Below are 56,898 nucleotides of genomic sequence, written 5' to 3'. Positions count from 1 at the left end.
GCTGGTCCACATCAACGACGACGGCTCCCGACCGGGGCTGCGGTCGGTGGTCGTGCACGGCCTGTACCCGGTCAAGAAGGGCGGCAAGGGGCTGCGCAAGGCCATCGAGGCCGTGCAGCGCCAGGTCTCGACGGCCATCGACGGCGGCGCGCGCATCATCGTGCTGTCCGACCGCGAGTCCAATGAGAAGCTCGCCCCGATCCCGTCGCTGCTGCTGACCGCCGCCGTGCACCACCACCTGGTGCGCGAGCGCACCCGCACCAAGGTCGGCCTGGTCGTGGAGGCCGGTGACGCCCGCGAGGTGCACCACATGGCCATGCTGATCGGCTTCGGCGCGGCGGCCATCAACCCGTACATGGCCTTCGAGTCCATCGAGGACATGCTGGAGCGCGGCGCGCTGTCGCTGGGCACCGGGTCGGTGGAGTCCGACTTCAGGAAGGCCGTCGCCAACTACAACAAGGCCGCGGGCAAGGGCGTGCTGAAGGTGATGTCCAAGATGGGCATCTCCACCGTGGCCTCCTACCGTGGCGCGCAGCTGTTCCAGGTGGTCGGCCTGTCGCAGGCGCTGTGCGACGAGTACTTCGTCGGCCTGAACTCGCCGCTGGACGGCATCGGCCTCGACGACATCGCCGACGAGGTCGCGGCCCGGCACCGGCTGGCGTTCCTGGAGAACCGCAACGAGCGCGCGCACCGCGAGCTCGAGGTCGGCGGTGAGTACCAGTGGCGGCGCGAGGGCGAATACCACCTGTTCAACCCGGACACGGTGTTCAAGCTGCAGCACGCCACCCGCTCGGGGCAGTACTCCATCTTCAAGGAGTACACCAAGATGGTGGACGACCAGACCGAGCGTCTGGCCTCGCTGCGCGGCCTGTTCAAGTTCAAGTCCAAGGGCCGCAACCCGATTCCGATCGACGAGGTCGAGCCCGCCAGCGAGATCGTGAAGCGGTTCTCGACCGGCGCGATGAGCTACGGCTCCATCTCCGCCGAGGCGCACGAGACCCTCGCCATCGCGATGAACCGGCTCGGCGGCCGCTCCAACTCCGGTGAGGGCGGCGAGCATCCGGCGCGTTTCGAGCCTGAGGAGAACGGCGACTGGCGGCGTTCGGCCATCAAGCAGGTGGCCTCGGGCCGCTTCGGCGTGACCGCGCACTACCTGACCAACTGCACCGACATCCAGATCAAGATGGCGCAGGGAGCCAAGCCCGGTGAGGGCGGCCAGCTGCCCGCGCACAAGGTGTACCCGTGGGTCGCCGAGGTCCGGCACTCCACCCCGGGCGTCGGCCTCATCTCGCCGCCGCCGCACCACGACATCTACTCGATCGAGGATCTGGCCCAGCTGATCCACGACCTGAAGAACGCGAATCCGCAGGCGCGGATTCACGTGAAACTTGTCGCGGAGCCGGGCGTCGGCACCGTTGCCGCGGGTGTGTCCAAGGCGCACGCCGACGTGGTGCTGATCTCCGGCCACGACGGTGGCACCGGCGCCTCGCCGCTGACCTCGCTCAAGCACGCGGGCGGTCCCTGGGAGCTCGGCCTGGCCGAGACCCAGCAGACGCTGCTGCTCAACGGTCTGCGCGACCGCATCGTGGTGCAGGTCGACGGTCAGATGAAGACCGGTCGCGATGTCATGATCGCCGCGCTGCTGGGCGCCGAGGAGTACGGTTTCGCGACCGCTCCGCTGGTGGTCTCGGGCTGCATCATGATGCGCGTGTGTCACCTCGACACCTGTCCGGTCGGCGTCGCCACCCAGAACCCGATCCTGCGCGAGCGCTTCACCGGCAAGCCGGAGTTCGTCGAGAACTTCTTCATGTACATCGCCGAAGAGGTGCGCGAGCTGCTGGCGTCGCTGGGTCTGCGCACCCTGGACGAGGCCGTCGGCCGGGTCGACCTGCTCGACACCACCGCGGCCAAGTCGCACTGGAAGGCCAGCAAGCTGGACCTGTCGCCGATTCTGGACGACGTCGAGACGGCGTTCATGTACCAGGACCGCCGCCGGACCAAGGACCAGGACCACGGTCTGGACAAGGCGCTGGACAACCAGCTCATCACCCAGGCGCGCGACGCGTTGGAGCGCGGCAAGCCGGTCAAGTTCGAAACCAAGATCACGAACGTGAACCGGACCGTCGGCACCATGCTCGGCCACGAGGTGACCAAGCTGTACGGCGGCGCGGGCCTGCCCGACGACACCATCGACATCACGTTCACCGGCTCCGCCGGCAACTCCTTCGGTGCGTTCGTCCCCGCCGGTATCACACTGCGCGTGCTCGGTGACGCCAACGACTATGTGGGCAAGGGCCTCTCGGGTGGACGCATCGTCGTCCGGCCGTCGGCCGACGCGCCCGCCGAGTTCGTGGCGGAGCAGAACATCATCGCGGGCAACGTGATCCTGTTCGGCGCCACCAACGGCCAGGCGTTCATCCGCGGTGTGGTCGGCGAGCGCTTCGGCGTCCGCAACTCGGGCGCCACCGCGGTGGTCGAGGGCGTGGGCGACCACGCCTGCGAGTACATGACGGGCGGCCGGGTGGTCATCCTCGGCGAGACCGGCCGCAACTTCGGCGCTGGTATGTCGGGCGGTGTCGCCTACGTCTACAACCCGAACGGCACCTTCGCGGGCAATGTCAACCCCGAGCAGGCCGATGCCATCGAGCCGCTCTCGGGTGAGGACTTCACCTGGCTGCACGACATCGTGGCCCGCCACCGCGACGAGACGGGTTCGGCCGTGGCCGAACGCATTCTGAGCGACTGGTCGCAGCAGGTGAACAACTTCGTGAAGGTCATGCCGCGCGAGTACAAGAAGGTCCTGCTCGCCATCTCCGAGGCCGAGGCGTCGGGGCGGGATGTCGATGAAGCCATCATGGAGGCCGCTCGTGGCTGATCACTTCAAAACCGCGGGTGCGGCGGCGAAGCGCTGCGATCACTCGAGGCCGCTCGTGGCTGACGTTACTGCGGTGCGACGCACCAGCCTTGTTCGGTGCGCCGGATGGCGCGTTAGCTTTTGTCAGGAGTCGTAAATGGGTGACGCACAGGGCTTCCTGAAGCACACCAAACGGGAACTGCCGACTCGCCGTCCGGTGCCGCTGCGCCTCATGGACTGGAAAGAGGTCTACGAGGAGAACTTCTCCCACGAGACCCTCCAGCGCCAGGCCAGCCGCTGCATGGACTGCGGTATTCCCTTCTGCCACAACGGCTGCCCGCTGGGGAACCTGATTCCCGAGTGGAACGACCTGGTCTACAAGGGCGCGTGGAAGGAGTCGTTCGAGCGGCTGCACGCCACCAACAACTTCCCGGAGTTCACCGGCCGCCTGTGCCCGGCTCCGTGCGAGTCGTCCTGCGTGCTCGGCATCAACCAGGATCCGGTCACCATCAAGCAGGTCGAGGTCGAGATCATCGAGAACGGTTTCGACGAGGGCTGGGTCACCCCGGTGTACCCGACCCGTCTGACCGGCAAGAAGATCGCCGTGGTCGGCTCCGGCCCGGCCGGCCTGGCCGCCGCGCAGCAGCTGACCCGCGCGGGCCACACCGTGACCGTGTTCGAGCGCGACGACCGCATCGGCGGCCTGCTGCGCTACGGCATTCCGGAATTCAAGATGGAGAAGCGCTTCATCGACCGCCGCCTGGCGCAGATGGAGGCCGAGGGCACCGTCTTCAAGACCGGCGTGAACGTGGGCGTGGATATCACCGCCGAGCAGCTGCGCGAGCAGTTCGACTCGATCGTGCTGGCCGGTGGCGCGACCATCGCGCGCGACCTGCCGATCCCGGGTCGCGATCTGGACGGCATCCACCAGGCCATGGAGTTCCTGCCGCTGGCCAACCGGGTGCAGCTGGGCGACGCCATCACCGACGACGAGGGCCTGCCGCCCATCAACGCCAGGGGCAAGAAGGTCGTCATCATCGGTGGCGGTGACACCGGCGCGGACTGCCTGGGCACCTCGCACCGGCAGGGTGCGGCCTCGGTGCACCAGTTCGAGATCATGCCGCGTCCGCCGGAGGAGCGCGCCGCGTCCACCCCGTGGCCGACCTACCCCCTCATGTACCGGGTCTCCTCGGCGCACGAGGAGGGCGGCGAGCGGGTGTTCTCGGTCAACACCGAGCGTTTCGTCGGCGCGGACGGCAAGGTCACCGGCCTGCAGGCGCACGAGGTGCAGATGGTGAACGGCCGTTTCGAGAAGGTGGAGGGCACCGACTTCACCCTCGAGGCCGATCTGGTGCTGCTGGCCATGGGCTTCGTCGGCCCGCAGAAGAACGGCCTGCTCGAGGATCTGGGCGTCGGCTACGACCAGCGCGGCAATGTCAAGCGCGACAACGCCTGGCAGACCACCGTCCCCGGCGTCTTCGTCGCGGGCGACATGGGCCGCGGCCAGTCCCTGATCGTGTGGGCCATCGCCGAGGGCCGTGCCGCCGCCGCCGCGGTGGACAAGTACCTCGAGGGCGATTCCGCCCTGCCGTCCCCCATCACCCCCACCATGGTGGCGCAGCGCTGACCCGCTGAGCCGAACACGTCACGACGCCCACGGACCCGACTCCGTGGGCGTCGTCGTATCCGCTTGTCGGCTGTGATGCGCGTCGAGTCTGCCCCGCGGGGGGTGGGTGCGGAGCGGTCGTCACGGTCTCGGCGCGGCGCTCGGCCCGCCGGAGTGGTGGACGTCACAGAGCCGGTGCGTGAAAGATGTTGGCAGCAACGCAAATCGGACGTTTTCCGGCAGTTGGTCGGCGGCGACGCCTAGCCCCCTTTATCCTTGTCACCGGTGTGTCGCCGATCTCTCGCCGGCGTTGAGTTCGCGAATCTCATACGGGTGGGGTTACCTGCGTTAACTCGGTGTGCACGGAAACGTCATCGGACGACCGCACCATGATCGGGAATCGGGACGTGAGCGCTACGTCCCGGGCAGGTGAACTGGAGCACTATGCGGTTGAAGAAGATTGTCGCCGCTGCGGGGGCAGCGGCGAGTGTGTTGTCCGGCGTCGTGCTCGGCGGTGGTGGATCCGCGGTGGCGGATCCGGGATGCCCGAGCCTGTACACGGTCGCCGTCCCGGGGACCTGGGAGACCGGCGCGGACAAGGATCCCGAGCACGGCATGCTGTCGGGTGTGACCGACGGGCTACCCGGGCGCGTGGACTACGTGAACTATGCCGCGACCGCCTTCCCGTGGGAGGGCGACGTCTACGGCGCGTCCAAGGCGGAGGCCACCGCGAACGCCCGCAATCTGGTGCGGGCCATGGCGGCGCGCTGCGGCTCGACCAAGATCGCGATCGTGGGCTACAGCCAGGGCGCGGACGCGGCCGGTGACCTGGCCTCCGAGATCGGCACCGGGATAGGTCCGGTGTCGCCGGACCGGATCGCGGCCGTCGGCCTGCTCTCCGATCCGCGGCGTTCGCCCGCGGACATCCAGGTCGGCCCGGCCGCACCGGGCGCCGGGGCCGGCGGCCCGAGGGTCGGCGGCTTCGGCTGGATCGCCGACCGGGTGCGCACCGTCTGCGCCATCGGCGACCTGTACTGCTCGACGGAGGAGAGCGACTTCGTCATGCGCTTCGCCGGATTCCTCGCGCAGGCATCCAATCCCAGCCCGGCCAGCATGTGGCGCTACCAGCAGGAACTGGGCGCGATCATGACCGATCTGATGGCACAGGGCGGGTTCCCCACCTTGCAGGCGCAGCTCAGCGAGGACGCCAACCAGCAGCGCATCGAGCAGCTGCGGCAGTTCTACGGCACCGGCACCCACCAGATGTACGGCAGTTACCCGGTCGGCGGCGGCCAGACCGCCGTCAGCTGGATGCACAACTGGATCGCGCGATCGGCGTAGTCCGCGCGCACCGAATCGGCGAGGGCCGTCCCGCTGGGGCGGCCCTCGCTCGTATCAGGACCGCAGCGCGCGGGGGAGCAGATCCCACACGTGGCTGTTCTCGTTGACGGTGGCCGCCGTGCGACGCCCGCTGCGCGAGTACAGGATTCGAGTGACCGAGCAGTAGTCGATCGGGAAGGTGAGCGGGCGTTCGAGGCCGAGCACATCCTGGAGCAGCACATTGATCACGCCGCCGTGCGCGAAGGCGACCACCGTATCGGTGTGGTCGGCGGCGGCGACGATCGCCGCGACCGAGTCCAGCACCCGGGTCGTGAAGGCGGCGGCGTCGATCTGGTCTGGAATGTATCCGGCCTTGATCCGCTCGTACACCTGCTGGAACTCGTGCTGCGCGTCCTCGATGGGGATGTATACCGGCAGGTCGCGATCGTATTCGGCGAGACCGTCGCAGACGTCGACGTGCAGGCCCAGCTTCTCCGCGGTGGGCCGCGCGGTTTCGCGGGCGCGCAACTGCGGGCTGCTCACCACCCGGGCCACCCGGTGCGGGGCGAGCACGCCCGGAACCCGCCGGGCCTGCTGGACGCCGATCTCGGTGAGATCGGGATCGGCCGCCACGGCGGTGCCGTGAGTGCCTGCCACGGCGGTGCCGTGAGTGCCTGCCGCGGCGGTGCCGTGGATGCCTGCCGCGGCGGTGCCGTGGATGCGCTGCGGCTGGGCGTGACGGACGAGGATCAACTGCACGACTTCTACTGTGCCGTACGCCCGACCCGGACCGGGGGTCCGGGTCGGTCCGCCCCTACTTCTTCTTGCGCTGGGTGACCAGGTAGACGATGCCGAGAATCAGCACCACCAGCCCGATGCAGCAGATCGCGCCGAAGATCAGGCCGCCCTTGCCGCCGCGGCTCTTCTTGCGCTTGGCCTGGTGCTCGAGCGCGGCCGTCCAGGTGTCCGGACTGGCCCAGACCGAATGGTCGAGCAGACTGGCCTGGGTCATCAGGTCCAGGTAGTACATGTGGGAACCCCCGTTCGGTGCGCGGCCCGTGGCACGGGCCGATCGTCGAACGGTAGTCGCGCCGATGCCACGCCGTGTTAATACGAGCAGGTCAGGGCGCGACACACCGTGCGGCACCGGATTCCGCCGTCACCGTGAATCGTTCTGCGCGGTACGCGGTTTCACCAATGGGAAGGGCAGCGTCTCGCGGATGCTGCGCCCGGTGAGCAGCATGACCACGCGGTCCACACCGACGCCGAGCCCGCCGGTGGGCGGCATGGCGTGCTCGAGCGCCTGTAGGAAGTCCTCGTCCAGCTCCATGGCCTCCGGATCGCCGCCCGCCGCCAGCATGGACTGCTCGGTGAGCCGCCGGCGTTGTTCGAGCGGATCGGTCAGTTCGCTGTAGGCGGTGGCGAGTTCGACGCCCCAGGCCACCAGATCCCATCGCTCGGTGACCCCGGCGATGTGCCGGTGGGCACGGGTCAGCGGGGACACCGAGGTGGGGAAGTCGATGTAGAAGGTGGGCTCCTCGGTGCGCGACTCCACCAGGTGCTCGTACATCTCGAGCACGATCTGACCCTCGTCCCAGCCGAGCTGGTAGGCCACCCCCGCCTTCTCGCACAGCAGCCGCAGCCGCTCCATATCCGTTTCGGGAGTGATGGTCTCGCCGAGCGCCTGGGAAACCGCGCCGTGCACGGTCTTGACCGTCCACTCGCCGGAGATGTCCACCTCGGTGTAGCCGCCGTCGCCGTCGGGCCGCAGCGCCACCATCTTCCCGTTGGCCGCCACCGCCGCCTGCTGCACGAGCTGACGGCAGGCGTGCATCATGCGCTCGTAATCACTGTGCGCCTCATAGGCTTCCAGAATGGTGAACTCGGGATTGTGGCTGTAGTCCACCCCCTCGTTGCGGAAGACACGGCCGAGTTCGAAGACCTTCTCCATCCCGCCCACGCACAGCCGCTTGAGGTACAGCTCCGGTGCGATGCGCAGATACAGGTCCAGGTCGTAGGCATTGATATGGGTGGTGAAGGGGGTGGCGTTGGCCCCGCCGTGCACCTGTTGCAGCACCGGGGTTTCCACCTCCAGGAACCCCCAGCCGCCGAGGGTGTCGCGCAGGGAGCGCACCACCGCGCTGCGCTTGGTGAGCATCTCGCGGGTCTCGGTGCTGACCGCCATGTCCACGTAGCGCTGCCGCACCCGCGCCTCGGGATCGGCCAGGCCCTTCCACTTGTCCGGCAGCGGATGCAGGCATTTGCCGATCATCCGCCAGTCCTGCGCCAGCAGGGACAGCTCGCCGCGGCGGCTGCGGCCGATCTGTCCGCTCACCTCGATCAGGTCGCCGAGGTCGAAGAACTCGTCGAATTCGGCGGCGCGTCCGGTGCCGACCCGGCCGCGGTCGATCAGCAGCTGGATCTCGCCGGACCAGTCGCGCAGCAGCGCGAACACGACGCCGCCGTAATCGCGAATCCGCAACAGCCGCGCGCACACCCGCACCGTGGTGCCCTGCGGCGAGCGTCGGGCCGCGGCGATGGTGTGCGTCGGCGGGTAGGCGACCGGGTAGGCGTCGACGCCGCGTTCGGTGAGCCGCCGCAGCTTGTCCATGCGCACCCGCACCTGCTCCGGACGGCGCGGCCCCGGATCGGTCGCGGCGTCCACGGCCAGGTCGGGTGCGCTGCCGTCGGCGTGCAGGCCGGTGATGGTGTCGGGCACCGAGGAGGTCACGCCGGTGTGCCGGGACGCGTCCGGCTGGGTGCCGAAGCGCGGCAGGAAGCCCTCGGCCAGCGCGCTGGCGATGGCCACCCGCGGCAGTTGCCGCCGATCCTCGAACATCGAGAACCGCGGCACCCAGACCGGCTGGTACTTCACATTCGACCGGTACAGCGCCTCCAATTGCCACCAGCGCGAGAAGAACATGAGGATCGAACGCCACAGGCGCAGCACGGGTCCCGCGCCGATCCGCCCGCCCTCCTCGAACACCGCGCGGAAGACCGCGAAGTTGAGCGAGATGCGGGTGATGCCGTACTGCTCGGAATTGAGCGCCAGCTGCGAGATCATCAGCTCCATGATCCCGTTGGGGCCCTTGGGGTCCCGGCGCATGAGGTCCAGGGAGACGCCGGTGCGGCCCCACGGCACCAGCGACAGCATGCCCAGCACCCGGGGTTCGTCGTTCGGGCCGACGCAGGCGGCCGGGTCGATCGCCTCCACCAGCAGGCAGTTTCCGTCGAGCGGGTCGCCGAGGCGGCCGAGGGCCATGGAGAAGCCGCGCTCGGTCTCGGTATCGCGCCAGGCGTCGGCGCGGGCGATCACGTGCCGCATCTCCTCCGGCGGCACTTCGGCGTGGCGGCGCACCCGCACCACCATCCCCTGTTTGCGCAGCCGGTTGGCGGCCTGGCGCACCTGCTTCAGCTCCGGCCCGGCCAGCGAGAAGCCGCGGGTCTCCAGAATCGCCTCGTCGCCCAGCCGCAGCGCCGACAGTCCGGCGCGCCGGTAGGCGGTGGCGCCGGCCTCGCTGGCGCCCATGACCGCGGGGGCCCAACCGTATTCGTCGCACATGCGCAGCCAGGCGTCGATGGCGTGCGGCCACGCCTCCCGCAATCCGATGGGATCGCCGGAGGCCAGGCACACCCCGAGCTCCACCCGGAAGGTGAGCGCCGCCTTGCCGCTGGGCGCGAACACCACCGACTTGTCGCGGCGGGTGGCGAAGTAGCCGAGCGAATCCGCCACATCGGAGCGCTCCAGCAGTCCGCGCAGCGCCGACTCGTCGATACCGGTGAGCGCGTTGGCCGCGCGCTGCGACCGGAACAGCACCACCGCGGCGGCCACCACCGCCGCCGCGCCGAACAGGCCGAGCAGCAGGTTCACGAAGTGCGGTGGATGCCCGTCGAAGTTCTCGTTGCTCACCAGGATGGCCGCGGTCACCCGGGAGACCGCCCACGCCGGTCGCTGGATGCCGCCGGGCAGGCTGCCGGGGAACAGCTCCACCAGCCCCCAGCCGATGACGCAGCCCGCGGCCAGTCCGCCGCCGAGTACGGCGAGCGCCTTCCGCACCGCGCCGGGGCGTACTCGGGTGTAGAACTCCGGCCAGGCGGCGATGAGCACCCCGATCGCCGCGAGGTGCACGATCAGGGCGACCAGGGCGTGATAGTCGCGCGCGGCCGCGAATTCGATTCCGTTCGCCAGCGCGTACACGGCGAGGTAGCCGACCAGCACCCACCAGGCGATGCGTTTGCGGCTTGCGGTCGCGCCCGCCAGCAAGCCGACCATGAGCGCCCACATGAGGCTGGTGTCGGGGGCGTCGAAGTAGTAGTCGTCGAGGTAGTGACGCAATCCGGAGGTCAGGTAGCGCAGGGCGGGGGAGACGCTCCACAGCGCACAGCACACGGCGAAGACGCCCAGTGCGAGACCGGCGAGGTGCGGCACCTCGCCGAAGCGCCCGTGCCCCCGGTGCGGAACCTCCGGTGACCGCGCCTCCGGTCTGTGCTCGGAGTCGTGGTGGTGCCGGTCCTGCGTCGAAGTCACCGCACCAGTGTGTCTGGTGCGGCGGCACATTGTGGAGAAGCCACCGGGTACGTGTCTCGCCACGGTGACCGTCGCCTACCGGCCGGTCGCGAGGTCGCGTTTTGGCGCGGGAGCGTCGGCGGGTGAGGATGTACCCATGTCGGATCCTGTCGATGTGCCGATCGCGGACGAAGTCATTCGACTCGGCCAATTCCTCAAATTGGCGAACCTCATCGATTCCGGTTCGGAGGCCAAGACCGTGATCGCCGAGGGTCTGGTGCGCGTCAACGACGAGGTCGAGACGCGGCGGGGCCGTCAACTGCGGACCGGCGACGTGGTGACGCTGGCGGGTCACAGGGCCCGTGTCACGACGGGGTGAGTAGCACCCCGCATCCCGCCTCTGTGACAACTGGTGTCGCAAGGCGAGGGTAACTCGTGGGGTACGCCCGAAATCGGTTCGGCACACGACCGCCGGCACGCATGTGTGACAGTTGACGGCTCTCAGCTGTGCGCTGAAGTCTCGGGGAGGCGGTCCAGCACCACGACACCGTCGTGGTCGCTGTAGAGCATGTCGCCCGGCACGAAGGTGACGCCGCCGAACTCGACCGGCACGTCCTTGTCGCCGGAGCCGGTCTGGGTGCTCTTGCGCGGATTGGTGCCCAGCGCCTTGATGCCGATGTCGAGGGTGCGCAGGATGGCGGAATCGCGGACCGCGCCGTTGACCACGACACCGGCCCAGCCGTTGTCCACGCCGCGTCCGGCGATGATGTCGCCGACCAGGGCGGTGTGCACGCTCGCGCCGCCGTCGACGACCAGTACCCGGCCCGCGCCGGGTTCGCTGAGGGTCTGCTTGACCAGCAGGTTGTCCTGGAAGCAGCGGATGGTCACGATGCGTCCGGCGAAGGTCTCGCGGCCGCCGAACTGAATGAACTGGGTGTCGCAGCTGCGGATCTCCGGGCCGATCTCATCGGCCAGGTCGGCGGTGGCGACGGGGTTCGCTGATGCGTTAGCTGAATCGGTCACGGGGTTCATCTTCCCCTGTGGTTACCGATGAGTATTCGCGGCCCCTCGGGGGCGGCGGCATACCGGGGTCGACGTCGTCGGCGACCATCCGGATGCGTGGGTCAGGCGTTGGCGTCGCTGCGGTGGTACGCGGCGATCTGGGTGGTCAGGTGGTGCGTGGAGTTCTTCACGGCCATCTTCACGAACGGTTCGATGGTCTTGCCCAGCAGTTTGCCCGCGATGCCGCCCGGCACCCGGTAGTCGACGATGGCGTCGACGGTGCAGGCGTGCTCGCCCTCGGCGTGGAACAGGAAGGTGGACTCGATCTCGAAGCCCTTGATGGATTTCACGCCGATGGCGAAGTTCTCTTCGTGGCGCACGATCTCGATGGTCGAGTGCAGGGTGACGGGGCCGAGTTGAATGGTGCCGTCGAAGGTCGCGCCGACGCCCTCGGTCTGCTCGGTGAGCGGGGTGAACGCACTGATCTCGGTGATGAACTTCGGGAGATTGCGGTAGTCGTTCACATAGGCGAACGCGGATTCGGCCGAGGCCGCGCAGTCTGCGATGATCTTGACTTCGGTCATGCGCTCGACTGTAACGTGTTCTAGTTTCAGTCGGCGGGTCGGCTGCGTCACACCAGGTCTCACGCGGTCACGGCGAGTGTAGCAGCGAGTCCGAAGACGACCGCGATGGCGACCGTCTCCAGCACCGCGCGCCGCAGCGAGGACGCGGCCGTCATGCGGTGATCGGCGGCCACCGGCACCCAGCGCTCGCGCCACCACCAGCCCAGCGCGATCAGCGCCGCCAGCAGCACGGTCTTGGCCAGCAGGATACGGCCGTAACCGGTGCTCACCAGCGCCGTGGGCGCGCCGACCCGCACCAGGCCGTTCACGACGCCGGTCAACCCCACCACCGCCACCAGCGGCAGCGCCCACGCCGAATAGCGGGGCAGCAGCACCGCCCACTCACCGCGGGTGCGCACCACCAGGGCCAGCGCCAGCAGCAGCCCGAACCAGGCCGCCGCCGCCAGCGCGTGCACGGCGGCCAGCACCGAGCCGAACGCCTGCTGTGACATATGCCCCGTGATCGGCCGCAGGACCAGCGTCACCGCGGCGAACACCAGCACCAGATCGGGGGTGGCCCGCTCCGGCAGCCGGAAACCGAAGGCGCTGTAGGCCGCCACCGCACCGCTGCCGAGCAGAATGGCGATGCCGATCTGGCCGCCGCTCACATCGGTGAGGAAGTCACCGAACTGCCGCGCGCCCAGTTCGCCCGCCGCGACACCCAGCACCTCCGCGGCTTCGAAGGCGAGCACGGCGAATTCCAGTGCCGCCCACAGCCCCGCCGCGATGGCGAGCACCCGCCACGGCGTGTCGAGCCGGTCGTGCAGTCGGGGAAGGGCGGCCAGGCCGAGCACCGCCGCGCCCGCGCAGTCCGCCAGCGCGCGGGTCGGTGCCTCGAGCTGCACCGCGTCGGTCCCGGCCAGCGCCCAGGCCAGCATCGTGCCCAGCAGACCCGCCGGGACGACCAGCAGCAGCCAGCGTCGGATGCCACCGGTCTCCCCACGGCGATCGGTGCGGTCGGACCGGCTCACGGACGTCGCTTGCCCCGTCCGCCCAGCAGCGCGAAGGCGAGGCCGCCGCCGAACAGCACCACCGCGCCCACGATGAAGATCCACAGCGGGAAGCCGCCCTCGTCGCCGTCCTCGCCCGCCTTGGCGTTCGCCTTCGGGCCGGGGGCGCCGGCGCCCTCCTGGGTGAGGGTGAAGCTGATCTTGCCGCTCACCGGGTGGCCGTCCGCGGAGGTGACGCGATAGGCGATCTTGTACTCGCCGGCCGGGCCCAGCTCGCCGACCGCCACACTGATGGTGCGGCCGTCCACCGTCGGCTCGCCCTTCGACCAGAGATTGCCGTCCGGGCCGGTCACGGTCATGGACGGGAAACTGGTCTGGAGATCCTCGTTGAAGGTGACCGTGGCCCGCTCCGGGCCTGTCGCGATCTCCGCCCCGGCGGCCGGGTCACTGCCCACCACCGACGAATGCGCACTCGCGGTGCCCGCGCCCAGCAGGGCCATACCGCTCACCAGCAGGCCGGTGACCACACCGGCGATCACACGTCGCATCATGACCGGCGGCTCCGCAGGACCGCGCCCAGACCCAGGGCCGAACCCAGCGCGCCCAGCGCCAGGCCGATGCCGCCGAGCCAGCGGGCGGTGGTGTCGGTGTCGCTCTCCGCGGCGGTGGAACTGCCGTGGGTGTGGCCGTCGCCGTCGCCCGCGGCGAGAGTCAGTGTCGGAGCGGGGCGTTCGGGTTCCTCGCCGTCGGCAGTCACCGGCTGGTCCCAGTTCACGACCTTGCCGTCACTGTAGGTCTGGGCGGCGGCGAAGCTCACGGTCTCGGTCTCGGGGAGTTTCCCCAGGGAGATCGCGAAACGCTGGAACTGGCCCGGACCCACGCCCGGGTTGCCGGGATCGGCGGTCCAGGTGACCGACGTCGCCTCACCGTCGGAGTTGCGGTCGACCTTCGCGGTCCAGCCGGGGAGTGGCTCGGTGCGCGCGCTCTTCAGGTTCGGCAGCGTGACGACCAGTTCGGTGGTGGACGCGGTATCGGATTCGGTCGGCACCCGGAAGGTGGCGACGGTGTACCCGCCCTGCTGTGCGCCGGGCGCGTCCACGGAGACATGTGCGAAGGCGGTGCCCGCGCCCAGCAGCGTGAGGCTCGCGGCCGCGACGGCCGTGCCGAGCGCACGCGAAACGGTGGTGTGCATGAGTGAATGGCCTTTTCTGACAAAGGTTCGGTGGGTGTTTGGGGCATTCGGGCCGTCGTCGGCACGGGGAACGGTGTCGCCGCCCACGGCGTGACCGGTGCTGTCGGCCCAGCGCGCCGGTGTGCCGTCGGCCGGTGCCGCGAGCGTTCGGCCGGTGTGGTCGGCGCGGCGCGTCGACGGTGTGCGGCGGCGGCGCGGCAGCCCGTTCGGCTGTGGTCAGCGACAGCCCGGGACGGGCGGTGCGCGGGGGCCGATCGCACCGACGGCATGCGGGTGCCCTACCGCCCCCGCCGCACTCGGCCACCGGCTCGCCCCACCGCGTGGCGGCGGCGCGGCGGGCCGGGTGGTCGCCACCCGAACCGTCTGGGAGACGAGCCCGTACAGTCGCTCGGTCACCGCCAGCAGCACCGCGCAGCACCCGGCCGCCAGCACATGGGCGGAGATCATCCACCGGTCGCTCACCGCACCCGAGTCGTGGTCGTGCCCGGAGAGCACCGACAACGCGCCATGGCAGGCCAGCTGCCCGGCGAGCAGCCAGCCGAGCAGCGCCGCCCGGCTGCGCGACGGCCCCGCCGCCACCCCGACCGTCCCGGCGATCATCAGCAGCAGCGTCACACCCGCCGACTCGGGAATGTCGGCCCCGGCCGCCCCGTGCGCGGCAATGGCCAGCGCCGCGACCGTGACCCCGACCAGGAACCCGCGCATCCGGTGCGGTTCGTGCTGTCGCGCAGGTGATTGCGTACCGTGCGCGAGCGGTCCCGGTCCGACGCGCATCCGGTGCGATTCGTGCTGCCGTGCAGGCGATTGCGCGCCGTGAGTGAGCGGTCCCGGTCCGGCGGGTATCCGGTGCGGTTCGTGCCGTCGTGCAGGTGATTGCGTACCGTGCGCGAGCGGTCCCGGTCCGACGCGCATCCGGTGCGGTTCGTGCTGCCGTGCGGGTGATTGCGTACCGTGCGCGAGCGGTCCCGGTCCGACGCGCATCCGGTGCGGTTCGTGCTGCCGTGCAGGCGATTGCGCACCGTGGCCGAACCGCCCCGGTCCGAGGCACACGGTAACCGGTCGCATCGGTTCCGAGCCCGCGCGCGGAGGCGGTGGGCAGGCCGAGCGGGCGTGTCCCCCTTCGGGTTTGCGTGACCGCCCGGTCCCGCCGGGCATATCGCCTCGGCGGTCGGTACGGCCACGGTTCGGCATCGCAGGGCGGGGTCAGCGCACGCCGAGGCGTGCGAGCACGTCCGACTCGACGCCGGACAGTTCATTGGAGATGGAGGCGTGCACCGCGCGGCGGCGCTGCACGGGCATCTGGTCGGCGGTGCGCACGGCGGCGGTCAGGCTGTCCAGGCGGTCGCGGGTGGCGCTGGCGAACTTCTTGGTGTCCCCGGCGGTGTCCTTGGCCTCCAGCTCACCGAGCGTGGTCTCCACATTGGCGATGCGCGCCCGCAGTTTCGCGCCCGGCCCGGAGAATTCGCTGAGCTGATCCAGCCCGATCCCCAGCTGCTGCGCCCGCCGATTGTCGAGCTGGCCGCGCACGAAGGTCGCACCGCGGTAGGCCAGGGGCGCCAGCACCGGCACCAGGATCCGCGCCACGCCGAGGGCCTTGCGCACCTGCGCCGCGCTGAACAGCTCGCGGTCGGCCCGCGCCGCCACCTTGAGCGCCGCCTTCTTCTCCGCCTCGAGCGCCGCGATCTGCGCCTTGGCCACCTTCTCCTGGGTGCGCATCTCGGCCCGGTTCCGCTTGCGCTCGTTCTTCGCCCCGAGCTTGGCCTCGATCGCCGCCTTGTGCTTGAGGGCCTTCGCCTCCGCTCGGCGGCTGACCCGCTTCTTGCGCTTGGTGAACAACCCCATAGAACGGCCTCCGTCACGCTGGTTCGCCATGGCGGCACAGGCCGGGGAATTCGCCCGTCCGCCCATGTCACACGGTTTGCCGCCCACCCTAGCCGGTCCACCCCCGCGACCGTGACCGTGATGCCCGTTTACCGCCGCCGGTGGTGACGACCGCGCCGGGGAGGGGCGGGCGGCGGGCGGTGTCGGGGGTTCACGCCATACTGCTATGCGTGGATTCGGGCATTGGCGACCGGGTGGGTCGCGACAGACACGGCGCAGCCGACGATCGGCGACCGGCCGATACGGCGGCGGCCGTGGGGTCCGATTCGCCTGGGCCGACGGCCGATTCCGCTACTCGGCGGGTGCCCTTCATCGACGCGCGGGCGCTGATCGGCTGCCGCCACCGGCTGCATCTGGACGCGCTGTACCCGGGCGCGATGGCGGGCGTGGCCGAGGACGCGGGCGTGAAGCAGCGCCGGGAGGCGGCGCAGGCGCATCGGGAGAATGTGCGCGACACGCTGATCGCGGCCGATCCGGCCCGCTGGGTGGTCATCGACCCGACCCGCTCGGCCGCGCAGCGCGCCGCGGCCACCATGGCGGCGTGCGCGGCGGGCGTCGACCGCATCTGGGGCGCGCTGCTGCCGCAGGAACCCGACACCGGCCGCCGCGGCGGCTGCGAAATCCTGTGGCGGGACACCGATCGCGGCGGCTACATCCCGATCATCGTGGTGAACCACAAGGTCACCGATCCGCGCCAGCCGGATCCGGCCGACTACCACCCCACCACCAGCGACCTGCACCGGTGGAATCCCAAGCCGGACAAGCACGTCCGCACCCGCCCGCAGCAGCGCGACCAGCAGCGGCTGGCGCACCTCTACCGCATGTTGCAGCGCCACGGCTACGCCAGCCCCGCCCTGGTCGGCGGCGCCATCGGCTATCACTTCGACCGCATCCTGGTGCACGACCTCGGCCCCGTCCTGGACGACTACGACCAGCGCTACGCCGACCGCATCGCCGTGGTGCGGGGGGAGCTGCCGACCATCCCGTCGAAGGTGCCCGAGTGCCGCCAGTGCCCGTGGTGGACCCGCACCGCCCCGGCGGCCCCGGATCCGAGCGCTGCGGCGACGGCCGCCCGCGACACCGCCGCCCGCGCCGAACCCACGCCCGCCAACGGCGCGGCGACCCGACCCGCACCGGTCCCGGTGACCTCGGCCGAGACCGCCGACCCGGTGGCCGTGGACGCCCTCGACGGCGCGTGCGAGAAGTGGCTCATCGCCCACCGCGATATCAGCCTGGTCGCGCCCGGCTCGCGCGCCGAGGTGCTGCGCCGCCACGGCGTCGACACCATCGACGATCTGGCCGGCTGGACCGGCGACGATCCGGACGACTGGCAGTACGAGCCGTTCACCGAGACCGTGGTCACCGCCCGCGCCTGGGCCACCGGCGCACCCCTGGTCCGCCGGGTCGACCGGGTCACGGTGCGGCGCGCGGACGTCGAGGTGGACGTGGACCTGGAGAGCTTCCAGGAGCACGGCGCCTACCTGTGGGGCACCCTGCTCGACGGCGTCTACCGTCCGTTCGTCACCTGGGATCCGCTGCCGACCCCGGACGAGGGCCGCTCCTTCGCCGAGTTCTGGAACTGGCTGATGGGCGTGCGCGCCGAGGCGAAGGACAGCGGCAGAACCTTTGCCGCCTACTGCTATTCCCGCACCGCCGAGGACAAGTGGCTCTACGAGTCGGCCCGCCGCTTCGCCGGACGGCCGGGCATCCCGACCGAGAAGCAGATCCAGCAGTTCGTCGACGGCCCGGACTGGGTGGACATGTTCCAGGCCGTGTCCGAGCAGTTCATCTGCCCGAACGGCAAGGGCCTCAAGAAGATCGCCCCCGTCGCCGGTTTCGCCTGGCGCGATCCGGAGGCCGGTGGCGAGGCCTCCATGAGCTGGTATCGCCTGGCCGTCGGCTACGAGGGCGATCCGGATCTGTCGCAGCGCACCCGCATTCTCGAATACAACGAGGACGACGTGCTGGCCACGAAGATCCTGCGGGATTGGATGACCGATCGCGCGGATGCGGAGGTTCCCTCCATCGCCGATTTCGCTCGTCGTACCATCACGACGTGACCGATCACGTCGAACAACTGGAGTTTCAGGCCGAGACGCATCAGCTGCTGGAGCTGATGATCCACTCGGTCTATTCGAACAAGGACACCTTCCTGCGGGAACTGATCTCGAATGCCTCCGATGCTCTCGACAAGCTGAGGCTCGAGTCGTTCCGCGACAAGGATTTGACCGCCGACACCTCCGACCTGCACATCGAACTCGAGGTGGACCGGGACAACCGGGTGCTGACCGTGCGTGACAACGGCATCGGCATGTCTCGTGCCGAGGTCGTGGATCTGATCGGCACCCTCGCCAAGTCCGGCACGGCGGAGCTGCGCAAGCAACTGCTGGAGGCCAAGAAGTCGCAGACCGAGGCGGAGGAGCTGATCGGCCAGTTCGGCATCGGCTTCTACTCGACCTTCATGGTGGCCGACAGGGTCACCCTCACCACCCGCAAGGCGGGCGAGACCGGCGGCACCCGCTGGGAGTCGAGCGCGGGCAGCTCCACCTACACCATCGAGGAGCTGGACGAGGCCCCGCAGGGCACGGCGGTGTCACTGCACCTCAAGCCGGTCGACGAGGACGATCATCTCTTCGACTACACGCAGGAGTGGAAGCTCCGCGAGATCGTCCGCAAGTACTCGGATTTCATCGCCTGGCCCATCCGCATGGATGTCGAGCGGACCGTCACCGAGGGTGAGGGTGAGGAGAAGACCGAGAAGCAGATCACCGAGACCCAGACGCTGAACTCCCAGAAAGCCCTGTGGACCCGGCCCAAGAGCGAGGTGTCCGAGGAGGAGTACAAGGAGTTCTACAAGCACGTCTCGCACGCCTGGGACGATCCGCTCGAGATCATCCCGATGAAGGCCGAGGGCACCTTCGAGTACCAGGCACTGCTGTTCATCCCGTCGCACGCGCCGTTCGACCTGTTCGCGCGCGAGCACAAGCGCGGTGTGCAGCTGTATGTGCGCCGGGTGTTCATCATGGACAACTGCGAAGAGCTGATGCCGGAGTATCTGCGCTTCGTCAAGGGCGTGGTGGACGCGCAGGATCTGTCGCTGAACGTCTCGCGCGAGATCCTGCAGCAGGACCGCCAGATCCGGGCCATCCGCAAGCGGCTGGTCAAGAAGGTGCTGTCCACGGTCAAGGACATGAAGGCGGCCGGGCAGGCCGAGGACGGGGACGCCGCCAAGTACGAGACGTTCTGGAAGGAATTCGGCCGGGTCGTCAAGGAGGGTCTGCTCTCCGACACCGACAACCGCGAGACCATCCTGAGCATCGCCTCGTTCGCCTCCACCCACTCCGAGACCGAGCCCACCTCGCTGGCGGAGTACGTGGAGCGCATGTCCGACGGCCAGTCCGCGATCTACTACCTGACCGGCGAGTCCCGCCAGCAGATCGAGAACTCCCCGCATATGGAGGCGTTCCGGGCCAAGGGCATCGAGGTGCTGGTGCTCACCGACCCGGTGGACGAGATGTGGGTCGGCGCGGTGCCGGAGTTCGACGGCAAGCCGTTCCAGTCCATCGCCAAGGGTGAGGTGGATCTGGAGACCGAGGAGGAGAAGAAGGAGTCCGAGGCCCTGCGCGAGCAGCAGGAGAAGGATTTCGCCGATGTGCTGAAGTGGCTGGGGGAGACCCTGGCCGAGGAGGTCAAGGAGGTGCGCCTGACCAACCGGCTCACCACCTCGCCCGCCTGCGTCGTGGGTGACGTGTTCGACTTCACCCCGATGCTGGAGCGCATGTACCGCGCCTCCGGGCAGGACCTGCCGCACACCAAGCGCATTCTGGAGCTGAACCCGACGCACCCGTTGGTGACGGGTCTGCGCGATGCCTTCGCGCAGCGTTCGGCGGAGGACAGCTCGGATCTGGCCGAGACCGCCGAACTGCTGTACGGCACCGCGGTGCTGGCCGAGGGCGGCGAGCTGAAGGATCCGGCGCAGTTCGCCCGCATCCTGGCCGAACGGCTCACCCGTACGGTCTGACCTGGAGGGGAGTGTCCGCGGGGGCGGGCACTCCCACCAGAAACACGATCAGTGGTCTGTTATGCGTGCCGGGCCGTTTTTGTGACCATCGACATGTTTAGGCGGTTTCGGGAACCCGCCTTCGTAGCGTACGTTGTACTTCTTGGTCGTTGGTTTTTCGTGTTCATGCTTGACACATGCTCGCGCGGAACATTGTGCGGGCGTCGCTTCTCTTGGCATCCAAGTAGCAAGTCGCCGTCTGAATCGACCCGGTCGCCGTGACCGCGGCGACCGTTATATAAGAACACCCTGTCAGGAGAAGGTAATGGTTCAGGGCACCGTCAAGTGGTTCAACGCGGAGAAGGGCTACGGCTTCATCTCGCGCGAGGGTGGCCCCGACGTTTTCGTCCACTACTCGGAGATCGAAGGCACCGGCTACCGCGGCCTCGAAGAGGGCGAGCAGGTTTCGTTCGAGATCACCGAGGGCAAGAAGGGGCCGCAGGCCTCCGCTGTGCGCAAGCACTGAGACATATAGCGCTTGGATAGGCTTGGAATATTCGAGCTCCGACCTCGAAGACCAAGGCCCGCACCGGATTCCGGTGCGGGCCTTGTGGTTTCCAGGTGCCGGTGTGGGGGCGAAGCCCCCACGACACAGCGTCAGCGCGGCGCCATGCGCAGCGCGCCGTCCATGCGGAAGGTCTCGCCGTTCAGGTAGTCGTGCTCGGCGATGTACTGCGCCAGCTGCGCGTACTCGTCGGGGCGGCCCAGCCGCGACGGGAAGGGGACGCCCGCCTCGAGGCCCTTGCGGTACTCCTCGGTGACGCCGGCGAGCATCGGGGTGTCGATGATGCCGGGCGCGATGGTGTTGACGCGAATGCCGAACTGCGCCAGGTCGCGGGCGGCCGGAATGGTCATACCGGCCACGCCGCCCTTGGAGGCGGAGTAGGCGATCTGGCCGATCTGCCCCTCGAACGCCGCCACCGAGGCGGTGTTGATGACGACGCCGCGCTGGCCGTACTCGTCGACCGGCTCGGTCTTGGCCATGGCCTCGGCGGCCAGGCGCATGACATTGAAGGAGCCGAGCAGGTTCACGGTGATGACCGTGCGGAACAGCTCCAGATCGTGCGGTCCGTTCTTGGACAGGATGCGGCCCGCCCAGCCCACACCGGCGCAGTTGACGACGATGCGCAGCGGCACGCCGGACTCGACGACCTGGGTGACCGCGGCGGCCACCTCGTCACCGCTGGTGACGTCGGTCGGGATCAGGGTGACACCGGCGGGCACGCTGTCCCCGGCGCGCTCGATCGATTGCGGCAGGTCGAGCCCGAAGACGGTGGCGCCCAGGTCGGCGAAGCGCTTGGCGGTCGCGGCGCCCAGACCGGACGCGCCTCCGGTGACAATTGCGGCGGAGCCCGAAATCTCCACGGTGATTGGTCCTCTCCAACGGTGGACGGCCTCTCGCTGGCCTTCCGTCAATAGCACGATAACGGTGGGCCGCAGCGCGGCTGCGACGGGTCCGGGAGTGGGCCGCAGGTCTGGTTTGCGAACATCGCTGTTCGTTGAGTGGTACGGTCAGCCCATGAACGCCCGCTCGGCCCGTTGGCTGCGTCCCTTCGGTCCGTCCCCTTCCATCGCGGGACGCCGGATTCTCATCACCGGCGCGGCGCGGGGGATAGGGGCCGCGCTCGCCCGCCAACTGCACGCGAACGGCGCACGGGTCGCCCTGCTGGGCATCGAGCAGGATCTGCTGGCCCAGGTGGCCGCCGACTGCGGCGACGCCCCGTGGCGGTACTGCGACATCGGCGACCCGACCCAGGTCGAACGGGTGATCACCTCCCTGGTCGGCGAACTCGGCGGACTGGACGCCGTGGTCGCCAATGCCGGTATCGCCCGGCAGCTGCCCCTCATCGGCGGCGATCCGGCGGTATTGGAGGAGACGCTCACCGTCAACGTGCTCGGCGTGTACTACACGCTGCGCGCGGCCGGACCGCATATCGCCCACGCGGGCGGCTACGCGCTGCTGGTGTCGTCGCTGGCGGCGGCCATCCATCTCCCCCTGGCGGGGGCGTACAGCGCCTCCAAGGCCGCGGTCGACGCGCTCGGCAACACGCTGCGGATCGAATTGCGGCACACCGGAGCTCGCGTCGGCATCGCCTACTTCGCCGAACTCGACACCGAGATGACCGGGCGCGGGTTCGGCACCGAGGCCGCGTACGCCATCCTGGGCCGCGACACCGTCTCGAACGTGGCCCCGCTGGGCCCGGCCATCGACGGTCTGGAACGCGCGCTGGCACGCCGATCGCGGCGGGTCGTGTCACCCTATTGGGTGGGTCCGCTGCTGTGGTTCCGCGGCATCGGGCAGTGGACCGTGGATACGGCGCTGCGGTCGGGTGTCGCACCCGGTGTGGAGATCGCCCGCGCCGAGGTGGCGCCCTACACGACCGACCAGCCCGCCCGCCCCCGCCGCCTGCGGCGACCCGCCTGAACACGCACGACGGAGACCGTATGACCGACTCGGCAGTCACCGCCCGCCTGCCCCGCGGCCGCCACGGCCTGCCCCGCGAGACCGTGGTGCGCGCCCAGCGCGACCGCATCCTGCTCGCCATGGCCGAGGCGATGGCCGAGAACGGCTATGTCGGCACGCCGGTGGCGGCCATCATCAAGCGCGCCGGGGTCTCCCGCGAGACCTTCTACGAGCAGTTCCGCTCCAAGGAGGACTGCTTCGAGGCCGCCTTCGAACGTGCGGTGGAGCTGTTGCTCGCCGGCATCCTCGACGCCACCGGCCGCAGTCCCGAGGGGGAAACCCAGCGGCAGCGGTTGGAGCGGCTGCTCGCCTCCTACCTGGACGGACTGTCCGCGCATCCCGCCTACGCCCGGCTGTTCCTGGTCGAGGTCTACGCGGTCGGCAGCGAGGCCATCCACCGCCGCACCAGCCTGCAGGAGACCTTCGTCGCCATCGTCGGCGATGTGCTGGGCGCGGAAACCGACCAGCAGCTATTCGCCTGCCAGACCCTGGTTGCGGCCCTGAGCTCCATGGTCACCGCGTGTATCGCCACCGACGACATCGAGGGACTGCACGACCTGCGGGAGCCCATACTCGAACTGGTCGCCCGCAGCGGAGACCTGTTCGGCACGCCGCTGGCGGCGCAGGAACAGCAGCACGAGCCCGGCCAGGACGGGTAGCCCGGCGGCGGCGAGCGCGGTGGCCGCGGGACCCATCCGGGTCACGGTCCCCAGCAGCGTCAGCGCGCCGAAGTAGAGGAAAAGCAGGCCCGAGCAGGTGGCGATGGCGCGCTCCGGAATATGCCTGCCCACGGTCACGCCGATGGCGATGGCCAGTCCGCCCGCCGCCACCATGCCGGCCACCGAGCCGATCCACACCGCCAGCCAGCCCCGGTCGGTGGCGAGCGCCATGGTCGCGAACATGGTGCGGTCGCCCAGCTCGGCGAGCATGAACGCGGACAGCACCACGAAGAACGCCGAGCGTGACGTGGGCCGGGTGGTCGCCGTGCCGGATTCCTCCGCGGCCGGTGCGGGCAGCACGTCGCGCAGCGTCCACAGACCAACGGCCAGGAAGATGGCGGCGGCGAGCAGCGAGATCAACTCGGTCGGCAGCGCCGCGCCGAGGAAGTGGCCCACCCCGACGGCCATCAGGTTCACCGCCACGCTCGCGGTGGCGATCGCGCTCAGCACCACCCACCAGCGGTAGCGCAGCGCGAATGTCAGCGCCATGAGTTGCGATTTGTCGCCGAGTTCGGCGAGGAACAGTGCGCCGAAACTCAGCAACACGGTGGTGATCATCGTTCAGGCTCCCAGGGCTCCGGCCTGTCGGCTGAACGACACAGAGCCTTCAGCCGACACCGCACCGGTAATTCGGATCGGTTGTCATCGGCCGAAGGTCTCGCCCACCGGAATTCCGGTTCCCGCAGCCGGATCCGCGACGGGACCAGTATGTCGACTGCGCGATTGGGGGCTACTCCCCTTCGCTGTCGGCCACTCTACCCCGGCAAACCGCCCGCCGCCAACCCGGAGTAATCGAAATCGCAATGCGCGCAATAAGTTTGGGAGTCCTGCCCGGTGGTTTCGGGAACCCTCACGCGGCCAGCAGCATGGCCAGAACCGCGGTGTCGGGATCGCTGATCGGATCGACGCCCACACGCGAAACCATGGAGGTCACCACGCCGTCGCAATCGGTCTCCACCCAGGCCGCGCGATGTTCCAGCCCCAGATGCGGCACCCCCGGCAGCAGCACGCAGCCCGACGCCGCGCCCGCCAGCTCGGGCAGCGAGGGCCGCGTCTCGCGCGGTGGATGCAGCATGAGCAGGGCCGATGGCACATGTTCGGCAAACCGACCCGGCTGCACCGCCTCCTCGCCGAGCACCGGCCCCTCGGCCAGCACCAATCCCACGGTTCCCGGTTCCGGATCGTCGGGGAGGTCATCGCGGGTGCCGAAGACCATGCTGGTCGGCAGCAGCCCCGGCAGGCTCGCCACCCGCACCGCCAGCACCAGCAGCTGCGCCCACTCCTTGGTGGAGTCCGGCCACCGCCCCGAGATGAGGAAGCCGCGCAGCGACCCGCGCGCCTGGAATGGCGTGACGCCGATGTGGTCGTCGTTCGTATGCATCTCTGCCTCCCGAGATTCCGAAATCGGGGCGGCCCTGCCCGTCCTACCAGTAGGGATACCCAGGTTGCCCGGGAAATGAACTGGCACACAAGTACCAGAGAGTGCTAGCAGACGGGTCCGCCGACGAGTAACGGCCGGTTCCCTGCGCATCGGTGGCGGTCCCGACGGTCTACGCGCGCTCGCGCGGCCCCGCGTCGGCGCGGCGTGCCCGCAGCGCGGCGATGCCCAGTTCGCCGAGGATCAGGCCCACCGGCACCGATACCAGGATGACGCCGACGCCCTGCCAGCCGAAGCCGAAGATCAGCACCGCCGCGACGGCAAGCGCGCCCGACACGGTCGCGGCCGCCTCGACGAGAAATGTTCGCAGCCTGCGCATTTCGTGCTCCTCCCCGAGGTCGCTCCGCCGTACCGCCAGCGTCGTGGGGCGCGAGGCCACGGCACGGGCTAGACGGTCAGCAGGCCCTTGGTGCGGCCCGGGTGGTTGGTCGCCACCCAGCTGACGCCGAGGTCGGCGCAGAGTTGGACGTCGTCGGCGTCGTCGACGGTCCAGCAGTAGGTGGCGCGGCCCGCGGCGGCGGCCTTGTCGACCAGGTCGGGGTGCTCGCGCAGGGTACGCACCGAGGGGCCGACGGCGGTCGCGCCCACCGTGGTGGCCGCGCCGCCGGACAGGTAGAGCGACGACTCGCCGAGCAGGACCGTCGGGAGCAACGGCGCGGCGCGGCGGATGCGCCAGACCGCGGTCGCGGCGAAGGACATGACCACCGCGCGGGAATGGTCGGCGGAGGCGGGGGTGGCGATGCCGTAGCGCTGCAATTCGTTCAGCAGCGTGGTCTCCACCAGCGCGCCGTACCGGACCGGATGCTTGGTCTCGATGAAGAGTTTGGTGGGGCGGCTCTTCCAGTCCAGCACCAGCTCGATGAGCTGGGCGAGGGTGAGCACGGCGGCGGGCTCGCCGTCCGCCCCGAAGTCGAGGGCCTCGAGTTCGGCGAGGGTCATCTCGCTGACCGCGCCGGTGCCGGAGGAGGTGCGGTCGACCGTGCGGTCGTGCACGCACACCAGCTGGCCGTCCTTGGTCAGTCGCACATCGCATTCGACGCCGTCGGCGCCCTCCTGGAGTGCGAGTTCGTACGCGGCGAGGGTGTGTTCGGGTTTCGCCGCCGATGCGCCCCGATGCGCGACCACGAACGGCGCACGACTGTCCCGGCTCACTTCGCCAATACCTCCTCATGCTCGAATTCCGGCGAACCGTCCGGGTTTTGGGGCTCACCGGCCGGTGCACTCACGGTGGCCTCATCATTCCCGACGGTGGCGCGCGGCGCGCGTTCGGCGGACCCGCCCGGCCGTACCGGCTCGATGACGGGTTCGGCCGGGGCCGTCGCCACGGTCCACCGGTGCGTGGCCTGCGGGCGTCCGAGCACATCCAGCCCCTCGCAGCCGCGCATCACCCAGAGCGTCAGCACGGCCACGCCCGCGGCGATCAGGTCGGTGACGGCGGTCCACAACACGCCGTCGGCCTCGGCCTGCAGCGAATCCGGCAGCCGCCACAGCAGCGCGCCGAACACCATGAGGGCATTGACGATCCAGACGCCCCACCAGATCCGGACGGCCCGAAGCAGCCGCGGATCCGCGCGCCGGCGTGCCACCTCGGTGAGGAAGACGCCGGGCCACAGCAGATTCGCGACCGGGACCAGGCAGCCCAGCGCCAGCATGAGCGGCGACCGCGGATCGCGTTGTCCGGCTCGGGCGTACGCGGCGCGCCGCAGATCGGCGAGCCGCCCGACCACGGCGACCGCGCTCACCAGCGCCAGCAGCAGGGCGGCCAGGGCGGTGGTGTAGACGAGCGCGTCGGAGAGCGCCAGCAGCCACGGTTCGATGAGCCGGGTGCGGTTGCGCAGCAGGATGCCGTAGCGGCCCAGTTCGGCGAGACCGGCGGCGAAGAAGAGACCGGCGGTCACGGTCAGCAGCAGCGGTACGCGGGCGGCGAGCCGGTCCAGCCGCCCGGTCGGCCCGACGGCGGGCCGCGGCGGCACGTCGCGCAGCCCCCAGCGTGGAATCCGGGTGTAGTGCGGGGTCTCCCATGAGCCGGAGCGGCGCGGGACGGGCGCGGGGCTCTTGCGGCGGCCGGGCGGCCGGGCGACCCACCGGTAGTTGCGGCGGGCGGGAGGGGCGTCGACGGGTGCGGGCGAGAGCAGCACGCCGCGGCAGCGCGGGCACCAGTGCAGCGGAGTGCCCTGCACGGCCCAGCGCGCGCCGCAGCGGGCGCAGGGCTGCACCACCTGCGATCGCGCCGGCGATCGCGGAACGGAACTCACCGGACGGGTCCCCCCTTTCATCTAGTAGATCTTCGCCTGTTGCTCGTCGTCACCGGTGAGCGGACGGCCCGCCTGCTGCCAGGCGACCATGCCGCCGGAGACGTGCAGCACCTCGTAGCCGATGTGCTCGAGGTACTGGGCCACCTGGATGGAGCGGCCGCCCTGGCGGCAGATCACGTACACCTGGGCGTCGATATCGATTTCGTCGGTGCGCGCCGGGACGTCGACCATGGGGATGTGCATGGCGCCCGGTGCGTGGCCGAGCCGCCACTCGTCGGGCTCGCGGACGTCGAGCAGGAGGGCGGGCACGCTGTCGGTCGTGCCCCACGGCTCGGCGACGTCGAACTCCGCGGGCACGGCGTCGATCGGTACCGAGGGTATGTCGGGGCTCGTCACCCTGTCGATCCTGCCACGGGGGCGCGGCGGCGGGGGAGTTCCATTCCGGTCGAGCGGCAGGTTATCCACATAATCCACAACCTGATCCACAGGTCGAGACCTGTCCGGAATGTCCGGCCGAGCGCCCCGGTAGGTCCCCTCCACGTGCCGGAGCGTTCGGCCGGACATCTTCTTGGACGCACCGCCGGGCCGATCGGTTCCCTGCGGAACCGTATAAAACGACAACACTGCACAAAAACGAAAATCCCCGGTTCACGCAGGCACTTTCGGTAGCCTCGGACCATGGATACGAGCAGGGGGCTACTCGACTCACTGGACACCAACGGACTCAACACCGCCCTGTCCGAGGCGACCTGCCTCGGTATGCAGGTCGAACCAGCAAATGCTCGGCTACGGCTCGAGCTCGATGTGCTGACCTTGCCGCTCGACGGGCCGCCGCCCGCCGACTGCGCGGTTTTCCTCACCTTCTCCGGCGTCAGCCGGGTCGCCGCCTCCTTCCGCTGCCAGCAGTGGGACGCCCTGGAGCCGGAGATTCTGCCCGCCACCCTCGAGACGCTCGGGGACGCGGTGCGCAGCTTCGGCGGCGGTGCACTGCACGGCTGGGAATTCTTCGATCTCGACGACAGCAGCTGGGCGCTGTGGCGGGAACTGCTCAGCTTCGACACCGTGCTCGGTGCGACCGAGGGCGCGCACATCTTCGAGTTCTCCCAGGAGGAGGGCATCGACCCGCGCGAACTCGATATCCGCGTGTGGTTCGACCGGGTGGGCATCCAGGACTGCCACGGGCGCGAGATCCCGGTCGCGGATTTCATCGCGGGCGGCCTGCGGTGGTGGGAAGCGCACGACAAGTGCGATCCCCGCACCATGCGACCGGATATCGTCCCGGCGCTGTAGCCCGGCGCGACGTCCCTACGCGCCCGGGCCGCCCGGGCACCGCACGCCGGTGCCGTGGTCGGGGCAGTAGCCGCCGGGGTTCTTCGCCAGATACTGCTGGTGGTAGCCCTCGGCGTAGTAGAACGCGGACAGATCCGGCAGCGCGGCGATCTCGGTGGTGATGCTGCCGAATCCGGCCGCGGTGAGACGTTCCTGGTACGCCGCCGCGGTCTCGTGCGCGGTGTCGCGCTGTCCGTCGTCGAGAGTCAGCACGGCCGAGCGATATTGGGTGCCGCGGTCGTTGCCCTGTCGCATGCCCTGGGTCGGATCGTGGTTCTCCCAGAACCGCCGCAGGATGCCCGCGTAGTCGACGACCTCGGGGTCGTACGCGACCAACACCGCCTCGGTATGCCCCGTGCGCCCCGAACACACTTCCTCGTAGGTGGCGTTGGGCGTATAGCCCCCGGCGTATCCGACGGCGGTGCTGTACACGCCGTCGTGCAGCCAGTAGCCGCGCTCCGCGCCCCAGAAGCAGCCCATGGCCACCACCGCGACCTCCGTGCCCGCCGGGAACGGAGGTTTCAGCGGATGCCCGTTGACGACATGCCGCTCCGGGACGACCAGCGGCTCGGGACGGCCGGGCAACGCCTGCTCCGGCGTCACCGGCGCGGCCTGCGGCAGTCGTATGCGGGCTACGAGCTCGTCGTACCACGACATGGGTTCGATGCTACGGCAGCCGTCCCGGCCCCGAGCGGGGCCTGTTTGTGCCCGTGCTGGGCGGGCACCGTCCACTTGCTGGGATTATCGACCGGCGCCGGAATCAGGGGGGAGCGCCCCCGGTTGCAACCGAGCGGGTGTACGAATGATGGTTGGGTGCGCTCTACACACCGAGGGCACACGGCCCCGACACTGAGGAAGGGACATCGTGGCTGAGTACACGCTGCCAGATCTGGATTACGACTACAGCGCCCTGGAGCCCCACATCTCCGGGCAGATCAACGAACTGCATCACTCGAAGCACCACGCCGCCTATGTCGCGGGCGCGAACACCGCGCTCGAGAAGCTGGAGGAGGCCCGCGAGAAGGGCGACCACGGCGCGATCTTCCTGTACGAGAAGAACCTGGCCTTCCACCTGGGTGGCCACGTGAACCACTCCATCTGGTGGAAGAACCTCTCCCCCAACGGTGGCGACAAGCCGGTCGGCGACCTGGCCGCCGCCATTGACGACCAGTTCGGTTCGTTCGACAAGTTCCGCGCGCAGTTCACCGCCGCGGCCAACGGTCTGCAGGGCTCCGGCTGGGCCGTCCTGGGTTACGACACCCTGGGCCAGAAGCTGCTGACCTTCCAGCTGTACGACCAGCAGGCCAACGTCCCGCTGGGCATCATCCCGCTGCTGCAGGTCGACATGTGGGAGCACGCCTTCTACCTGCAGTACAAGAACGTCAAGGCCGACTACGTGACCGCGTTCTGGAACGTCGTCAACTGGGAGGACGTGCAGGAGCGCTTCGCCCGCGCCGTCTCCCAGGGCAAGGGCCTCATCTTCGGCTGAGCCGACCCGCAGTGAGGTGCGAGGCCCGCGAACCGCTTCCGGTTCGCGGGCCTTCGCGTCATGCCCTCGCGTGGGGGTGTGATGGTCGGTTGCAGGTGAGCGGCCGAGGTCGTGATCGAACGGCGGTGACCCGCAGACGACCGGATTGTGCCGTGTCGTCGCGGTTGTTGTCCGTCGTAGCCGCAGCACGCACCAGAGATACCGATTGGTCTGTCTGGGTGGGTCCTGTGGCGCTCGCCGACTTACGATGCGGTGGTGCAGATTTCCATGTGGGTGCCTTACGAAGAGGAGCGGCTGCGCCGCACCATCCGCTTCGTCATGCGGCATCAGTTGAACATGTGGCGGGTCGGGGGCGTGGTGATCGTCCTGCTCGGCCTCTTCATGCTGATGTTGGACTCGACAGATTCGATCGGCTACGTCTTCACCGGCATCGGCCTCGCGTTCGTATTCGTGGTCGGCCGCGCCACGGTCGCCTGGACGCTGCGAATGCAGGCCGGTGCCGTCAAGGACGGATGTCAGATGGCGATCAGCGACGAGTGGTTAACGGTGGCCAACTCGCTCGTGGAGTCGCGGATTCGTTGGGCCGCGTTCGGTCGGGTCATCGAGACACCCGAAGTCTGGTACATCATGTTCGGCAAGCTGCAAGCGGTCGCGGTCCCGAAGGAGCTGATGACCGACGAGCAGCGAGCGACGTTCACGGCGTTCGTGAACGGTTTGCAACCCACCACGAGGTAGCTGGCGCTTGCTCTCCATGCCGGAAATCTCCCGGAACCGCTGCTGAACCCCGCGGATTCCGAGGGATCGGCAGGGAACGGTCAGGAAGTGCAAATGAGCAGGTCAAAGCGGGGATGTGTACCCCGTCCTGCTACGCTCCCGCCTCATGGGTAAGAGCAAGCGCAACAGTCCCAAGCCGGGGAGCAATCGGCAGGCGAAGCTGGCCGAGCGTCGGGCGGCGCAGGAGCGGGCGGCGTCGGTGGTGACGCGGCCGTTCGCGGGCTTGGCCGCGGAATGCGATCTGGTGGCGCTACGGGAGTTCGTGCCGTCGGCGACCGCCACGCTGAAGCTGTCGGCGAATGTCGCCGCCGAACGTCCCGTCACTCTCGCGACCGTGCTGCCGGGTGCGGTGTCGGCGCTGGTGCGCGCCGGGGACGAGCCGTCCGGATTCGTGGGTGTGCAGGTGCAGTTCCAGTCCGGTGACCCGGCCGCGGATCTGGCCGCCGCGATTCTGTGGACCCAGTCGGCGGAGCCGGGGGAGTCGCTGGCCGCCACCAGTGCCGACGGCGCGCCGAGCCTGGCCGAGGTGCTGGATCCGGGTGCGGCACTGGATCTGACGGTGCATCAGGACTTCAACTGGTGGGTGCCGGCGGGGGTCACCCCGGATCCGCAGGTGGCCGCCACCATCGAGCAGGCGAACCAGGCCATCATGCCGTCGGCGCGGCTGGAGCTGGGCGGGGACGCCATCGGCGCGGCCTGGTGGGTGGATGCCGGTGAGAAGGCGCATCTGCGCTGGGTGCGCCCGGAGGACGAGGACGCCTTGATGCTGGCCCTGGCCCGCCTGCACGCGGCCGGGAACCTGCACCTGGGCGAGGGTTCGCGGTTCGCGGGCTCGTTCCGGACCCACGGGCTGCTGGTGCCGGTCTTCGATCTGGACCGCGAACGGCACGCCAGCGAATGGGTGCCGGGTGCAACGGAATTCGGTGCGCGGCTGGCCGAGGCGCTGGCGGTGGACGAACCGCTGACGAGTGCGGAGCGCCGCTCGCGGGATGGTCTGCGTTCGCGTCAGGTCACCTTGCGCTGACTCGCGAAGTTTCCTCGGGAATTTTTTGAAAAACCCTCATTTCTAACCTGGCTCTCGGTTAGGTTCTCATCACCCCGGAAGGTCGGGGGCGGTGAGAACCTTCTCGCCGAAGCAAGAGATGAGGAAAACCATGGACGCGATTCTCGAAATCATCACCGGTCTGCTCGGCTCCCTCAGCGCCGAGTGATCGATCTCCCCCCGGGAGATGAACGGCAGGCCCGGTCCAGCGCAAGGGACCGGGCCTGCCGTACTCGGGGACCGCTTTACAGATGACCGCCCGCGGTGGACGGCGCACCGGATGCGTCCGAGGGCGAACTCATCTCGCGCGCGACGAAATTCTCCAGGTCGAACAGATTCGCGGCGGCCCGCTCGGCGACATTGACGAGGGTCTTCATGTGCGCGACCTCCTCGACCTGCTCCTTCAGGAACCACTGCATGAACTGTTCACCCAAGTAATCCCCCTCTTCCCGGGCGGTGCTGGCGAGCTGGACGATCTGCTCGGTAACCGCCTGCTCCTGGGAGAGCGCGAGCTGCAGCGCTTCCTTCGCATTGGCGAACTGCGCCTTCGGGGCGTCGACGTCGGACAATTCGACGTTGATATCCCGATCGAGGAAGTACTGCACGATCATCATCGCGTGATTGCGCTCTTCGACGGCCTGCTTGTAGAAATGCTTGGCCAGCACGGGCAGATCGGCATTGTCGAACCACACCGCCATTGCGATGTACTGGTGTTCGGCGTTGAATTCGTTACGGATCTGGTCGTGCAGCAGGGCGTGGAACTTGCTGCGTTGGGTCTTGGCGTGGCTGGACATAGACATGACATTAACCCTGGTCACAGCGCCTGTCATCCAAGTGCAGCCTTATTGAGGACGGCCTTATTGAGGCAAGTATTGCCTCACCAAGGATGACCTAAATGCCCGGTGTCAGAAGCTCATCGGGAATCGGTTCGTCGGCCGCCAAAGCCTCGAAGAACTGCGACGCTTTCGCTGTGTCCCAGAGCAGCACATTGCCGCTCGCGGTATCGGTGAAGCCGCCGATCGGCACCGTGGTGGCCGCCGGATCATCCCGCAGCGCCCAGCCCAGACGTGCTACATCCCACACGTGCGCACCCTGATCCACCTTCAGCGACTTCGTCGTATCCCGCAGCAGCGGCCACGCCCGGAACGGATTGACGAGAGTGCTCGTCGCGGTGGCCTTCTTCAGCAGCGCCGCCATGAACATCCGCTGGTTGTTCATGCGATCGAGGTCGGCCAGCGCGGTGGCGCGGCTGCGCACGAATCCCAGTGCCTGCGCGCCGTTCAGCCGCTGGCACCCGGCGGACAGGTCGATTCCGGCCAGCGGATCGTCGATGGGATTCGGCAGGCACATGTCGATACCGCCGACCGCGTCCACCACGTCGGCGAAGCCGCCGAACCCGATCTGCGCGTAATGGTCGATGTGCACGCCGGTCGCGATCTCCACGGTCTGCGTGAGCAATCGCGGACCGCCGAAGGCGAACGCGGCGTTGAGCTTGTCCCGGCCGTAGCCCGGAACGCTCACATACGAATCGCGCGGCAGGCTCACCAGGGTCGGCGGCCCGGAGCGCGGAATGTGCACCAGGATGATGGTGTCGGTGCGCTCCGACCCGACCTCTCCGCCGGTCGCCAACTCCTGTTCGCGCTCGGGGGTCAGCCCGGCGCGGCTGTCGGAACCGACCAGCAGCCAATTGGTCCCGGGCGTGTCGCCCACCCGATCGTCGTAATCCGCGATGGCGTCGATGCGGATCAGATTGTTCTCCACATAGAACACGGCCGCGATGGGCAGGCTCACCAGCAGTACGAGCAGCGCCAGCAGCCAGCGACCCCAATGCCGCTTGCGTTTCGGCCGCCGCGGTGGGGGCGCGCCGCGGCCACGCTTGGCGCGCGGTGGCGAGGCGGGCGGTGGCGGGGAGGCTTCGCGATGGCGCACCGGGCGTTGGGTCGGCGCGTGGGTGGGCGCACCCGCGTCGGGGGTGCGCCGCGGCTGCCGCGGTGGTGGCTGCTTCGTCGGCGGCACCTGGGACCAGGCCAGCGCGGGTTCGGGCTCGTTGCGTGGCCCGCGGCGGGTGGGGCCGCCGGGTGGATCGCGCCGGTCCTCGGGACGCGAACCACGCGGTTGTCGCCGCGGTGGCTGCTGGCCCGGTGGCTGCTGGCCCGGAGGCTGCTGCCGCGCAGCGGGCTGTCGCCGGGGCGGTTGTCGCCGCGGTGGTTGTGCCGGACTGCCCCAGCGGGCCTCGCCGGGGTGGGGTTGCCGCGGATATGCCGGAGATTCGCCTGCCCCGCGCGGCGGCGACTCCCGGCGCATCCGTGCATCATGCCGGGGGTCGTCGCCGTTCATCACCTGAGACTGTACTTATCCGCGTCCGAAAGCGGTTCATCTCGAGGTGGTCACGTCGAGGTGATCACGGCAGCCAGGAGACGTGTCCGCGCAGGAAGGTGTAGCCGATATAGGCCACCGTGTCGATCAGCGCGTGCGCCAGCAGCAGCGGCCACAGCCGCCCGGTCCGCTGCCAGTAGCGGCCGAAGATCACACCCATCACCAGGTTCCCGATACCGCCGCCGAGACCCTGATACAGGTGATAGCTGCCTCGAAGCAGCGCCGAGGCCACCAGCGACCTGTTCTCCGACCAGCCCAGCGCGCGCAATCGCGTGATCAGATAGGCGACCACGAGAATCTCCTCGGCCGCCGAATTCGCCCACGCCGACAGCACCAGCACCGGCAGCCGCCACCAATGCTCCAGCGAACTCGGCACGATGGTCACGCTCACCCCGAGCGCATGCGCCACCAGGTACAGCGCCAGCCCGGGGATTCCGATCACCGCCGTCAGCGCCAGTCCCGGCAGCACGTCGGCGCGCCAGCGCAGGCGCAGCAGGCCGAGGGCGCGCGGCCCGATTCCGCTGCGCCACAGCAGATACAGGCCCAGTGCCGCCCAGCCCAGCAGCCGCGCCACGCTCAACAGCTGGAACAGCAGATCGATCAGCGACTGCGCGGCGCGCGGCGCGTTCAACGCCACCGTCCGGCCCCCGACCCCGCCCGGTGACAGCGCGCTTTCCAGCAGTGACAGCGCCGCGCTCGCCCCGCTCAGCCCGAAGGTGACGACCAGCACGACGGCGATCTCGAGTCGTATCGCCCGCTTCTCCTGATCGGAGGCGGGCGCTGGCCACAGGGGTGCGGATGCGGCGGGAACCATGGGGCAAATCTATGCGCGTCGGCGCGCGATGTCGGTCGACCGCCGCCGCCGACGCCGTGACCGGGTGCGCGGTGTCAGTCGATGGTGCGCCGCAGGCGTGCGGCCGAGGAGCGCATGGCACAGCCCGCGAGCGCGCGTACGGCTCGGCTGAGCGCGTCGACATCGTCGGCGGGATGGTCGAAGGGCAGGCGGACATCGTGGTCCCGGTCGACGGCCTCGATGCGCAGGGTGATGCCGTAGCGGTCGATGGCGAGCGGGTGGATGTGCCCGCGGCGCAGGTGGGCGGGAATGCGACGGGCCAGTTGCGCGATGACGTCGGCGTGGTCGGCCTGCATGTGCTGCAGCCAGGCCGCCTCCATGCCGCAGAAGGGGTCGGGGCGGGCGGCGCGCAGTCCGTCGCGGCACACCGATTCGGCGCCGGTGGTGTCGGCGACCACGGCGGAGTCGACCACCAGGCGCAGCAGGGTGGAGGTGTGGCCGACGTCGAGCAGGTTGGGGTGCGGATGGTCCTCGGCGACGTGGGCGGCCAGGGCGCGCTGGGCGTGGGCGGGCACGGCGCGCACCCAGCCGCGCAGCCAGACCAGCGCGCGCACCGGTTCGCGCAGGCGCAGGGGGGCGTGGTCGGTGAGTTCGAGGACGGCGGGGGAGCCGGTGTTGCCGGAGTTGGCGATGAGCATGGCGGCCGTGGAGGTCATGGGTACGGCGATGACGGCATCCCCGCACTGCCGGAGCAGATGCACCGCGGTGGGGATGGGGTCCAGGCCGGGCAGGGCCAGCATGGCCTGTTCGGCATGGGCGCAGGCGCTGTGCACACGTTCGGCGGTATTGGGGGCGACAGCGGCCGGTGCCGGGTGGGGCATACACACCTCCAGGAAGAATTAGGTAAACCTAAGCTAAGTGACGTAGGTCGCCAATGCAAGCGGGAACTTGCCACCGACGGCGTGGCGGCCGCTACCGTGAGCCGGTGTCGCACGATTCGCCCGCACCCGAGCCGATCCCGCTGACCCTGTCGGTGCCGCCGCGCCCCGAACGCGGCCTGATCGAGGAGCTGGTGCGGCCGGTCGGCGTCGTGCATCCCGAGATCGAGATATTGGATCTGACGGCCTCCGACGCGGCCGTCGCCGAATTCCTGGTGCGCGTCGCCCACTCCGACTCCGGGTTCGTGGCCCGCACCGACTCCGGGGAGCGTGCGGTCGGCATCGTCGCGGCAACCGTGGCCGCGCTCATGGGCGAGGACATCCCGAGCGCGCTGGCGAACCCCGCTATCCCCTTCCTGACCGGCCTGCAACCGGCCGCCGTCGCGGCGCTTCGCGAGGTGCTGCTCGCCATCGAGACAGCGGACTGCGACGCGGTGACGGACGCGCTCGCGGTGCTGAACCGGGGAGCCGCGACCGCCTGAGCCTCCCTCGGCCGTCGCGTTTCGGCGCGAACGGGCTGGTGCGAGCCGCCCGGCCGACGACCGAGCCGCTCCGGACGCGGCCTGCCGCAATCCGCGACCGAGCGACCCGGACACCGGGGTCACCCGGCTACTCGGACGTCCGAGCGACCCGGCTGTTCGGACGCGGTGTGCCCCGACCCCGCGACCGTGGCGCGCGGGTCGCGGCTGTCCCGAGGGTGTCCGGTGCGCTACCCCCCGACCGGCAATCGGTGAAGTGCGGGCGCGTACGCAAGTAATCTCGTTAACGTGCCGCGCATCGCCTACTTCGGGCCGTCGGGAACCTTCACCGAGATGGCCCTCGCGAAACTCGAGTCCGCCGGAGCCTTCGACGGGCCGGTCGAGCGCGTCCCCGCATCCAGTCAAGGGGCGGCCATCGAACTCGTCCGGGCCGGGGACGCGGTGGCCGCGGTGGTGCCCATCGAGAGTTCCGTGGAGGGGTCGATCGCGCCGACCCTGGACGCGCTCGCGGTCGGACCGCGCCTGCAGATCATCGCCGAGACCGAACTCGACGTGGCCTTCACGATCCTGGGCCGCCCGGGTATCGAGCTGGCGCAGGTGCGCACGATCGCGGCCTATCCGGTGGCGGCGGCGCAGGTGCGGATGTGGCTGGCGCACCGGATGCCGGACGCGCGGCCCTACACCTCCGCCTCCAATGCCGCGGCCGCCGAGGATGTGGCGAACGGGCACGCCGACGCGGCCGTGTCCACCGCGTTGGCGGGGGAGCGGCTCGGCCTGGCGGTGCTCGCCGACGGCGTGGCCGACCACGATCAGGCCGTCACCCGCTTCGTCCTGGTGAGCCGCCCGCAGGCCGCGCCGCGCCGGACCGGCGCGGACCGCACCTCCATCGTGCTGGAACTGGCCAACAAACCGGGTTCGCTCATGCGCGCTTTCGCGGAATTCGCCACGCGGGGAATCGATCTCACGCGCATCGAATCCCGGCCCACCCGGACCGGCATGGGCACCTACCGGTTCTACCTGGACTGCGTCGGACATATCGACGACACCGCGGTCGCCGAGGCGCTCAAGGCGCTGCACCGCACCGCCGCCCGGATCCGCTACCTGGGGTCCTGGCCCGCGACCTCGGCGACCGGCGCACCGCCGCCGCCGGACGAACCCGCGGCGGCCTGGCTTGCCGATCTGAAGAAGGGGGTGGCGGACCTGTGACGGGCAAACTCATCCTGGTGCGGCACGGGGAGACCGAGGGCAATGTCGCCAAGATCCTCGACACCAAGGTGCCGGGCCTACCGCTCACCGAACGCGGTGTGGCGCAGGCGAAGACCTTCGGCTCCACACTGGCGGTGCCGCCGCGGCGGCTGTTCTCCTCCGAGGCGTTGCGCGCCCGCCAGACCGGCGGCTACATCGAGGAGGCCACCGGCGTCGGCCTCGAAGTACTGGCCGACCTGCAGGAGGTGCAGCTCGGTGAGCTGGAGGGCTCGAATTCGACTGCCGCGCACCTGATCTTCCAGGGCATCTACCACAAATGGCATGCGGGCGACCTGTCCGCCCGCGTGCCCGGCGGCGAGTCCGGCCACGACGTGCTCTCCCGCTACGTCCCCACCCTGGAACAGCTACGCGCGGAGTACCTCACGAGCGCCGACTCCACCGATATCGTGGTGGTCAGCCACGGGGCCGCCATGCGCCTGGTGTCCCGCGAACTCACCGGCATCCCGAGACTTTTCGCGGCCAACAATCACCTCGACAACACCGAGACCATCGAACTGCTGCCCACCCCGGACGGCGGCTGGACCTGCACCCGCTGGGGCCGCTACACCCCGCCCTTCGGCGAGAACACGTCTCCCACCGGCGACGACCCCATGGGTTGACCATCCCGCCGATCGGAGTCGGAGGCGGAGGGGCCGCGCCTCCGGCATCCGGTGTGCAACCGCATCCGCAGCTGCGCCGCCACCGGATAGGCCGCGACAGCGACGAGGCCGATGCCCGTCCTGTGGTCACCCGGCACCGAGGGGTCGGCGGCAGGGGTGACGGTGCCGCCGTGCCGTGTCGAGTCCTGGTGGTTGATCGGAAACGGCGGGCGGTTCATGCGCCCGGTGGTCATACCGCCGCGGTTGTCTCGCACCGGCGGTGAGTCCCGGCCACGTCGGAGCACCCTGTGTCGGCGGTGAGGAGTCGGACCGGCCACCGTCCCCCCGCGATTCAGCTCGGCATGCCCGGGGGCCGGAACTCCTGGCGCAGCGGCAGATCCGCCATGAGGTGCGCGAGCGCGGCGCGGAAGCGGGCCGGGGTGCCGGTGCTGAGGGCGGTCCACTTCACGCCGTCGTCGGCCGGGCTCGCGGTGGCGAGGAAGCGGCCGTGCCGGGTGTTGAAGACGGCGATGTGATCGGGGGTGACATCGCGGGTGCCGTCGCCGTGGACCACGGCGACGATCTCGGCGTAGGAGTGCACCTGCACCAGCGCCGCGGCGAGAGCGGCGGCGTCTCGGGGTGGATTGACCACGCGGGCAAGGCGTTCGGCCGTGGCGGCGGCGTCGCTGGTGTCGTCGAAGATGGGGACCAGATCCGCCGTGGGCGCGTTCATCCCCTCCAATTCCAGCGGTTCGGCGGGGCCGAGGGCGGCCATGATGGTGCCGGGCAGGTCGTGGCCCGCCTGGTCGATGACATAGGAGTGCGGACCGCGCAGGGCGATCACCGCGATGTCGTCGCCCTTGGCGAGGCAGAGGCGATGGATCGACGCGCCCACGTACCAGCGTGCGGCCACCTCCCAGTGCGGCCGGTTCAGCACTCGAAGCCGTTCGGCCAGTTCGGGATGCACCTCGTCACCGGCGAGCAGGCCGCGGTCGGCAAGCTCGGCGGCGGCCGCCGCCATGGCGCGGTCGTGCTCGGCGGCGGTGTCGTAGCGGCCCATGGTGTCCAGCACCACCGGCATGTCGTCGAGCGCCGAGGTCTCCAGCAGGCACTGCATCTCGTCCAGCGACAGGGTGACCGCCCCCAGCAGGGACGGTCCGCGCCCCGCGCCGAGCACGGTCACTCGGCGGCCTCCGGCGCGGCTCCGATGACGGCGGGCGCGATGACGCGGCCGTCGGCGAAATGGTCGGCCGAGCGGCCGTAGCCGCTGCTGTCCCGGGTCTGCTCCTCGTCGTCGCGGGCCTGATTGCCCAGCAGCGGACTGCCGGCGGTATTCGAGCGCACGGGCGCGGCGGCCTCCGTACGGGCGGCGGCGGCCGGGTCGCCGACCGGTGCGGCAGCGGTCGGCGCGCCCGCACCGAATCCGGATCCCGCACCCCAGCCCTCCGGCACGCGCAGACTGCCCGCGCCATTGCCGATGCTCACGGTGCCGCCGCCCCCGCCGAAGGACACCGCGTGCGTCGCCGCGGCCATACCGCCGATGCCGACCGCCGCGGCGGCTCCGCCCCCGGCCGTCACCGGCATCGAGTTCACACCGTTCCCGGCCTGGATCGCATTGCCCACGGCGGAGATCGCCGTGCCCGCCACATTGCCCGCCGTGCTCACGCCGGTGGTCGCCGCGCTTCCGGCGAACTGCGTGGCCTGCGAGACCGCGCTCATCACCCCGGGGTTGTTGGCGAGCGCGGTCGCCGCGGCCAGCGCCGTTTGCACCGGATTGCCGCTGTCGCCGAACGACTGCGCGGCGGCGGCCGGGTCGGCCGATCCCGCGCCCATGGCGATGGGCGGCGGCATCAGGAATTCACCGGGTGTGGTGACGATGGCGGTGGTTGCGGCCTCGTAGGTCTCCATGACCAGCGCGGCCCGGATGTCCAGGGCCAGTTTGGCGGCCTCGGCGGCCTGCGCGCTGCCGTTGAGCGCGCCGCCGGTGGAGTGCGCGGCGATCCGCGCCGCCTCCACGGCCGCGATCTCCGGCAGGCTCGGCATGGCGATGGACGCCACGGTGTACGCGGTGGCGTTGGCGGCGGTCTTGGCGGCCAGGGTCGCGGCCATCACGCCCTGCTGTTCGGCCCATACCGTGAATCCGCCGAGCCGTCCCAGCACATTGAGTCCGTTGATGCCCTGCAACCCGACGCCGATCTCGGCCATGACCCGGGCCACGGTGGTGGTGGCGTCCACCCAGGCGGCCGTGATGGCGCTCCACGAGGTGGAGGCGGCGGCGATCGGAATGGCGTGCGCGCCCGCATTGAGCGTGACCGAGTTGACCTCGGCCATGCGCGGCAGCCAGAACACCCCGGTGATTCCCAGCGTCATCGGTTCCCCCTACACCGGGATCGAGGCGATGCCGACCGCGCGGATGGCGTCCTGCGCGAGGTACTGGGCGAGTTGGCCGCGTAGCGTCGCGGCGGCGTGGTGCAGTTCCAGCACACCTTGCGCGATCGCGCGGTCATGGCTCAGCGCGGCGTGGTTGAAGTGTCCGGCCGCGAGCAGCGACACCTCTTCGGTGCCGGACGGTAGGACATGCGTGGTCGGTCCGGCCGCGGTGGCGACCGCCGCCAACCGCTCGGCCAGCAGATCGAGTTCGGCGGCCGCCGCGAGGACGACCTCCGGCTGCACGAGGACGTGGCCAACCATGCTCGAGCGCTCCTTCCGCCAGCTGCCCCCGGAGACCCGACGGCCCCCTACGAGAGATTGGACGCACCGCGGGCGCTATCGGTTCCAGCAAATCTGGAGCACACCTACGGCGTCAGCCCCATCCCAGCTGATGGAGGCGGTCGTCGTCAATCCCGAAATAGTGCGCTATCTCGTGAATCACTGTGATCGCCACCTCCTCCACCACCTCTTCTTCGGTGTGGCACATGTCCAGGATGGCCTCGCGGTAGACGGTGATGGTGTCCGGCAATGCGCCGCCGTAGTGGCTGAAGTCCCGATCGGTGAGGGCAATCCCGTGGTACAGCCCGAGCAGATGCGGATCCTCGGCGCTGCGCGCTTCGATGAGAATCACCACATTGTCGATGGCCTTGGCCAGTTCGGGCGGAATCAGGTCCAGGGCGTCGCCGACGAGTTCCTCGAAACGGTCGTCGGACATGGTTACCGGCATGCGCTACCCGATCACCGCGGCGGCGGCAGGTTCGGCGGCGGCGCGCCCGGCAGCGGCGGCGGGGTGTAGCGGCCGTTGTTCGGCGGCGGCACGGGGGCCTGTCCGTCGATGAGGATGTCGCCGCGCGCCGAACCGGTGATGGCCGCGAAACCCTCCTGGTCCGAGCCCTTGCCGACCATGCAGTTGAGGCTGCGGCTGCCGGCCAGCCAGCTGCGGGTGTCGAGGAAGTCCCAGAACAGGGTGAGGGTCTTGTTGCGCAGCGCCTCGGGGGAACCGAGGTACGTGGTGGAGTCGGTGGCGCACTGCTCCTCCATGTACTTGTCCTGGTCCTCCTTGCTGGGCGGGCCGCCGGTGAAGTGCGCGCCGAGGTCCACGGTGGAGACGATCTCGAAGGCGTGCGGCTGGGCGCAGTCCACCTGATCGGTGGGCAGGTTGCGGTTGATGCCGATGCAGGCGCCGACCTCGTAGATCTTGGACTGGTTGTTGTCGCGGACGCTGCCGCTGGTGGCGTGCACGGCCGTGCCGGTGCTGGCCGCGGCCTGCAACCCGCAGCGCAGGGTGCGTTCGCCCGCCTGCCAGCCCGCCTCGCCGGGGTTGATCAGGCCCACCACGTACTTGCCGCGCGGGTCGAACTTGCCGCCCAGGTAGCGCTGCGCCGCGGAGACGCAGTGTTCGTCGCGCAGTTCGGAGAAGCGCAGCGAGTCCGGGAAGCGGGATCCGGACCCGAATTCCCGCCCCGGGTACTTGCTCAGATCGACGTCGGCGGTCACCTCGAACAGATGCTTGCTGCCGCAGTCCACCTTCTGCAGGTCGCTGGCATTGGACTTGCTCCAGGTCAGGCAGTCGCCGGTCTTGGCGGTCCCGAAGGCCGCGCCCGCCACCGCACCGGTGGGCTGCGGCCCGGACGGGCTGTGCGCCTCCACCTTCCCGTGGTCGAACCCGCTGACGAACAGCGTCACCAGCGCGGCCACCATCGCCCCGACCGCGACGGCCAGCAGCCCCCACCGCAGCGTCGGCGCGGACAGCGGTCCCCGGTCGACGACGGCGCGCATCGGACCGAGCACCTTGTCGCGGGCGCTCGGCTTCCTGCGCGCGGGCGGCGCGGGCCGCTTGGGTTCCGGGGGCACGTATGCGGACATCGCGCTCCATCATGGCAGCGCGAACCCACCCTTCGCCACGTGCTGTGCCGCCTCTCCGGGACTTCGGCGCGTGGCTCGGGTGCCGCCGACCGTCGTGCACGCGTGCCGACGGGCGGATGCCGAGCCGATTCCGGGCGTACCCGGTGGGTCACCCGCGGGGCTGCGCTACCCCGCGATCAGGTCGGCCGCCTTTTCGCCGATGAGCACCGCCGGGGCGTGGGTGTGGCCGCGGATGATGACCGGCATGACCGAGGCATCGGCGACGCGGAGGCCCTGGATGCCGCGGACGCGGAGTTCGGGGTCGACGACGCCGCTGTCGTCGGCGCTCATGCGGCAGGTGCCGACCGGGTGGTAGAGGGTGTGGGAGTGGTCCTCGAGGCAGCGCCGCAGGATCTCGTCCAGCGGGGTGTCGGCGGGGACGTCGGGTTGCATGAGTTCCCCGATGTGCTGTTTGAGCGCCGGCATGTGTGCCAGTTCGACGCAGGTGCGCAGCCCGGCGAGCAGGGCGGCGCGGTCGAGGCCGTCGGGGTCGGTGCAGTAGCGGGGGTCGATGCGGGGCGCGGTGAACGGGTCGGTGGAGTTCAGGGTGATGGTCCCGCTGCTGGCGGGCCGCAGCAGGATGGCCCCGAGCGTGACGGCGTGCCCCACGGGGTCGATCAGCCCCTCACCGACATACGGCGCGGGGCCGAAGATGAGTTCCAGATCGGGCAGTTCGAGTTCGTCGCGGCTGCGCACGAAGCCGTACGCCTCACCCACATTGGAGGTGAGCATGCCGCGCCGTCGCAGCAGATAGTTCACCAGCTCCGGCACTCGTTCGGCGGTGAAGAGGCTGCCGTCGCGGGTGCGGTAGACAATGGGCGCGACCAGGTGGTCGCGCAGGTTCCGCCCCACCTCGGGACTGTGGTGCACCACCGGAATCCCCAAGTCGGACAGCTGTTCCCGATCGCCGACGCCCGAGAGCAGGAGCAGCTGCGGCGTATTGATCGCACCGCCGCTCAGGATCACCTCGCGTCGCGCGTGCAGCCGCTGCGTCTGCCCGTCGCGGCGGTATTCGACGCCGACGGCCCGGTCGCCCTCGAACAGGATGCGCGTGACCTGCGCGTCGGTGCGCACCTCGAGGCCGCGCCGCCGCATCGCGGGCCGCAGGTAGGCGTCGGCGGTGCTCCATCGCGCGCCCCGCTTCTGGGTCACCATGGTTTCGGAGAACCCTTGTGGCTCATCGGCATTCGCCTGCTCGATGGGGTATCCGGCCTCGGCGGCCGCCCGCAGGAAGTCGCTGGTCAGGGTGCGCGGGCTGCGCTGCCTGGAGATGTGCAGCGGTCCGCCTTCCCCGGGCGCGTCCTGCACCTGCTCCATCCGCCGGAAGTACGGCAGCACCCGCTGAAACGACCAGCCGGGTCCGGCCTCGGCGGCCCAGTCGTCGTAGTCGGCGGCGAACCCGCGCACCCACATCATGGCGTTCATGGCGGAGGAGCCGCCGAGCACCTTGCCGCGCGGCCAGTAGATGCGCCGCCCGCTCAGCGTGGGCTGCGGCTCGGTGCGGTAGTTCCAGTCGTTCGGCCCCTCGAACAGCTTGGCGAACCCGGCCGGAATCCGAATGAACTTGTCCTTGTCGGCCGACCCGGCCTCCAGCACCGCCACCCGCAGCCCGTCCCGCTCACTCAGCCGCGCCGCCAGCGCGGCCCCCGCCGACCCGGCTCCTACGACAATGAAATCCACAGTGTCCTGCACGGATTCGGGCATGGTGACTCCTAGCTGACGCAGCGCCGACGGATCGCGTGCACCCACTATGCGGGACGGCGGGAAACCGTGACGCCCGATTTCACAAGGCTCGGCACAACTGCCCGCGTACGCCCGAATCCCTCCAACGCCCAACCGTCGGCACGCGTACCGGCGATCTTCGGCACACGGTGCGCCACGGATTCGAGGGAGGCGGACAGTTCGCGTGCACGACGATCGGCCGCGCGCCGCGGATTCGTGGGAGGCGGCATGCGGGCGAGGCGGCACAGCCCTCGGCACGATGATCGGCCGTGCGCTGACCGTGGGAGGCGGCATTCGGCGGAGGCGGCACAGTCCTCGCGTGCACGACGGTCCACGGCGCTCGGCCGTGCGCTGAAGTTTCAGGGTGAGGCGCGCAACGTGCGTGCGCGGCCGCCGACGGCGCTCGCGCCGTCTGCCGAGCACCACGCGCGGCGGGCGCGGCGCGCGGGTCCCGGAGAGGCGGCCTGAATTGGGTGGACCCGGCCCTCTACGCTTTACCCATGATCGACCTTCGATTCCTGCGGGAGAATCCCGATGTGGTCCGCGCCTCGCAGCGGGCGCGCGGTGAGGACCCGGCCCTGGTGGATGCCCTGCTGGCGGCCGACGCGGCCCGGCGTGCCGCCGTCGCCGCCGCGGACGGTCTGCGCGCCGAGCAGAAGGCGCTGGGCAAGAAGGTCGGCAAGGCGTCCCCGGACGAGCGGCCCGCGCTGCTGGCGCACGGGCAGGAGCTATCGGCGAAGGTGAAGGAGGCGGAGGCGGCCGAGCACGCCGCCAACGCCGACCTCGAGGCCGCGCAGCGGGCGCTGTCGAATGTGGTGCAGGAGGGCGCGCCCGCGGGCGGCGAGGACGACTACATCGTGCTCGACACCGTCGGCACCCCGCGCGAGTTCGATTTCGAGGTGCGCGATCACCTGGAACTCGGCGAGGCGCTGGGTCTGATCGATATGGAGCGCGGCGCGAAGGTGTCGGGCGCGCGCTTCTACTTCCTCACCGGCTACGGCGCACTGCTGCAGCTCGGCCTGCTCCAGCTGGCCGCGCAGCGGGCCACCGCCAACGGTTTCAGCATGATGATCCCGCCGGTGCTGGTCCGCCCGGAGGTCATGGCTGGCACCGGTTTCCTGGGCCAGCACGCCGCCGAGGTCTACCACCTCCAGGAGGACGACCTGTACCTGGTCGGCACCTCGGAGGTGCCCCTCGCCGGCTACCACCAGGGCGAGATCCTGGATCTGAGCGCGGGCCCGAAGCGCTATGCCGGGTGGTCGTCGTGCTTCCGCCGCGAGGCGGGCAGCTACGGCAAGGACACCCGCGGCATCATCCGCGTGCACCAGTTCGACAAGGTGGAGATGTTCGTCTACGCCAAGCCGGAGGACGCGGACGCCGAGCACAAGCGGCTGCTGGCCTGGGAACAGGAAATGCTGGCCGCCATCGAGGTGCCGTACCGCGTGATCGACGTGGCGGCCGGTGATCTGGGCAGCTCGGCCGCGCGCAAATACGACTGCGAGGCGTGGGTGCCGAGCCAGGGCACCTATCGCGAACTCACCTCGACCTCGAACTGCACGACTTTCCAGGCGCGGCGGCTGAATGTGCGCTACCGCGACGAGAACAACAAGCCGCAGATCGCCGCCACTCTGAACGGCACCCTGGCGACCACGCGCTGGATCGTCGCGATTCTGGAGAACCATCAGCAGGCCGATGGTTCGGTCCGCGTTCCCGCCGCCTTGGTCCCGTTCGTCGGAACCGAGTTGCTGAAGCCGTCGCGCTGATCAGCCGAACTCGCGCGGTAACCACCGGTTCGCGCCTCCGCGTGTCGATTCGGCCGGTTGTGTCTACCACAGGTCACGACTGTGTCTAGGCTATGCACCGTGCGAGGAATCGGGTCTCGCGGCGATACCCGAACGCGGGTGCGGACCGCATCGGCGCTGGCGACAGCGATGGTCATGGCTCGGACCACCGGGGCGTTCTACGTCATGGGCGGGGTCCTGGGTCTGATGATCACTGCCATCGCTCCCGGTGACGAGGGCAATCGGCCGCTGGTGGGTACCGCGGCGTTCATGGCGCTGCTGCTGGGAATCAGTCTGCTCATCTGGGGTCCGCGGATGCCGCATTCCGCGCATCACGTGTACGTGGGTGTGGCGACGGTGCTGGTGACCGTTGCGGTGCACTGGTTTCCGAATACCGTCGGCGCTATCACCTTGGCGGCGTTCTATGTTTTCGTCGCCTGCGATGCCGCCATCTTCTTCAGCTGGCGCTGGCTGGCCGCGCATCTGACCTTCGCGGTGGTGGCCTGCCTGTGGGTGGTGCCCTCGCGCGGGCTGCCGTGGTGGTCCGGTCTCATTCCGGCGGGCATCACGGTGGGTGTCGGCATCGTGGTCGGCATCCTCACCCGGATGGCCGCCGACGCCGATATCGACGTGCTGACGGGTCTGCTGAATCGGCGCGGCTTCGATCGCGCGCTGAATGTGGCCATCGCGCAGGCGGGCCGCACCGGTCAGGGACTGGCGCTGGTGCTGGTGGACCTCGACCGCTTCCAGAAGATCAATGACCATCTCGGGCATCGCGCCGGTGACGCGGTGCTGCAACGCGTGGGCGACACCTGGTCCAAACTGCTGACCCCCGATCAGCGGCTGGCCCGCTACGGCGGTGACGCGTTCGCGCTGCTGCTGCCGAATACCACCGAGCAGGCCGCGATTCTGCTCACCGAGCAGCTGCGGGCGGCGGTGACCACCGGCTGTTCGGCGGGCGTCACCTCCTGGCAGCCGGGCGAGTCCGGGTCGCTGCTGGTGAGCCGCGCGGATGTGGGCCTGTACCGGGCCAAGCAGGCGGGCCGCAATCGCACGGTGCTGGAGTCCTCACGGCAGCTGCCGCTGGCGGTGGAGCTGCGCGAGGCCATCGACCGCGGCGCGCTGGACGTGCAGTACCAGCCGATAGTCACCCTGGGTGAGGGCGGCGCGAAAGCCGTTGGCGTGGAAGCGCTGCTGCGCTGGTCGTCGCACGCGCAGCCGGAGGTCACCACCGAGGGCCTGATCCGGGTGGCGGAGGAGTACGACCTCATCTCCGATCTGGACGAGCTGGTGCTGCGCCGGGCGTGCGCGGACGCGGCGCGGTTGCAGGAGACCTTCGCGCAGCTGGACCTGACGCTGAACGTGAATGTGAGCGGCCTGGAGTTGACGCAGGGCGAGTACGCGGAGCGGGTGTCCGGGATTCTCGCCGATACCGGCTGGCCCGCCGATCAACTGGTGCTCGAGGTGACCGAGAGCGAATTGGCCGCCGAATCCGAGACGGCCATCGCGAATCTGCACGCGTTGCGCGATCGCGGCGTGCGGATCGCCATCGACGATTTCGGTACCGGCTATTCGTCGTTGAGCCGCCTGGCCACGCTGCCCAGCGACATTCTCAAGGTGGACCAGTCCTTCGTGGCCGCCATCCGCTCCGATTCGCCCGCGCCGCCGCTGCTGGGCGTGATCGCGGCGCTGAGCAAGTCGCTGGACCTCCAGGTGATCGCCGAGGGCGTGGAGACCGAGTATCAGGCGGCGGTGCTGACCGAGCTCGGTTTCGCGTTGGCGCAGGGGTATCACTACAGCGATTCGCAGCCGGTGGCCGAGCTCATCAATGATCTGAACGAGCGCAACGGACTGGTCGGCGCGGGCGTGGAGCCCGGCAACGGCTGGGTGCCGGTGGATAATCCGCTTGACGAAGGCGTGGGCGGCGGGCAACGCTGAGCACATGCGTTTGCTCGTATATGCCTGTTGAGTTGTCGGCTCAGCGCGTACCGGTGGCCCGGGTTCCGGACTCGCGGTGCGCGCGGTGTTGTTCTGCGGCTCCGCCGATCTCATTCCGCTCTATGCGTTCTACGCCCTGATCTTCGCTGATCACGGGCTGTCCACCGCGCAGATCTCCGGGCTGCTGGCCATCTGGTCGGCGACCGCCTTCCTGCTGGAGGTGCCCTCGGGCGCGTGGGCCGACACGGTGTCGCGCCGGGGTCTGCTGCTCGTCGGCGGTGTGCTGCTGGTGGCCGGTTTCGGCACGTGGACGCTGTTCCCGTCGTATCTCGGTTTCGCCTTGGGCTTCGTTCTGTGGGGCACCGCGGGCGCGCTGCAGTCGGGAACCTTCGAGGCCCTCGTCTACGACGAACTCGCCGCCCGCGGCGAGACCGCCGACTACGCCCGCATCATGGGCTACACCCGCGCCGCCTCCGAGGCCGCCGCCCTGCTGGGCATCCTGGCCGCCGCCCCGCTCTACGCCTGGGGCGGCTACGCCCTGGTCGGTTGGGCCAGCGTCGCCATCGCGGCCCTGCACACCGCCCTGGCCCTCACCCTCCCCGCCGCCCCGAGAACCGTCACCACCGAGGCGGCCCAGGAGTTGGCGGACGCGGACGAACCCGCCCCACCGCACCCGCACGCCGGCGACTCCGGCAGCGCGCCGCACCACCGCATGCAGTCCGTGGCCGGGACGGCCGGGGAATCCACTGCCGGGACGGTCGCGGAATCCACTGCCGGGCCGGTCGCGAAATCCACTGCCGGGACGGTCGCGAAATCCGCCGCCGGGACGGTCGCGGAATCCACTGCCGGGACGGCCGGAATCTCCGATGCCGGGAAGCTCTCGGCCGCACCCGGATCGGTCCTCGGCCGCTACGTATTCATGCTCCGCGCCGGTCTGGGCGAGGCGGTGCGGATCCGGCCGGTGCGTCACGCGCTGTTCCTGGGCGCGCTGCTCTACGGCATGACCGCGTTCGACGAGTACTTCGCCCTGCTCGCCGACGATGCGGGCGTACCCCCGTGGGCCACGGCGCTACTGGTCGGCCTCACGGTGACCGGCGCTCTCCTCGGCTCCACCCTCGCGGGTCGCACCGAGGCAATGCGCGCCCGCACCATGGCCACCGCCTTGGCGGTCGGTGGTGTCCTGTTCATCGGCGGCGCGCTGCTGCCGGGTGCGGCCGCGCACCGACCCGAGGCGGTGTACCCGTTGACCATCGCGGGTTTCACCGCCATCGGCATCGCGTACGGCATCGTCTACAACGCGGGCGTGGTGGCGGCCGCCCGCCTCCAGGACGCCATCGAGGGTCCGGCCCGAGCGACGGTGACCTCGGTATCGGGCCTGCTGGAGGAGGTCTTCTCGCTGGCCGTCTTCGGCTTCGTGGCCCTGGCCTCCAGCCGGCTCCCGATCCCGCCCACCGTCGCCCTGCTCGGTGTCCCGATCCTCGTCACCGCGCTACTCGTCCCCGCCTGGCTCCCCCCGCGCGTGAGCGAACCGCACGATGTCCGATGACGAAGCATGTCCCGACGGTCGACGGCAGTAATTCGGGGTGGTCGGTCGTCTACGGTGAATCCAAAGGTCCCGAAGATACACTCGATATATATTGCGGAGGTGGTGGCCATGAAAACGGTGATCGATCTCGATCCGGACCTGACCAAGAGGGCAGCCGCCGTGCTGGGTACGAAGACGAAGAAGGACACGATCCACGGCGCACTGGCCGCGGTGATCGAGGCTGCGGAACAGAAGGCTGAACGTCGTCGCCGCCTGCTGAACAGCGCGGGCGGTCCCGACCTCGGAGACGCGTCGGTCATGGCGAGCGCCTGGGAGTGACCGATCTCTACCTGATCGACAAGAGTGCGCTCGCCCGGGTGCCGAGACATGCGACGGTGATGGGGGCATTGCAGTCCCTCGACGAGCGGGGCACGCTCGCCACCAGTCCGGTCGTCGATCTCGAAATCGGATTCAGCGCCAGGAATCTCGCCGAGTTCGATTCCGTCGATGCCGATCGCCGTGCGCTGTACCGCGAACTCGCGCTGAACCACTCGATTACCAATCGGGCGCGGTGGGTCCAGCGTGAGCTTGTCGTACGTGGTCACCATCGCGCGGTGGGCATCGCTGATCTCCTTATAGCCGCGACGGCGGAGTTTCATCGGGCGGTCGTCGTTCATTACGATCGCGACTTCGATCTGATCGCCGAGGTGACCGGGCAATCGGTTCAGTGGATCGTTCCGGCGGGTTCGGTGCCGTAGCCGTGGAGCCGCGAATCGTCGGCCTCCGACAATCCCTGCCTCCTCGGTACCGATAGGACGTGTCATCCACCAACTATTGTCCCGGGCTTTGCGGGCACAATCGGGCGAATGGCGATGCGGCGGCGGATCGGGTTGGTGTTCGGGGGTTGTATCGGCGCGGCGGTGGCGGGGCAGGCGCGGATCAATGGGGAGCTGGGGGAGCGGTTGGGGGACGGGATCGCCGCCGCGGTGATCAGTTTCGGGACGGGGCTGGCGGTGCTCGGGGTGGCGTTCGCGGTGAGCGGTCGGCTGCGGGCGGGTGTCGGGGAGGTGCGGTGGGCGCTGGCGAGCGGCGGGCTGCGGTGGTGGCAGCTGCTGGGTGGACTGTGCGGGGCGTTCTTCGTGGCGTGCCAGGGGCTCACGGTGACCGCCATCGGGGTCACGGCCTTCACGGTGGCGGTGGTGGCGGGGCAGTTGGTGAGCAGTCTGGTGGTGGACCGCTTCGGGGTGGGTCCCGCCGGGCGCACCCCGGTGACCGCGCTGCGGGCCGCGGGTGCGGGATTGGCGCTGGCGGCGGTGCTGCTGTCGGTGGCGGGACGCCACGGCGGGGCCGATGGCGGGCTGTCGGTGCCGGAATCCCTACGTGGCGGCCCGCACCTGCTGCTGATCGCGCTGCCGCTGCTGGCCGGTTTCGGCGTGGCCTGGCAGCAGGCGGTGAACGGACGGGTGGGGGCCGTGGGCGGACCGCCGACGGCGACGCTGGCGAATTTCCTGACCGGCACCGCCGGGCTGGTCGTCGTCGAAGCGGTGCTGCTGGCCGGAACCGGTTGGCCCACCGGGTTTCCCGCCGAGCCGTGGTTGTACGTCGGCGGCGTGATCGGCGTCGCCTTCATCGCGCTGGCCGTGTTGGTGGTGCGCTGGATCGGCGTTCTGCTGCTCGGCCTCACCTCGGTGGCCGGACAGCTGCTCATGTCGCTGGTCCTGGACGTGGCGGTCCCCACCGGCCCCGGCCTGTCCGCCACCGCCGTCCTGGGCTGCGCCCTCACCTTCGTCGCCGTCATCCTCGCGGCGCGCACCCGCCCGTGACGAGGACCGTTCGGGCAGGGGGAACCGGTGGCGGCATCGTGCGAGTAGGCCCCGCCACCATTTCCCCCGCGCGAATCAGAGCTTGCGGGAACGGAGTTCGTGGCCCTTGGAGGTTTTGCAGCGGCCGGATTCGAGGTCCCACTGCCAGCCGTGCAGGTTGCAGGTGAGGGTGTTGCCTTCGACCACACCGAATTTCGACAGGTCGGCCTTCAGATGGGGGCAGCGGCGCTGTACCTCCCAGCCGTCGAGTTCGGTGGAGGCGGAGTCGTCGTGCGCTTCGGCGAACCAGCCGTCGGCGTAGGCGATGCGCTCATCGGTGAGGCATTTGAAGAACGTGTAGAGGAATTCGTTGTAGCCGCCGATGCGCCAGGTGGTGAAGCGCGTCGACAGGAAGATGGTGTTCACCCAGTCGGGTTCGTTGTCGCGCAGCACGGTGCGCACCAGCCGCGGGTCGATGCGGAAGCCGTAGCGGTGCTTGCCTTCTCCCTCGATGGGCGCACGCACGATGCGCTGGGGGAAGTCCAGCACCACGGTCTCCTCGCCCATGACCAGGCTGACCGGGTAGCCGATGCCGTCGCAGATGAGGTCGCTCTGCGCCATGATCGGCTCGAAGAGTTCCTTCAGCTGCGGTAGCAGCGGCTCGTCTCCCGTTGCCCAGGAAGCCTTTTCGGCCGCCAGCACGGGAGCCATGCGCTGGGCCATGTCCTCGATGTAGGCGGCCTTGTCGCCGTAGATGGTCTCCGGCGACACCGGGTGCGAGAGCTCGAGCAGATCCTTGCCGCGCAGGTCCACGGTGGAGCCCGGGATCATGAGGATCCCGCCCTTGTTGCCGTGGATCTCCATCTGCTCCAGGAACACCATCTGGTCCGGGAAGATATTGCCCTCGTCGCCGCGGTCGTCGTTGAGGTAGCGCAGCTCGTCGTCGAGGAAGACCGGCGGCCCGGCCGAGGGCACCACCCAGGTCGCGCCGACCTGTTCGATGTAGGAGCGGGCCCGGTCCATGCCGCGCTGCCGCTTCTGCTTGCCGAAATTGGCTTTGGTGCGGCTCGGGATGTCGTAGACCATCGGGTACCAGATGGCCCCGGAGTACTGGAGCAGGTGGATGTCCACATGCCCGAACTGCTCGTGCAGCACGTCCATGTCGACGGGCCGGGCGTCGTTCATGTTGAAGCAGACGGTCTCGCCGTCGGAGACGACCAGGCCGGAGTCGCCGATGGGTCCGTCGGCGGGCGCGCGCAGCGCGATGATCATGACATCCAGCTCACCGCCGTTCGGGCCGGTGACGGTGTGCTTGACCGAGTCCTCGGTCTCCACGAACTTGTGGAATCCGAGCTTCTCGAGTTCGCGTTTCAGATCCGGCACCGGGTAGTCGGGCAGCAGGACGGTGGCGTCCTTGTTGACCTTGTCGGTGAGGTGCTCGGCGTCGAAGTGGTCGCGGTGCAGGTGTGAGACGTAGAGGAAATCGCAGTTGCCCAGTTCGTCCCAGTCCAGCCGGGTGTTGTCGGGAAACGGGAACCACGATCCGAAGTACGCCGGGTTCACCCATGGATCGCAGAGGATCGTCCCCGCCGCGGTTCGGATGTGGAATCCGGCGTGTCCGACGCTGGTGATCTGCACGAGCTTCTTCCTCCCTGACCGTTACCAGCCACCCAGCGTACTGGTTAGGGAGAAACGTCGCCGATGCAGTAACCCTCGTCGCCGGACTTCAGGGTGAATGTCCGTTTCTGCTGTACACCGGCCGCATTGGTGACCGGTACGGACACCGTGATGTAGCCGCCGTCGGGCCATGCGGACTCGATGGACTGGTCTATGAAGGACGTCACGCCGGTGAGCTGTCCGGGGTTGAGCGCCAGCGGCGGCGTCGTGGCCCGACCGGTCTGCTCCGGATCCCAGCTGCCCGGCGTGGCGGCGCAGACCAGCGGGTGCGTGCCCTCCTGATCCTCGCGGGCGAGGGGCTCGCCGGTGAACCGCGCCAGGTAGCGGCGCACGGTGTGCCGCGCGTCCGCACCGTTGAATCCGAGTTCGTTGTCGAATCCGAGGTCGTTGCCGCTGCGGTAGACGCGCGGACACGCGTAATCGGTGGCGAGGGTGCGATCCGAGGCCACCACCGTGACGGCCGCGCCGCTCCAGATCACCCCGGATTCGCCACGCACCGGCGGGTTCTCCAACGCCGCGAGAATCGGTTCCGGCTCGGCGTACATGGCCGCCACATTCGACGGCGCGATGGTCCAGCACTTCTCCGTGAGCGCGTCGATGTCCCCGGCTCGCAGATCCGCCACCCACGCCCCGACGGCCGCGGTGTCGCCGGAATTCTCCGCCGGGGTATTCCCGGGCGTGTCGCCGCTGGTCGTCGTGGTGGCGGCGGTCGTGGTGGTGACCCGCGTCGGGTCGGCGGGCGCCGGATCGTCGCCCGGTATGCCCGAGACGGAATCGCAGCCCGCGAGCACGGCCGCCGACACCACCGCTGCGGCGCCGAACAGGATGCGCCGCCGCGTCGCGACGTCCGGCAGCCCCCGGCGGCCATGGTCACGCGGCGCTGTCTGGGCGTTTCCCACTCCTGCGAACCTCTTTCGTGTCCCCGCGGCCGCTTTGGTGTCACAGCCGACGATCGATGTTGCCTGGGTCACTGGTACCAGCTCCGGCAGCGACTACGCTAGCTGAACTGTGGAACCCGTCTACTTCCCGATCATCGGGCTGGCCCGCACCGTGTTCGCGCTGCAGGGCCTGAAGTTCACCGTCACCGGCGACGAGCACATTCCCGCCGAGGGCGGTGCGGTCATCGCCATCAACCACACCGGCTACATGGATTTCACCTACGCCGGGTTGCCCGCGCGCACCGCCAAGCGCTACATCCGGTTCATGGCGAAGAAGGAAGTCTTCGACAATTCCATCTCCGGGCCGATCATGCGGGCGCTCAAGCACATTCCGGTGGACCGGTCGGCGGGCGCGGATTCCTACCAGGAGGCGGTGCAGCGGCTGCGGGCCGGAGAGCTGGTCGGCGTCTACCCGGAGGCCACCATCTCCCGCAGTTTCGAGATCAAGGACTTCAAGTCGGGTGCGGCGCGCATGGCCATCGAGGCCGGGGTGCCGATCATCCCGATCGTGATCTGGGGTGCGCAGCGGGTGTGGACCAAGGGGTTCCCGAAGCGTTTGGGCCGCACCAACACTCCCATCTCCATCAAGGTCGGTGCGCCCATCGCGCCGTTCGAACCCGCCGCGGAGCTGACCGCCACGCTGCGCTCGACCATGCAGGACATGCTGCTCGACGTGCAGCGGGATTATGTGCACGAGCCCGGCGCGTACTGGGTGCCCGCCCGATTGGGCGGCAGCGCACCGACTCTCGAAGAGGCGAACGCGATGGACGCCGCGGAAGCCGCCGAGAAGGCCGCCCGCCGCACCCAGCAGTAGCCCGGACCGCCCTCCCCTTCGCCGCCCGAGGGGACGGGCTCGCCGTCGTTGTCGAAGCGGAAGGTGTATGTGGGGCGGCAACAGTGAACACCGTTGTCATGGATCCGGCCGACACCACCCTCGATCTCGCCACGCTCGGCACGCGGGCGGTCAACGCCCTGCTCATGTCACCGAACGCACCCCGGGGCGTGCTGGTCGCCAACCCGGGCGGCGCGCACGCCCTGGCCTGCGGCCTGTACCGCGATATGGCCGTCACCATCGACGGCCCCGTCGGTTACTACTGCGCGGGCATGAACCAGCGCGCCGCCATCACCGTCAACGGCGACGCCGATGTCGGCGTGGCCGAGAACATGATGTCGGGCCTGGTCCGGGTGCGCGGCGACGCCGCCCAGTCGGCGGGCGCGACCGCACACGGCGGCCTGCTGGTCATCGAGGGCAATGCCGGGCCGCGCTGCGGCTTCTCGATGAAGGGCGTCGACATCGTGGTCGGCGGCGACAGCGGCCCGATGAGCGCGCTCATGGCGCAGGCGGGACGCCTGGTGGTGTGCGGCGACGTCGGCGACGCCCTGGGCGAATCACTCTACGACGCCCGCGTCTACGTCCGCGGCGACGTCGCCTCTCTCGGCGCCGCCTGCGTCCGCAAACCCATGCGCCCCGAACACCTCACCGAACTGCGCGAACTCCTGCACGCCGCCGGATTCCCGCACGACCCGGCCGAATTCACCCGCTACGGCTCCACCCGCCAACCCCCCTGGCCCCACGTCCCACCCCGCCCCGACCCGCACTGACCTCAACTCGGATCCGACCCCCGCACCGCACTCAGCCAGGTGACCGTCGTCCCCGCCACCACCGTGACCGCCACGAACGCCAGCGTCCCGCCGCCCGCCACGTACACCCAGAACAGCCCGACGAACGGAGCCACCACGGCCGGCTGGGCGTCGAGCAGCAGGCGGCGACGCCAGCGAGCGGCGGTGGCGGCGAGTTCGCCGCCGTCCGGGTCCGGCCGCGAGGGATTGTCGACGAGCCGCCCCACCGGCTCCGAATTCCGGCTCCGGCCAGCGGGATACACCCGCAGCTCGCCGAGACGGATGGCCCGTCCGTCCATTCCGACGCGGGTGGGTGTCAGTGTCATCAGCGCCGGATCGAAATAGACGGGCACCCACAGTGTTCGCCCATCCGTGGTGCACTCCAACCACGACCGGCTCACCAGCCGGAACTGCTGCCGAATCCGCCGGGCGGTCATTCCGGCACCGATCCCGGCCGTGCTGCGCAGCGCGTAGCCGACCCGGAATCCGGTGTAGCCCAGGATGATCAGCACCAACGCCGCCAGCAGTCCACGCAGCTCCATATCGCCGAACGGCGCCCAGGCGAAGCACATCGCCAGGGCGCCGATCGTCACGACTACCGGATAGGCCAGCGGATGGCCCCGGAACCTCACTTCAAGAAGCCGATTTTCGTGTAGTCGTAGGAGGCCAGGCCTGCGGCACCGTAATTGGCGAGGTTGTCGCGCACCGCGACATTGCCCGGCGACTGCCACAGCGGCAGCGAATGACCCTCCTCGAAGACCATCCGGTCGACCTGGTTGGCCAGTTCGACGGCCTTCTCCGGATCGAGTTCCGACAGAGTCTGTTCGATCAGATCGTTGAGTTCGGGGGAGCCGATGCGACCGTAGTTGCCCTGCAGGTTGCCCGGGTAATACCCGTAGATCTGGGGCAGACTGCTGAACGGGAACGGATCGCCCACCCAAGCCCATTGGCCGACGTCGAAATTGCCCGGCTGGATCACATCGGTGAAGAAGCCCTGGCCGGGTTTGGTGTCGATGGTGAGTTTGACGCCGACGGCGGCGAGGTTCTGCTGGATGATCTGTGCCACCTGCACCCAGGTGTCGGAGTTGTACATGACATCGCGGATTTCCAGGATGCGGCCGTCCTTCTCCCGGAATTCGCCGTTGAGCTTCCACCCGAGCGCGTCGAGCTCCTGGGCCGCGGCGGCCGGATCGAAGGGGAGGGCGTTGTCCTGGTAGCCCTTCTGACCCACCAGGTAGACGTGGTTGTCGAGCGGCTTGGGGTTCTCCACGAGCCCGTTGAGAATGGCCGTCGCGATGCCTTGGCGGTCGATCGCCTTGGAGATCGCCACCCGCAGTTCCGGATCTTCCAGGATCGAGCCGGGCGCGCCGTTGAAGGTGAGGTGGGTCCAGGAATTGCCCGGTGCCCGGCGGATCGCCACTCCCGGGGTGCTCTGCGCGGTCTTGAGTTCATCCCGGTCGGCGATGCCCGTCGCGTCGATCTCGTTGTTCTGCAACGCGGGCAGCCGCGCCGCACTGTCGAGCACGCTGAAGGTGATGGTGTCGAGCTTGGGCTTGTCACCCCACCAGGCGGGATTGTGGTCCAGGACGATGCGTTTGACGGCGCGGTCGACGGACTGCACCTTG

55 protein-coding genes and 1 pseudogene (2 of these 56 running past the window's edge) are annotated in these 56,898 nt (G+C 69.6%); 24 read left to right on the top strand and 32 right to left on the bottom strand.

What is annotated here, in order from left to right; translation table 11 throughout:
• The 3 genes from gltB to QMO76_RS22775 form a co-directional block, all read left to right on the top strand.
• Positions 1-2,875, top strand: the 3' portion of a protein-coding gene (gltB, locus tag QMO76_RS22785; RefSeq protein ID WP_306363353.1) for a glutamate synthase large subunit. 1,829 nt of this gene lie to the left of the window's left edge; 2,875 of the gene's 4,704 nt are visible here — the last part of the coding sequence; its start codon lies beyond the left edge, outside the window; its stop codon occupies positions 2,873-2,875.
• A gap of 136 nt (positions 2,876-3,011) precedes the next feature.
• Complete coding sequence (locus QMO76_RS22780) at positions 3,012-4,481, top strand: glutamate synthase subunit beta (RefSeq protein WP_306363352.1); 1,470 nt, start codon at positions 3,012-3,014, stop codon at positions 4,479-4,481.
• Positions 4,482-4,904: 423 nt separating this feature from the next.
• Positions 4,905-5,801 carry a cutinase family protein gene (locus QMO76_RS22775; RefSeq protein WP_306363351.1) on the top strand — a complete coding sequence of 299 codons (897 nt, stop codon included), beginning with the start codon at positions 4,905-4,907 and terminating at the stop codon, positions 5,799-5,801.
• A 54-nt stretch (positions 5,802-5,855) separates the two neighbouring features.
• Here QMO76_RS22775 and QMO76_RS22770 read toward each other — a convergent pair whose 3' ends face one another.
• The 3 genes from QMO76_RS22770 to lysX all read right to left on the bottom strand — a co-directional run bounded on the left by QMO76_RS22770 (position 5,856) and on the right by lysX (position 10,308).
• The gene (locus tag QMO76_RS22770; protein ID WP_306363350.1) at positions 5,856-6,539 is read right to left on the bottom strand and encodes a histidine phosphatase family protein; all 684 of its coding nucleotides are present in this window, start codon (positions 6,537-6,539) and stop codon (positions 5,856-5,858) included.
• Positions 6,540-6,594: 55 nt separating this feature from the next.
• On the bottom strand, positions 6,595-6,810 hold the full coding sequence (locus tag QMO76_RS22765; RefSeq protein ID WP_306363349.1) for a hypothetical protein: 216 nt from the start codon (positions 6,808-6,810) through the stop codon (positions 6,595-6,597).
• Between the two features lie 129 nt (positions 6,811-6,939).
• On the bottom strand, positions 6,940-10,308 hold the full coding sequence (lysX, locus tag QMO76_RS22760) for a bifunctional lysylphosphatidylglycerol synthetase/lysine--tRNA ligase LysX (RefSeq protein ID WP_306363348.1): 3,369 nt from the start codon (positions 10,306-10,308) through the stop codon (positions 6,940-6,942).
• Between the two features lie 136 nt (positions 10,309-10,444).
• Here lysX and QMO76_RS22755 point away from each other — a divergent pair, with 136 nt between their 5' ends.
• The gene (locus tag QMO76_RS22755) at positions 10,445-10,666 is read left to right on the top strand and encodes an RNA-binding S4 domain-containing protein (protein ID WP_306363347.1); all 222 of its coding nucleotides are present in this window, start codon (positions 10,445-10,447) and stop codon (positions 10,664-10,666) included.
• Between the two features lie 122 nt (positions 10,667-10,788).
• Here QMO76_RS22755 and rraA read toward each other — a convergent pair whose 3' ends face one another.
• The 7 genes from rraA to QMO76_RS22720 all read right to left on the bottom strand — a co-directional run bounded on the left by rraA (position 10,789) and on the right by QMO76_RS22720 (position 15,896).
• On the bottom strand, positions 10,789-11,310 hold the full coding sequence (gene rraA / locus QMO76_RS22750) for a ribonuclease E activity regulator RraA (protein WP_306363346.1): 522 nt from the start codon (positions 11,308-11,310) through the stop codon (positions 10,789-10,791).
• Between the two features lie 101 nt (positions 11,311-11,411).
• On the bottom strand, positions 11,412-11,873 hold the full coding sequence (locus QMO76_RS22745; protein WP_306363345.1) for an SRPBCC family protein: 462 nt from the start codon (positions 11,871-11,873) through the stop codon (positions 11,412-11,414).
• Positions 11,874-11,932: 59 nt separating this feature from the next.
• Positions 11,933-12,790, bottom strand: a complete 858-nt coding sequence (locus tag QMO76_RS22740; protein WP_306363448.1) for a CopD family protein — start codon at positions 12,788-12,790, stop codon at positions 11,933-11,935.
• 89 nt (positions 12,791-12,879) lie between these two features.
• The gene (locus tag QMO76_RS22735; protein ID WP_306363344.1) at positions 12,880-13,413 is read right to left on the bottom strand and encodes a copper resistance CopC family protein; all 534 of its coding nucleotides are present in this window, start codon (positions 13,411-13,413) and stop codon (positions 12,880-12,882) included.
• Positions 13,410-14,054: a YcnI family protein gene (locus tag QMO76_RS22730; protein ID WP_306363343.1), complete on the bottom strand. Its 645-nt coding sequence runs from the start codon at positions 14,052-14,054 to the stop codon at positions 13,410-13,412. Before QMO76_RS22730 ends, QMO76_RS22735 begins: the two co-directional genes overlap by 4 nt.
• 216 nt (positions 14,055-14,270) lie before the next feature.
• Positions 14,271-14,759 carry a hypothetical protein gene (locus tag QMO76_RS22725; protein ID WP_306363342.1) on the bottom strand — a complete coding sequence of 163 codons (489 nt, stop codon included), beginning with the start codon at positions 14,757-14,759 and terminating at the stop codon, positions 14,271-14,273.
• A gap of 498 nt (positions 14,760-15,257) precedes the next feature.
• Positions 15,258-15,896 carry a DUF6474 family protein gene (locus QMO76_RS22720; RefSeq protein WP_306363341.1) on the bottom strand — a complete coding sequence of 213 codons (639 nt, stop codon included), beginning with the start codon at positions 15,894-15,896 and terminating at the stop codon, positions 15,258-15,260.
• 209 nt (positions 15,897-16,105) lie between these two features.
• On the opposite strand from QMO76_RS22720, the gene QMO76_RS22715 reads away from it, so the two are divergent.
• The 3 genes from QMO76_RS22715 (at position 16,106) to QMO76_RS22705 (ending at position 20,461) form a co-directional block, all read left to right on the top strand.
• The gene (locus QMO76_RS22715) at positions 16,106-17,995 is read left to right on the top strand and encodes a TM0106 family RecB-like putative nuclease (protein WP_372342046.1); all 1,890 of its coding nucleotides are present in this window, start codon (positions 16,106-16,108) and stop codon (positions 17,993-17,995) included.
• Positions 17,992-19,956, top strand: coding sequence for a molecular chaperone HtpG (gene htpG, locus QMO76_RS22710; protein ID WP_306363340.1), 1,965 nt, complete (start codon positions 17,992-17,994; stop codon positions 19,954-19,956). The genes QMO76_RS22715 and htpG overlap by 4 nt, the downstream gene beginning before the upstream one ends.
• A 304-nt stretch (positions 19,957-20,260) precedes the next feature.
• The gene (locus QMO76_RS22705; RefSeq protein ID WP_029930487.1) at positions 20,261-20,461 is read left to right on the top strand and encodes a cold-shock protein; all 201 of its coding nucleotides are present in this window, start codon (positions 20,261-20,263) and stop codon (positions 20,459-20,461) included.
• Positions 20,462-20,592: 131 nt separating this feature from the next.
• Here the strand turns inward: QMO76_RS22705 and QMO76_RS22700 are convergent, their stop codons facing one another.
• Entirely contained in the window at positions 20,593-21,360 is a 768-nt protein-coding gene (locus QMO76_RS22700; protein WP_306363339.1) for an SDR family NAD(P)-dependent oxidoreductase, read from the bottom strand.
• A 154-nt stretch (positions 21,361-21,514) separates the two neighbouring features.
• Between QMO76_RS22700 and QMO76_RS22695 the strand changes: the two genes are divergently transcribed.
• The gene (locus tag QMO76_RS22695; RefSeq protein ID WP_306363338.1) at positions 21,515-22,420 is read left to right on the top strand and encodes an SDR family NAD(P)-dependent oxidoreductase; all 906 of its coding nucleotides are present in this window, start codon (positions 21,515-21,517) and stop codon (positions 22,418-22,420) included.
• Between the two features lie 20 nt (positions 22,421-22,440).
• Positions 22,441-22,656, top strand: a pseudogene (locus tag QMO76_RS22690) (TetR/AcrR family transcriptional regulator); the annotation flags it as partial.
• A 273-nt stretch (positions 22,657-22,929) separates the two neighbouring features.
• On the opposite strand, the gene QMO76_RS22685 reads toward QMO76_RS22690, so the two are convergent.
• The 6 genes from QMO76_RS22685 to QMO76_RS22660 form a co-directional block, all read right to left on the bottom strand.
• Complete coding sequence (locus tag QMO76_RS22685; RefSeq protein WP_306363337.1) at positions 22,930-23,736, bottom strand: TMEM165/GDT1 family protein; 807 nt, start codon at positions 23,734-23,736, stop codon at positions 22,930-22,932.
• 292 nt (positions 23,737-24,028) lie between these two features.
• A complete protein-coding gene (locus tag QMO76_RS22680) occupies positions 24,029-24,559 on the bottom strand; it encodes a peptidase (protein WP_306363336.1) in 531 nt (176 codons plus the stop codon).
• A 169-nt stretch (positions 24,560-24,728) separates the two neighbouring features.
• Positions 24,729-24,935, bottom strand: coding sequence for a hypothetical protein (locus QMO76_RS22675; RefSeq protein ID WP_306363335.1), 207 nt, complete (start codon positions 24,933-24,935; stop codon positions 24,729-24,731).
• Between the two features lie 68 nt (positions 24,936-25,003).
• Positions 25,004-25,768, bottom strand: coding sequence for a glycerophosphodiester phosphodiesterase (locus QMO76_RS22670; RefSeq protein ID WP_143983335.1), 765 nt, complete (start codon positions 25,766-25,768; stop codon positions 25,004-25,006).
• Positions 25,765-26,871: a DUF4328 domain-containing protein gene (locus QMO76_RS22665; protein ID WP_306363334.1), complete on the bottom strand. Its 1,107-nt coding sequence runs from the start codon at positions 26,869-26,871 to the stop codon at positions 25,765-25,767. The genes QMO76_RS22670 and QMO76_RS22665 overlap by 4 nt, the downstream gene beginning before the upstream one ends.
• A gap of 21 nt (positions 26,872-26,892) precedes the next feature.
• Positions 26,893-27,267: a rhodanese-like domain-containing protein gene (locus QMO76_RS22660; protein ID WP_306363333.1), complete on the bottom strand. Its 375-nt coding sequence runs from the start codon at positions 27,265-27,267 to the stop codon at positions 26,893-26,895.
• A 282-nt stretch (positions 27,268-27,549) separates the two neighbouring features.
• On the opposite strand from QMO76_RS22660, the gene QMO76_RS22655 reads away from it, so the two are divergent.
• Positions 27,550-28,161: a hypothetical protein gene (locus QMO76_RS22655; RefSeq protein WP_306363332.1), complete on the top strand. Its 612-nt coding sequence runs from the start codon at positions 27,550-27,552 to the stop codon at positions 28,159-28,161.
• Positions 28,162-28,176: 15 nt separating this feature from the next.
• Here QMO76_RS22655 and msrA read toward each other — a convergent pair whose 3' ends face one another.
• On the bottom strand, positions 28,177-28,857 hold the full coding sequence (gene msrA, locus QMO76_RS22650; RefSeq protein ID WP_306363331.1) for a peptide-methionine (S)-S-oxide reductase MsrA: 681 nt from the start codon (positions 28,855-28,857) through the stop codon (positions 28,177-28,179).
• 208 nt (positions 28,858-29,065) lie between these two features.
• Here msrA and QMO76_RS22645 point away from each other — a divergent pair, with 208 nt between their 5' ends.
• From QMO76_RS22645 to QMO76_RS22635, 3 genes are all read left to right on the top strand, one after another.
• Positions 29,066-29,689 carry a superoxide dismutase gene (locus QMO76_RS22645; protein ID WP_306363330.1) on the top strand — a complete coding sequence of 208 codons (624 nt, stop codon included), beginning with the start codon at positions 29,066-29,068 and terminating at the stop codon, positions 29,687-29,689.
• Between the two features lie 255 nt (positions 29,690-29,944).
• Positions 29,945-30,424, top strand: a complete 480-nt coding sequence (locus QMO76_RS22640) for a YcxB family protein (protein WP_306363329.1) — start codon at positions 29,945-29,947, stop codon at positions 30,422-30,424.
• A gap of 145 nt (positions 30,425-30,569) precedes the next feature.
• Positions 30,570-31,487, top strand: coding sequence for a DUF5926 family protein (locus tag QMO76_RS22635; protein WP_306363328.1), 918 nt, complete (start codon positions 30,570-30,572; stop codon positions 31,485-31,487).
• 263 nt (positions 31,488-31,750) lie between these two features.
• Here QMO76_RS22635 and QMO76_RS22630 read toward each other — a convergent pair whose 3' ends face one another.
• From QMO76_RS22630 to QMO76_RS22615, 4 genes are all read right to left on the bottom strand, one after another.
• Positions 31,751-32,299, bottom strand: a complete 549-nt coding sequence (locus tag QMO76_RS22630; protein WP_306363327.1) for a ferritin — start codon at positions 32,297-32,299, stop codon at positions 31,751-31,753.
• A gap of 97 nt (positions 32,300-32,396) precedes the next feature.
• The gene (locus QMO76_RS22625; RefSeq protein WP_306363326.1) at positions 32,397-33,842 is read right to left on the bottom strand and encodes an LCP family protein; all 1,446 of its coding nucleotides are present in this window, start codon (positions 33,840-33,842) and stop codon (positions 32,397-32,399) included.
• A gap of 64 nt (positions 33,843-33,906) precedes the next feature.
• Positions 33,907-34,695 carry a CPBP family intramembrane glutamic endopeptidase gene (locus tag QMO76_RS22620; RefSeq protein WP_306363325.1) on the bottom strand — a complete coding sequence of 263 codons (789 nt, stop codon included), beginning with the start codon at positions 34,693-34,695 and terminating at the stop codon, positions 33,907-33,909.
• A gap of 74 nt (positions 34,696-34,769) precedes the next feature.
• Positions 34,770-35,555 (bottom strand): DUF2470 domain-containing protein, encoded by a 786-nt coding sequence (locus QMO76_RS22615; protein ID WP_306363324.1) that lies wholly within the window; start codon positions 35,553-35,555, stop codon positions 34,770-34,772.
• Between the two features lie 104 nt (positions 35,556-35,659).
• Between QMO76_RS22615 and QMO76_RS22610 the strand changes: the two genes are divergently transcribed.
• The 3 genes from QMO76_RS22610 (at position 35,660) to QMO76_RS22600 (ending at position 37,956) form a co-directional block, all read left to right on the top strand.
• Entirely contained in the window at positions 35,660-36,094 is a 435-nt protein-coding gene (locus QMO76_RS22610; protein WP_306363323.1) for a hypothetical protein, read from the top strand.
• A gap of 285 nt (positions 36,095-36,379) precedes the next feature.
• Positions 36,380-37,297 carry a prephenate dehydratase gene (pheA, locus tag QMO76_RS22605; protein ID WP_306363322.1) on the top strand — a complete coding sequence of 306 codons (918 nt, stop codon included), beginning with the start codon at positions 36,380-36,382 and terminating at the stop codon, positions 37,295-37,297.
• Complete coding sequence (locus QMO76_RS22600; RefSeq protein WP_306363321.1) at positions 37,294-37,956, top strand: histidine phosphatase family protein; 663 nt, start codon at positions 37,294-37,296, stop codon at positions 37,954-37,956. The genes pheA and QMO76_RS22600 overlap by 4 nt, the downstream gene beginning before the upstream one ends.
• Positions 37,957-38,287: 331 nt before the next feature.
• Here QMO76_RS22600 and QMO76_RS22595 read toward each other — a convergent pair whose 3' ends face one another.
• The 6 genes from QMO76_RS22595 to QMO76_RS22570 all read right to left on the bottom strand — a co-directional run bounded on the left by QMO76_RS22595 (position 38,288) and on the right by QMO76_RS22570 (position 43,974).
• A complete protein-coding gene (locus tag QMO76_RS22595; protein WP_306363320.1) occupies positions 38,288-39,118 on the bottom strand; it encodes an ESX secretion-associated protein EspG in 831 nt (276 codons plus the stop codon).
• The gene (locus tag QMO76_RS22590) at positions 39,115-40,305 is read right to left on the bottom strand and encodes a PPE domain-containing protein (protein ID WP_306363319.1); all 1,191 of its coding nucleotides are present in this window, start codon (positions 40,303-40,305) and stop codon (positions 39,115-39,117) included. Before QMO76_RS22590 ends, QMO76_RS22595 begins: the two co-directional genes overlap by 4 nt.
• Positions 40,306-40,314: 9 nt before the next feature.
• Positions 40,315-40,626 carry a PE family protein gene (locus QMO76_RS22585; protein ID WP_306363318.1) on the bottom strand — a complete coding sequence of 104 codons (312 nt, stop codon included), beginning with the start codon at positions 40,624-40,626 and terminating at the stop codon, positions 40,315-40,317.
• 112 nt (positions 40,627-40,738) lie between these two features.
• Positions 40,739-41,092: a metallopeptidase family protein gene (locus tag QMO76_RS22580; protein WP_306363317.1), complete on the bottom strand. Its 354-nt coding sequence runs from the start codon at positions 41,090-41,092 to the stop codon at positions 40,739-40,741.
• A gap of 11 nt (positions 41,093-41,103) precedes the next feature.
• Entirely contained in the window at positions 41,104-42,231 is a 1,128-nt protein-coding gene (locus QMO76_RS22575) for a septum formation family protein (protein WP_372342045.1), read from the bottom strand.
• A 165-nt stretch (positions 42,232-42,396) separates the two neighbouring features.
• Positions 42,397-43,974 carry a GMC family oxidoreductase gene (locus QMO76_RS22570; RefSeq protein ID WP_306363316.1) on the bottom strand — a complete coding sequence of 526 codons (1,578 nt, stop codon included), beginning with the start codon at positions 43,972-43,974 and terminating at the stop codon, positions 42,397-42,399.
• Between the two features lie 518 nt (positions 43,975-44,492).
• Here QMO76_RS22570 and serS point away from each other — a divergent pair.
• From serS to QMO76_RS22540, 6 genes are all read left to right on the top strand, one after another.
• Positions 44,493-45,755 (top strand): serine--tRNA ligase, encoded by a 1,263-nt coding sequence (gene serS, locus QMO76_RS22565; RefSeq protein ID WP_306363315.1) that lies wholly within the window; start codon positions 44,493-44,495, stop codon positions 45,753-45,755.
• 138 nt (positions 45,756-45,893) lie between these two features.
• Complete coding sequence (locus QMO76_RS22560; protein ID WP_306363314.1) at positions 45,894-47,711, top strand: bifunctional diguanylate cyclase/phosphodiesterase; 1,818 nt, start codon at positions 45,894-45,896, stop codon at positions 47,709-47,711.
• A gap of 76 nt (positions 47,712-47,787) precedes the next feature.
• Positions 47,788-49,257 carry an MFS transporter gene (locus QMO76_RS22555; RefSeq protein ID WP_306363313.1) on the top strand — a complete coding sequence of 490 codons (1,470 nt, stop codon included), beginning with the start codon at positions 47,788-47,790 and terminating at the stop codon, positions 49,255-49,257.
• A 108-nt stretch (positions 49,258-49,365) separates the two neighbouring features.
• Positions 49,366-49,575, top strand: coding sequence for a type II toxin-antitoxin system VapB family antitoxin (locus tag QMO76_RS22550; protein WP_306363445.1), 210 nt, complete (start codon positions 49,366-49,368; stop codon positions 49,573-49,575).
• Entirely contained in the window at positions 49,572-49,994 is a 423-nt protein-coding gene (locus QMO76_RS22545) for a PIN domain nuclease (protein WP_306363312.1), read from the top strand. Before QMO76_RS22550 ends, QMO76_RS22545 begins: the two co-directional genes overlap by 4 nt.
• Before the next feature lie 108 nt (positions 49,995-50,102).
• A complete protein-coding gene (locus QMO76_RS22540; protein ID WP_306363311.1) occupies positions 50,103-51,059 on the top strand; it encodes a DMT family transporter in 957 nt (318 codons plus the stop codon).
• A gap of 75 nt (positions 51,060-51,134) precedes the next feature.
• Here the strand turns inward: QMO76_RS22540 and QMO76_RS22535 are convergent, their stop codons facing one another.
• Positions 51,135-52,676, bottom strand: a complete 1,542-nt coding sequence (locus QMO76_RS22535; protein ID WP_306363310.1) for a Rieske 2Fe-2S domain-containing protein — start codon at positions 52,674-52,676, stop codon at positions 51,135-51,137.
• A gap of 44 nt (positions 52,677-52,720) precedes the next feature.
• Positions 52,721-53,614: a hypothetical protein gene (locus tag QMO76_RS22530; protein ID WP_306363309.1), complete on the bottom strand. Its 894-nt coding sequence runs from the start codon at positions 53,612-53,614 to the stop codon at positions 52,721-52,723.
• Between the two features lie 109 nt (positions 53,615-53,723).
• On the opposite strand from QMO76_RS22530, the gene QMO76_RS22525 reads away from it, so the two are divergent.
• Positions 53,724-54,467: a 1-acyl-sn-glycerol-3-phosphate acyltransferase gene (locus QMO76_RS22525; protein ID WP_306363308.1), complete on the top strand. Its 744-nt coding sequence runs from the start codon at positions 53,724-53,726 to the stop codon at positions 54,465-54,467.
• A 98-nt stretch (positions 54,468-54,565) separates the two neighbouring features.
• Positions 54,566-55,255: a protein glxC gene (locus tag QMO76_RS22520; RefSeq protein ID WP_306363444.1), complete on the top strand. Its 690-nt coding sequence runs from the start codon at positions 54,566-54,568 to the stop codon at positions 55,253-55,255.
• A gap of 2 nt (positions 55,256-55,257) precedes the next feature.
• Here the strand turns inward: QMO76_RS22520 and QMO76_RS22515 are convergent, their stop codons facing one another.
• Together QMO76_RS22515 and QMO76_RS22510 are read right to left on the bottom strand one after the other, a co-directional pair.
• Positions 55,258-55,866: a hypothetical protein gene (locus QMO76_RS22515; protein ID WP_306363307.1), complete on the bottom strand. Its 609-nt coding sequence runs from the start codon at positions 55,864-55,866 to the stop codon at positions 55,258-55,260.
• A gap of 35 nt (positions 55,867-55,901) precedes the next feature.
• Positions 55,902-56,898, bottom strand: partial view of an ABC transporter family substrate-binding protein gene (locus QMO76_RS22510; RefSeq protein ID WP_306363306.1) — the 3' portion only. The gene runs 683 nt beyond the window's last position; the window shows 997 of its 1,680 coding nt (coding positions 684-1,680); its start codon lies beyond the right edge, outside the window; its stop codon occupies positions 55,902-55,904.

The organism is Nocardia sp. CC227C, assembly GCF_030767025.1.
Classification (GTDB): domain Bacteria; phylum Actinomycetota; class Actinomycetes; order Mycobacteriales; family Mycobacteriaceae; genus Nocardia.
Note: the sequence above shows the minus strand (reverse complement) of the source record. Positions and strands in the feature narration are given on the sequence as shown.

Bases quoted from the DNA above. Each gene is read 5' to 3' on its own strand.
- QMO76_RS22780 (WP_306363352.1), top strand. From the start codon at position 3,012: ATGGGTGACGCACAGGGCTTCCTGAAGCACACCAAACGGGAACTGCCG.
- QMO76_RS22775 (WP_306363351.1), top strand. From the start codon at position 4,905: ATGCGGTTGAAGAAGATTGTCGCCGCTGCGGGGGCAGCGGCGAGTGTG.
- QMO76_RS22765 (WP_306363349.1), bottom strand. From the start codon at position 6,810: ATGTACTACCTGGACCTGATGACCCAGGCCAGTCTGCTCGACCATTCG.
- QMO76_RS22755 (WP_306363347.1), top strand. From the start codon at position 10,445: ATGTCGGATCCTGTCGATGTGCCGATCGCGGACGAAGTCATTCGACTC.
- QMO76_RS22745 (WP_306363345.1), bottom strand. From the start codon at position 11,873: ATGACCGAAGTCAAGATCATCGCAGACTGCGCGGCCTCGGCCGAATCC.
- QMO76_RS22740 (WP_306363448.1), bottom strand. From the start codon at position 12,790: ATGCTGGCCTGGGCGCTGGCCGGGACCGACGCGGTGCAGCTCGAGGCA.
- QMO76_RS22735 (WP_306363344.1), bottom strand. From the start codon at position 13,413: ATGATGCGACGTGTGATCGCCGGTGTGGTCACCGGCCTGCTGGTGAGC.
- QMO76_RS22730 (WP_306363343.1), bottom strand. From the start codon at position 14,054: ATGCACACCACCGTTTCGCGTGCGCTCGGCACGGCCGTCGCGGCCGCG.
- QMO76_RS22725 (WP_306363342.1), bottom strand. From the start codon at position 14,759: ATGCGCGGGTTCCTGGTCGGGGTCACGGTCGCGGCGCTGGCCATTGCC.
- QMO76_RS22720 (WP_306363341.1), bottom strand. From the start codon at position 15,896: ATGGGGTTGTTCACCAAGCGCAAGAAGCGGGTCAGCCGCCGAGCGGAG.
- QMO76_RS22705 (WP_029930487.1), top strand. From the start codon at position 20,261: ATGGTTCAGGGCACCGTCAAGTGGTTCAACGCGGAGAAGGGCTACGGC.
- QMO76_RS22695 (WP_306363338.1), top strand. From the start codon at position 21,515: ATGAACGCCCGCTCGGCCCGTTGGCTGCGTCCCTTCGGTCCGTCCCCT.
- QMO76_RS22685 (WP_306363337.1), bottom strand. From the start codon at position 23,736: ATGATCACCACCGTGTTGCTGAGTTTCGGCGCACTGTTCCTCGCCGAA.
- QMO76_RS22680 (WP_306363336.1), bottom strand. From the start codon at position 24,559: ATGCATACGAACGACGACCACATCGGCGTCACGCCATTCCAGGCGCGC.
- QMO76_RS22675 (WP_306363335.1), bottom strand. From the start codon at position 24,935: ATGCGCAGGCTGCGAACATTTCTCGTCGAGGCGGCCGCGACCGTGTCG.
- QMO76_RS22655 (WP_306363332.1), top strand. From the start codon at position 27,550: ATGGATACGAGCAGGGGGCTACTCGACTCACTGGACACCAACGGACTC.
- msrA (WP_306363331.1), bottom strand. From the start codon at position 28,857: ATGTCGTGGTACGACGAGCTCGTAGCCCGCATACGACTGCCGCAGGCC.
- QMO76_RS22635 (WP_306363328.1), top strand. From the start codon at position 30,570: ATGGGTAAGAGCAAGCGCAACAGTCCCAAGCCGGGGAGCAATCGGCAG.
- QMO76_RS22630 (WP_306363327.1), bottom strand. From the start codon at position 32,299: ATGTCCAGCCACGCCAAGACCCAACGCAGCAAGTTCCACGCCCTGCTG.
- QMO76_RS22625 (WP_306363326.1), bottom strand. From the start codon at position 33,842: ATGAACGGCGACGACCCCCGGCATGATGCACGGATGCGCCGGGAGTCG.
- QMO76_RS22620 (WP_306363325.1), bottom strand. From the start codon at position 34,695: ATGGTTCCCGCCGCATCCGCACCCCTGTGGCCAGCGCCCGCCTCCGAT.
- QMO76_RS22615 (WP_306363324.1), bottom strand. From the start codon at position 35,555: ATGCCCCACCCGGCACCGGCCGCTGTCGCCCCCAATACCGCCGAACGT.
- QMO76_RS22590 (WP_306363319.1), bottom strand. From the start codon at position 40,305: ATGACGCTGGGAATCACCGGGGTGTTCTGGCTGCCGCGCATGGCCGAG.
- QMO76_RS22585 (WP_306363318.1), bottom strand. From the start codon at position 40,626: ATGGTTGGCCACGTCCTCGTGCAGCCGGAGGTCGTCCTCGCGGCGGCC.
- QMO76_RS22580 (WP_306363317.1), bottom strand. From the start codon at position 41,092: ATGCCGGTAACCATGTCCGACGACCGTTTCGAGGAACTCGTCGGCGAC.
- QMO76_RS22575 (WP_372342045.1), bottom strand. From the start codon at position 42,231: ATGTCCGCATACGTGCCCCCGGAACCCAAGCGGCCCGCGCCGCCCGCG.
- QMO76_RS22570 (WP_306363316.1), bottom strand. From the start codon at position 43,974: ATGCCCGAATCCGTGCAGGACACTGTGGATTTCATTGTCGTAGGAGCC.
- serS (WP_306363315.1), top strand. From the start codon at position 44,493: ATGATCGACCTTCGATTCCTGCGGGAGAATCCCGATGTGGTCCGCGCC.
- QMO76_RS22550 (WP_306363445.1), top strand. From the start codon at position 49,366: ATGAAAACGGTGATCGATCTCGATCCGGACCTGACCAAGAGGGCAGCC.
- QMO76_RS22540 (WP_306363311.1), top strand. From the start codon at position 50,103: ATGGCGATGCGGCGGCGGATCGGGTTGGTGTTCGGGGGTTGTATCGGC.
- QMO76_RS22520 (WP_306363444.1), top strand. From the start codon at position 54,566: ATGGATCCGGCCGACACCACCCTCGATCTCGCCACGCTCGGCACGCGG.